This is a genomic window from Tenacibaculum sp. A30 (assembly GCF_051200845.1).
Lineage (GTDB): Bacteria > Bacteroidota > Bacteroidia > Flavobacteriales > Flavobacteriaceae > Polaribacter.
In genome coordinates this window covers 173,014-230,684 of record NZ_CP195160.1, presented here as the reverse complement: position 1 = coordinate 230,684, position 57,671 = coordinate 173,014, and the positions used below count along the sequence as shown (strand labels likewise).

The following is a 57,671-nucleotide window of genomic DNA, read 5'->3' as shown; positions in this document are numbered from 1 at the left end:
ATTTTTCGAACCATTCAAATTTTATACTTATTGCCTAATGCGAATTATTTCTGGAAAATATAAGAGTAAAAGAATTTCTGCTCCTAAAAACTTACCTGTACGACCTACGACCGATATGGCTAAAGAGTCGTTATTTAACATCTTAAATAATTTGTATTATTTTGATAATATTTCGGTGTTAGATTTATTCGCTGGTACAGGAAATATAAGTTACGAATTTGCCTCTAGAGGTACAGAAATTATTTATGCTGTTGATGCTCATTTTGCGTGTATCAAGTTCATCAATCAAACTTCAAAGGAGTTAGATATGGACATTACCAGCTATAAAAGTGATGTATATAAGTTTTTAGAGAAAACTCCGCTAAAAACGGATGTTATTTTTGCAGACCCTCCTTACGATTTTGAAGAAGCGCAATTTTTAAAAATAGCAGATATTATTTTTGAACGTGATTTGTTAAATGAAGATGGTGTTTTAATTATTGAACATTCAAAACATACCGACTTAACTAAGCATCCAAATCATAGTTATGATAAACGTTATGGTGGTAATGTGTTTAGTTTTTTTGAAGCTATTAGCGATGACGAAGAAGAATAAAAACTTTTAATAATTAAACAAAAAAGGGAACCAATTTGGTTCCCTTTTTTGTTATTGTATTAAGAATACATTTGTTCTCTTAATTCTTTTACCTTAGGATCATCTAAATAATCATCAAAAGTTGAATATTTATCAATGATTCCTTTTGGTGTAATTTCTATAATTCTATTAGCAACCGTTTGAGCAAACTCGTGGTCATGCGTAGTAAACAACACAGTTCCTTTAAAGTTAATTAACGAGTTGTTTAATGCCTGAATAGATTCTAAGTCTAAGTGGTTAGTTGGTTCATCTAACATTAAAATGTTCGCTCTGGTCATCATCATACGAGATAACATACAACGTACTTTTTCTCCTCCTGATAATACATCACTCTTTTTTAATGCCTCTTCTCCAGAGAAAATCATTTTCCCTAAGAAACCTCTTAAAAACACTTCTTCTCTCTCTTCTTCAGTTTGTGCATATTGACGTAACCAATCTACTAAATTCAATTCTCCATTTTGGAAATATTCAGAGTTATCAGCTGGCAAATATGATTGTGTAGTAGTTACACCCCAATTGTATTTTCCTGAATCAGCTTCTTCATTTCCTGAAATTACTTGATAAAATGCTGAAGTAGCTTTTGAGTTCTTTGAAATAATAGCTACTTTGTCTCCTCTATTCAAGTTAATATCTACATTTGAGAATAATAACTCTCCTTCTGCATCCTTTTTTGATAAACCTTCAATATTTAAAATCTGATCTCCAGCTTCTCTATCTCTTTCAAAAATAATAGCAGGGTAACGACGTGAAGACGGCTTAATTTCATCTACATTTAATTTCTCTATCATCTTCTTACGAGAAGTTGCTTGTTTAGACTTTGCAACGTTTGCAGAGAAACGACGGATAAACTCTTCTAATTCTTTCTTTTTATCTTCTGCTTTTTTGTTTTGTTGAGCTCTTTGTTTAGCTGCTAACTGAGAAGATTCGTACCAGAATGTATAGTTACCAGAAAAATGGTTGATTTTTCCAAAATCGATGTCAGAAATATGTGTACAAACTGCATCTAAGAAGTGACGGTCGTGCGATACTACGATTACGGTGTTATCATAATTTGCTAAGAAATTCTCTAACCAAGAAATTGTTTCAAAATCTAAGTCATTGGTAGGCTCATCCATGATTAATACATCAGGATTACCAAACAACGCTTGCGCTAATAATACACGTACTTTTTTCTTCGGATCAATCTCAGATAGTAAAGTATAATGATCTTCTTCTTTAATCCCTAAGTTTGATAGTAAACTTGCAGCTGAAGCATCGGCATTCCACCCGTCCATTTCTTCAAAACGAACTTGTAACTCACCTATTTTTTCTGCATTTTCATCAGTATAATCAGCATACAATGCATCTATTTCCGACTTAATTTTATGCAGTTCTTTGTTTCCCATTAATACTGCTTCTAAAGCGGTATATTCATCAAAAGCGTAGTGATCCTGTGTTAAAACAGACATTCTTTTTCCTGGCTCTAGGTGAACGCTTCCTGATGTTGGATCTTGTTTTCCTGATAAAATCTTTAAAAAAGTTGATTTACCCGCTCCATTTGCTCCGATAATTCCGTAGCAATTTCCTTGTGTAAACTTTGTGTTTACTTCATCAAACAAAACACGTTTCCCAAACTGAACTGATAAATTAGAAACTGATAACATGTATAGTATTTTAAATTCCGTGCAAAAGTATAAAAACTAAAGAGTATAAAAGAATTTGCATGAAAGTTTTTAACATATTACTTTTGAGACTTTTTAATTCATTTTAACAGCGAATTAACAGCCTTATTAAGAAGAGTTCTCTATTTTTGAGCATTGATATTTAGGGTAATTTCAAGCATGATTAAGTATTTAATACCTCTCTTATTAGTTACACTTATTGGATGTAAAAATTCTGATAATCAAAAACCTACCTATTTTGGGGGTAAAATTATCAATCCTAAATCTGACTTCGTTATTTTATCAGACAATTACGAATTTAAAGACACAATTCCTTTAAATAAGAATAATACCTTTTTAGGAAATTACACCAATATTAAAGAAGGTTTGTATATTTTTTATCATGGTAATGAGCATCAATACGTGTTCTTACAACCTTCTGATAGCACTTTAATCAGGCTAAATACGTGGGATTTTGATGAATCTTTAGTTTTTAGCGGTAGTAATGCAGAAAAAAACAACTTATTGATAGAAGCTTTTTTACAGTATGAACAAGATGAAAAAGCAATTGCAAGATATTTTCATTTACCACAAAATCACTTTACTCGAAAAATGGATTCTTTAAAACAGATTAAGGATGCCATTTTAACGAAACACAGTGAAAATGACTTAAACCCTTCTACAAAGTTTTCTAACCTTTTAGATATTGCTTTAAACTACCCAATATATACAAACTTAGAAAAGTACGCTATTAAAAATGCTACTAAAAAAGAACCTCAAACTTTAGCTAACTCTTACTATAGCTATCGTACTAAAACTGATGTTTGTAATGATTCCTTAATGTTTTTTGGCCCGTATTATAGATTTATAATCGAAAAAATATACAACGATGTATATCAAAAAAACAGCGTTAAGAAATTAGATAATTTTACAGTAGAACTACTTAATTCAATTGATAAAAATATTGATTCCGAAGAAGTTAAAAACAGATTATTATATAACGCAGTTGTTGGTCACTTTTTTAAAGAACCTAACTACGAAAAGAAAAATGAAACTTTCTTTACCTTCTTTAAACTTAATACCGACAACGAGCAAAAGAAAACTATACAACGTTTAATTAACGATTTAAAACTCTTAAATAAAGGAGAAACACTTCCTTCTTTTGATTTAATTTCAGCTGATGGAGGACTTGTTGATATTAAAAATGTTGCTAAAGGAAAAAATACAGTCGTTTTATTTAAAAATTATAAATATGCCTCTGACGACTGGGTGTCTTCCAGGTTTAATCACTTAATCAAAAATAACCCTGATGTTAATTTTGTTTTAGTAAACCTATGCGATACCTCTAGAAGATACACTAAAAATATTGATATTAAATATCAATACACGCTTCCAGAAGAAAGTCCAACTTGTGAATATTCTTCGAGTAAATTTTCTCGTTTGGTTTTGGTTGATAAAAATGGAATTATCCAAAACGGATACACTAGTCTATCTTCTTCCAGTATCAACCAAGAAATCAATAACTTACAAAATTTAAAATAGTTAGCTGCTATTCATTTTATTTAGTGTACTTTTGCACCGTCCAAAAAAATCGTAATTAACGATTAATAATATTAATAGAATTCGCGGAGGGGCATCTGTGGGTTCTCTAAAAACACAGTATGTCAACATTTTTAGATTTAGGTTTACAAGAACCTATCAATAGGGCTTTGACCGATTTAGGGTACGAAAAGCCAACAGTAATTCAAGAAAAAGCAATTCCACAAATCATTTCTTCAACCGAAGATTTAAAAGCTTTTGCTCAAACAGGAACCGGTAAAACAGCCGCTTTTAGTTTACCAATCATCGAACTTATCGATCAAACAAGTGTACACACACAAGCTATTATCTTATCACCTACTCGTGAATTAGCAGTACAAATAGGTAATAATATTGAAGGCTTTACAAAATACTTACCAAACTTAAAAGTAGCAACCGTTTACGGAGGTGCTAATATTGAAGAACAAATAAGAAAACTTAAAAAAGGCGCCCAAATTGTTGTGGGTACTCCTGGTAGAACAGTAGATTTAATTAAAAGAAGAGCCTTAAAGCTTGGTAACGTTCAGTGGTTAGTCCTTGATGAAGCCGATGAAATGCTTAACATGGGGTTCAAAGATGAATTAGATCAAGTTTTAGAAGCAACTCCTGAGAGCAAACAAACTTTGTTATTCTCTGCTACTTTTCCTAGAGAAGTAGAAGATATTGCTAAGAACTATATGAGAAATCCTGTTGAAATTACTTCAGGACAAAAAAATCAAGGTTCAGACAATGTAAGTCACGAATATTATTTAGTAACTGAAAAAACACGTTACCCTGCTTTAAAAAGGGTTGCTGATTTAAATCCAGATATTTACGGAATCGTTTTTTGTAGAACTCGTAGAGAAACCCAAGAAGTAGCTAACAACTTAATTAAAGACGGTTACAATGCTGATGCGTTACATGGTGATTTATCTCAAGCGCAACGTGATTCGGTAATGGAGAAATTCCGTGAGAAAAACATTCAAATATTAGTAGCTACTGATGTTGCTGCGCGTGGTTTAGATGTTAATAACCTAACACACGTAATTAATCATAAATTACCAGACCAAATAGAAAACTATAACCACCGTAGTGGTAGAACTGGTAGGGCTGGTAACAAAGGAATTTCAATTGCATTAGTTACTAAAAAGGAACAAGGTAAATTACGTCCTATTGAGCGTATTATTAAAAAAGAATTTATTCACACTCCTGTTCCTTCTGGTAAAGAAATTTGTCAAAATCAATTATTCCATTTAATTGATAAAGTACATAATACTGAAGTAAACACTGATCAAATAAATGATTTTTTACCAAGTATTTATGAAAAATTAGAAGATTTAACCAGAGAAGAGTTAATCCAAAAGTTTGTTTCGTTAGAATTCAACACTTTCTTATCATACTATGAAAATGCTCCTGACTTGAACAATTTATCGTCAAGAGAAAATTCAAGAGTACGTTCTTCTAGTGAAAATATGACTCGTTTCTTCATCAACTTAGGAAGAAAAGATCGTTTAAATCCAGCTAAATTAATCGGATTAATTAATGATCAAAACATAGGTGATAAAATTGAAATTGGTGCAATTGATATTTTAGACACTTTTTCTTTCTTTGAAATAGACAAGAACTACGAAAAAGAAACTTTAGATGCATTTGCTGATAATGATCCTGATTTTAATGGACGTTCAGTAAATATAGAAATTACAAAAACCGATCGTGGTAACGGCGGTGGTAGAAAACCTCGTAGAAGTGGTGGAGGTAATTTTAGCGGAAAAAAACGTAGAAGCGATAGAAACGACAAACCCACTGATACTAAAAAAAGTTTTGGTAGAAGACGCAGCAATGAAACTTCATCTAGAAGAGGTGACAATAAACCTGCTGCAGGATTTGGTAGAAAACGCAGAAGAAATTAAATTAATAATTCTATAAATAAAAAAAGCAGCTCTATAAGCTGCTTTTTTTATTTATAGAATTGAATTTACTGGTTTCCTAAAATAATAGGCATTCCGCTTTTTCCAGAACCAATAATAACTACTTTACTATTCTGAGAGTTAGCTAATCTATTCGTAGCTTCTATTCCTTTATCTTGTAAAATTTTATCAGTTAACGAAGCGCTTAAAATTTTGTTCGCATCTGCTTTACCTTTTGCTTCAATAATTTGTTTTTCTGCTTCTTTTTGAGCTGTAACTAATCTAAACTCATATTCTAATGACTCTTGCTCTTGTTTTAATTTACGCTCAATAGCTTCTTTAATAGTTGAAGGCAATGTTACATCTCTAACAAGTATTTCATTTAATTGAACATATTGAGATTCTAAAATCTTTTTTGTTTCAATAAAAATTTCATCTTGAATAGCATCTCTTTTACTTGAATATAATTGTTCAGGTGTATAACGCCCCACTACACTACGTGCAGCTGAACGAATTGCAGGCTGAATTACGCGTTGCAAATAGTTTTCTCCTAATACTTGATGTAACTTCCCTAAATCGTTGTAAACTGGTTGATACCATGCCGAAGCATCTATCTGAATTTCTAATCCATTTGAAGATAATACTTTCATTTTTTCAAAAAGTTCTTGCTGTCTCACCTCATAAACATGCACTTTATTCCAAGGAGCAACTACATGAAAACCTTCTCCTAATGGTGGTTCATCTGTTACAACTCCTCCTCCAAACGTTTTATACAATACTCCTGCTTCACCTGAATTAATTGTTACTGTAGATTTCGCTATAAAAATTATTAAAACAATTACTACAAGTATTAACATACCGAACTTAGGAAACTTTAATTCTACTTGATTTCTTGTCATTTTTTTGTGTTTTATACTCTACTCAAATGTACAACTAAATTAAAGAACCGCAGTTTTCATATTCACATTCATGAGCTGAGATCTCAAGCTCTAAAGTGATATGCTCTAAATGAAAATCATCATGTAATAACTTTTTTACCTTTTGTTTAATTTGTTTGGTTTCTTCCCAAGAAAAGCTACGTTCCTTTAAAATTAAATGTGCCGTAAAAATATTGTATTCTCCATCCATTGTCCATAAATGACAATCATGCACTCCTTCAACTTCTTCTAAAGACAATAAGTTCTTTTTAATATCATCAACCGAAATTCCTTCAGGTGCTCCTTGTAAAATAATACGCAAACTTTCTTTGATATTTTTATATACATTAAACAATACAAAACCTGCAATAGCTATTGATAATATAGGATCTAACACTGGTACATCCCAAAACTGCATTACTATACTCGCTACTAAAACGACTGCCCAACCTAATACATCTTCTAATAAATGTAACGATACGACTCTTTCATTGATTGATGTTCCTTTTTTCAGTTTAAGAACAGCTGCACCATTAACAATGATACCTAAAACCGCTAACCACATCATTCCTTTTGCATCAGCACTTTCTGGTGTAATAATTCTTGGAATTGCTTCTTTTATAATAAATAAAGAACCTATTATGAGTACGATTGAGTTTATGATAGCTCCTAACAAGGAAAATCGTTTATATCCGTACGAGTATTTTTTTGTCGGTTTTTTAGTCGATTTCTTTTGAAAATACCATGACAATCCTAAACTTAAACTATCACCTAAATCGTGTAAAGCATCTGACATAATTGCCAAACTATTGGTATAAAAACCTCCTATAAATTCAATAATTGTAAATGCTAAATTCAAGAAAAAGGCAACGGCTATATTCTCTGTTGAACTTCCGTGTGAATGATGATGATGGTTGTGTCCCATGTTTTTATTAATTGACTTTAAATGTATAAAAAAGATGCAAAAAGAGGAGTTAAAAAACTCCTCTTTCTCTTATAACTTCACCAATATACCTGCATTGAAAATAAATCCGTCTGTTGGTGCCCAAATATCTGTAAAAGATGGATCGTGATGCATATCTTCTATCATGTCTTGATAGTTTTGTTGTTTGGTGTCTGTAAAGTTTTCGAAATTAGCATACAAACTAATTTTCCCAAACGTTCTCATTACCATAAAGCCCATCGTCAAATAATCTGGAGTTTTAGTTAAATTATTTCTTAACTGAGAGCTCTTATAATATGCTTCATATCCTATTCGCCATTTATCATGTACTTCATACATTAATACGCCACCAAAGCTATGTTTTGGTGTCAGCGCTTTTTGATTATTGTTAATTTCAACATTGTTATAAGCATAGTTTGTAAACAGTATAAAATCTTTGTATTTCAACTTTAAATTAGTTTCTGCTCCATAACTATTTAATCGACTTAAAGCATTCACAAATTCATAATTGGCTCCATTTTCTTGTAATAAAAGTGTATTTTTTAACTGCGTATAAAACACTAATTGATTAAAAGACAATGATACATTATCATTAAAAATTTTTGTTTTATAATTTACATCTGCATTAAATCCGATAGAAGTTTCTGCTTCAAAATTGGTCAAGTTAATTGGCATTACATTTTGATACGAACGCAATTCTGCATCTTCTGTAAAAATTGTAGGTATTTTATATCCTAAACCTCCTCCTATTCTACTTGAAACCTTGTCGTTATATTTGATAAATAAAGAAGCTCTAGGCAATACAAACGTTCCGTAGTGATCGTTATAATCTGTTCGTAAGCCACTTTCTAAAGTTAAACTATTTGAAAGCCTCCAGTTATTTTGAGTAAATCCTCCAAAAGTAAACTGCTCGTAACTTCTATCTAAATTAGTTGTTGGATTTTCTGTAAAGTTTTCAGTGATGATATTTCCTCCAAAAACCCAATCAGAGCTAGTATTATACAAGTTATACGTTGCTTCAGTAAATGTAGCCCATTGTTTTCCATCAAACTCATAATCAGGCAAGGTTAAATTTCTTTTGAAATAACTCACACTATTTTTAAAATTAAAACTTTTCGTTTCTGAAATATCATTAGAATATGATAATTGTGTTGAGTAGCGTTCTGATTTATTTTCTTCAAAAAAACTGTGATCAGGCGTCATATTTCCTGCAATCACATCAGTATCCCCTCCAATACGATCTTCTATTGTCGTTCCGAAATTCAAACGCCACTCTTCCTTTTCATTCGGATAGTAAAATAACGACGGATTGATACTAAAGCTTCTAACTTTTGGAATATCAGAAAAATGGTCATCATTTACATCAGTAGCTTGCTGTCTGTTTGCAGATCCGTATAAACTAACTCCAAATTTATTGAAACGTTCGCTATAAAAAGCATTTAACGTACTTCCGTTACGTGAAGTTTGATCGAACATTAGACTAATTTCTCGTTCTTCTTTTGGCTTTTTTGACACCAAATTTACCAAACCTGCAATAGCTCCTCCTCCATATAAAGTAGAAGAACTTCCTTTGATAATTTCTACTTGCTGCAAATCTAACGGAGGAATTTGCATAATACTCAATCCACTAGAAAAACCTCCAAATAACGGAAATCCGTCTTTTAGTAATTGCGTAAAACGTCCATCTAACCCTTGGATACGAATACTTTGATTGGCAGAGTTTGCAGAAGTTTGCTGCATCTGAATTCCTGTGCTTTCTCGCAGGACCATAGCAATATTTGCTGAATTCATTACTGCTTTTTCTCCTAACTCTTCTGCTCCGACAACTTCTATCCTTGTAGGTATCTCAGCAATCGTCCTTTTACTTCTTGTTGATTGAATTACAACCGCTTCTAAAGTTTCTTCATCTTCATGAAGTTCTATTATAAATTGCTTTTTTGTTGTTGGAAATTGAATAGTTTTTTCGACTGTTTCAAAACCTATAAACGATACTACAAAAGTTTGTTTTCCATTAGGAATATTATTTATAATTGCAATTCCATCTAAGTTAGTTTCTGCTCCAATAGTCGTGTTTTTCACATACACTGAAGCACCTACAATAGGCTCCTTTTCATCAGAAATCACTTTAAACTCAACTGAATTTTGTGCTGCTATTTTAATTGCAGATAGCATAATAACTACTGCTACTATTATATTTTTTAACATGTGTTATTTTTAAATTAATTATATAAATGAAGACATCTCTTTTTTTAAAAAGATGCATGAAAGCTTTCTATTTTTTGAAAGCGAATACTGAATAATTAATTTAAACTCTGGGTGGTTGGAAAATTCCTTTTAAGAAAGAAAAGTTATAAGGAACTTGGTAAAAACCAATTGTTTCTCTTATTTCAAAAAAAGGAATAATTTCGAAGTAATATTCAACAGGTACAAATTCTGCTGTAAGATTCACCACCGTACAATGATGATGATGTTCTTTGTCTCTCTCTTCTTCTGTATCATTTTGATGATGTTCGTGCTGATGTTCGTAATTAAATACATCAAAATGCGCTTCTATTTCATCAACAAAAACTACTGCATCAGTATGCGCTTGAACTGGAGGCACAATTAACAACAAGGTTAACAATATGATGCAGAAATTTTTCAATACATTAATTTTATAGGTGCAAAAGTATAAAATTTAAAGACGCTACTCTTCTTCTAGCCTATCTTTAACATATTCTATCTTGTTTTTACCATGTGCAAAAGGATTACCTTCTTCATCTAAACTTACCATGATAATTTTATCTATTGCAATTATGGTTTTTCTGGTAATTTTATTACGAACCTCACAACATAGAGTAATTGATGTTCTTCCAAATTTTACGACATCAATTCCTATTTCTATAATATCTCCTTGTTTTGCAGAACTTACAAAGTCTATTTCAGACATAAACTTAGTTACTGTCTTCGGAATTTCTAATTGAATAATAGCATATAAGGCTACTTCTTCATCAATCCATTGTAATAATCTACCTCCAAAAAGGGTTCCGTTAGGATTTAAGTCTTCGGGTTTTACCCATTTACGTGTATGAAATCTCATATTTTTTTCTTTTGATACAAATTTCGGCAAGAATTGAAGAAAAACCAATCTATTTTAATCGGTTTCTTAAATTTTGCCATAGTATTTTCTGATAAACCACTCAATACTTAAAAAAGTAACTATCAAAAATAAAATCCATTTCCAGTCAATTAAATTTTGCTCTTTTGTGGTAGATTTTTGTGTAGTATAATACGCTTCATCATTTACCAAATCTTGCAATAATTGAGTTGTTGTATTCGGATAGAAAACTACTCCGTTTGTTTTAGATGCTAATGCTTGTAGCTTCTTTCGATTTGCATTCGTAAACTGCTCCTCGATCTGATAATCGGTTATTTTAAACTCACCATAACTCGTAATGTTTTGATTTGCTACGGAAACTTTATAGGTGTAATCACCGGATAACAATCCTTCAACAGACACTTGATATGAGTTATTTACCAGTGAAAATGGTAGCTTCTTTTGCTCCTTTGTTTCTTTATTTGTTAACGTCAGTTCTAAATTGGCTCTGTTATCAAATTTGTAGTTTTTATCTACATAAAACGCAGTAATTGCAATAGGTGCATTGGCAGGATACAATCGTTCAGAAGTAACTTCTAATCGCTTTCGTTTTTTGTTAGAAGCTAAATACTGCGCTAAATTTCCTATAAATGCGTCGAAACTTTCAAAATTTTGTTCTTTTAAATAACTAGATGCTCTCCACTTCCAAATACCTTCACCAAATAACATCGCATATTTCTTATCATTTTCTTCAAAAGTTGTAAATAATGGTTGTGTGGTTTCTACTCCTGCAAATTTCTGATACAATAAACTTTGTGCTTCCTTTTTCAACTGAACTTCTCCAAACTTATCTTGTAGTGGAGGGAAATGTGTAAAACCAATATTTTCTTGTAAAAAGGGCAGGAAATCAGCATTATAGAGAGCTGTATATTCTTCCTTTTGATTAATAACTTTCTTTGCTACTCCTAAATTTTGACTATTGATAAAATTCCAATCGGTTTTTGTTCCTGTAATGATTAAATAATTGGATGTTATCTTCTCAAACACACTTTTGAAAGAACTGTTAGGTTGATACAATACATACAACTGATAATCATCAAAATTTATGTTCTTGTCTTGAATTAACGCAATATCAACCTTGCGTTGTTTGTTACTTTCAATCGCTTTTTTCAGCGCTCCTAAATCAGGATGTAAAAAAGAACCTAATAATAAAACCTTGGTTTGTTCATCAAATACTTCAACTGAAAAGTTTTTGTAGTTGTTTTTAGTGTTTTTTTCGTTTGGAATTTTACTGATGGATGCCGTGTAATATTGTAACCCTTTTGTTTTAGACAACAAGTTCGCGGTGACTGTTTGTGTGGGATTATTAGGAGAAAATTCTAATTGTTTAGAAAATACTCTTTGTCCGTTTTGAAGAATCGAAAAAGTAGTAGTTATCTTGTCTTTTCCTTCATAATACAACAAGGCTTCAACTGGAAACTTATTTTGTAAATAACTGTATTTATTTACGTTTAGCTGAGCTATCTGTATATCTTGATACTGCGTAGTATCGCCCACAATTATTGGAAATATTTTGTTTGTTGATGCACTAAACTCATAATCGTTTCCTTGAGTTTGATTACCATCAGTAACTAAAACTGTTGTTGAAATTTTGCCTTTATTCAACTCATTAACAGCTGTAATTGCTTTTGAAATGTTGGTTTGCGTGTCAGAAAACGATAAACTACCTAAAACATAAACCTCCTTTCCGAAGAAAAAATATTGAACATCAAATTTTTCTTGAATCTTTTCATCTTCCTTTATTTCAGAAAGTACTTTTCTTACGTTTTCTTCTTCTTTAAAAAACTGCGTAGAAAGTGAATTATCTATCAATAGAGACAATATTGGTTTACTGTTCTCAATTTCTAAAGTTTTAATCTTCGGATTGATAAAAAGTAAACCTATTAAAAAAAGACTTAGTGATTTTAAGCTAAAAAGTAAGATGTGTACTTTCGGAGTTCTTTTTACCTTATAGAAATATTGAAAAAAAGCAATGGCTACGCTTATTAATACGGCTAATACAATGTAAATTATAGTTATAGACTCCACTCAGCTAATTTTAATACGTGAAGATAAAAATATCTATTAAATAAATTGTTAAATTCTAAATTTCATTCTTTCTCTTTAAATTTTAAAGAGTGCTTTTAGGTTTGTCTTCAAACATTCTAAAAAAGAGCATAGAAGCTATGTTTCGTGCTCTTTCTTTGGCTTCGTGGGCTTTTACTCCATCAAAAAGTTCATCTACGGTTTCAAACCATAATTGTAACCAGCGACCGAAATGTTCTTGGTAGATAGAATAATCGAAATCTCTATCCACTTCTTTGTGTGCTCTCATGGGGTTTCCTTTAAACTTTCGCACAAAAAATAAATTCGTTTCCCAAAAATCGGTGAGTTTTTGCAAATGAGGTTCCCAAGTATCTTCAGGAATGGTTTTCAAAAAGATAGGACCTATAAAATCATCCTTTCTAATTTTATCATTATAAAAGGTTGATACTAATCTATACACATCCTCTCTATTTTCAATATCTCGCTTATCCATTTACAAATCATTGTTAAAATACGTTACAAAAGTATATCTTTAGCCTACCGCAATTTATGACTTAAATCATAATGATTCCAAAAGAACTCTTATTAAAATATAACGCCGAAACCAAAACTTTTCAAAAGGACCAGCTTGTTTTTTCTGAAAAACAGACTGCTTATAACTACTATCAAATAGTAAGTGGCGCTGTAAAAATGAATAATTTTAACGATGATGGCAAAGAGTTTATTCAAGGAATTTTTTATAAAAACCAGAGTTTTGGCGAACCTCCTTTGTTTATTGACGTAAAATATCCTGCCAATGCGGTGGCTATTTCTGATAGTACGATTCTAGCCTTATCTAAAAGTAACCTGTTTAAATTACTACAAGACAACCCTGAAATTCACTTAAAAATTACCCAAAGTTTAGCCAAACGTTTGTACTACAAAGCTATTATTGCTTCCGAAATATCGAGTCAAGAACCCGCGCATAGAGTACTTCGATTTATAGATTATTTAAAAGACGATGTATACAAAGTTAAAGGAAAACACACATTCAAAGTAGCCTATACACGACAACAAATAGCTGATATTTTAGGTTTACGCGTAGAAACGGTTATTCGAGTAATAAAATCCTTAGAAAAAAAGGGAGACGTAAAAATTAGCAAACGAAAGGTATATCGCTAAGACTTGCCTAAAGAGACCTTTTAATAAAGTGTCGATACATCATAAAATTAATAGACTTATGGAATTCCCCAAGATTTTGTACACACCTTGTAGTAAGTTCGCTATGATTGTATAATTAATTAACAAATACCAATAACTCGTTAATAACTTTATTTTAGGTAACGTATTGGTTTTACTATATTTGGTAGCGTATAAAAATTGCTAAAAGTTCCGCTTATCCTACCGTTAAGAGAATATAACAGTAATTTTATTACGTATATAAACTAGTTGTAAACAATGCCCAAACGAGACTCAAAATGAGTAATATAAATAAATGTTTAATTTAAATTAAAAAAGAATGATTAAAAATTCAATGAAAACGATGGCAATATTATTTGCTTCATCAATGTTATTATCTTCTTGCTACTCTTATACAAGTGTTGTAGGAGAAGGAGCAAAAGGAAATTCACAAACGACTAAATGGAATCATTATGTTGTATATGGATTAGCTCCTGTTGGTGTTTCTGATTCTAAACAAATGGCAAATGGTGCGGAAAATTACACAGTTCACACTAGACAATCATTTGTTAACGGATTAGTTTCTGGTTTAACATTTGGACTATATACTCCAACAACCACAACAGTAACGAAATAGTTAATGAATTAAAGAAGAAGGGCAATTTAATAATTGCCTTTCTTTTGAATAAATGAATAATGAAAAAAACAACTTTTTACATTTCAGTAATTATTTCCATAATATTATTAGTTAATATAATCCAAATATTAACAACAGATTTTGAAAGATTGACTGAATATGGATTTGGATATTTAATTGGAAAAATAATTCTTTTCGTAATATTTTTAACATTAGCTCTTTTAACGAAAAAATTTATTATTAAAAAGAAAGAAACTGAATAAAGCACAGTTTACAACACCGTATAAAATTAATTGCTTGGTACGAGCCTACTTACGAAAATCCTCGCGGATTTTCTATTCGGTTTGTATTTGCTAAATTAGGTGCTTAATCAACGCAACTAATCTTATACAATCACGTTGCCATTCATTGGCTGAACGCACTCAAACTGAAAATAAAAAGAAATGAAAAAAACATTAAAAATAATTTCTACATTATCAATTGTATTATTTGGAATTTTATGGATTTCGAGCAAATTTGATTTCTTAACTGAATATAACTCAATAGATTTTAGAAATATTCTTGTACTAATATATTTGTTTACGAGTTTAAAATATTTTCAAATGGAGGTTAAAGATAAAAATGCCGAAATTCAGGAACTGAGATTAAAACTGGAGAAAACAAAAAAAGAAATTTAAAAAAACTGAATACGGAATTTGACAATCTGATGAGTTACTCACTCAAACTGAATTGAATAATATTACGGAATAAAACGCTGACTGAATACACTCAAACGTAGAAAATCGGAAACAGAATTTAGCGGAATAATGACACATTGAAAAAAAACGTTGGGTAACAAAGAACTGAGGTAAAAAACAAGTAAATTTTATACTTTTTTAAACCAAAGTACTTTTATAATTTGCATCATAAGGCAAACCACTTTTTACTATTGCAAAAGCTTGTTTTAGTAGCTTATTACACACCGCTATTAAAGCAAGTTTTTTACTCTTACCCTTAGCTACAATTCGGTCATAAAGTTCTCTACATGTTTTGTTGTATTTACAAGCATTAAAACTACACATAAACAATTAATTTCTAAGCTTTGGATTACCCATTTTACTTATTCGAGGTCTTCCTTTTATACTACTGCCTGACTCTCTAATAACAGGAGTTATACCTGCGTAACTGCACAGCTCCTTTGCCGAAGTAAAGCGCTTAAATCCATCGGTAAAAACTAATAACATTAATGCTGTTTTACCCCCTATTCCTGGAATTGACTTTAATAAAGTCAATTCTTCTTGATAGCTCTTTTTTACATTCTCTAGCAACAAATCTTCTAATTTAACCATCTCTTTTTGTATATTTTTTAGTTGCCTTTTTAAGGAACTAACTACCAATTTTGATGGAGTTCCTAATACTGATTCGCCATGAAGCTTATTCTTTAATTGAGTAGATTGTTTCGTATAAACACTCAACAAACGTACTATTTGTAAACATTCTTGTTGTTCCTTGCTTTCTCCTTTCCATATAGAAGGGGCTTGACTTACACCATAATTATATAGCTGCTTTGCATCACTCTTATCCGTCTTTACTTTTGATAAATTCATTTGAATAAAACGTTTTATCTTCAACGGATTTTCTACAGATACCAAAACTCCTTTTTCTGTTAAAAAATAAGCTAATCGTACATGATAATACCCTGTGGCTTCCATTATACAATGAGTTAAATCACTTGTGATTAACAACAGCTCTTTAAAGCCTGATGAATCATTTTTAAACTGATACCAATTACCTTGATAATCATACACATCTAAAACATCTTTACTTACATCGATTCCTAAAAATTGTTTATTTTTACTCATAAGAAAAAAGGATTGGAAAGAAAAATAACTACTATCAATTCAACAACTTGAAATCGAGATCTTGGTCTCACAGAACTGAACGAATTTAAAGTAGTAAAGCGTAGGGATTATCAATGTTGACGAAATCTAGGTTTCAACGTATATCATAACCTTACTCTACGCTTTTTTCTTTCTGGTTTTTATTACTAAATTTAAACAATTGCTAACTTAAGATGTATAACCGCAATTACGGCGGATTCGACTACGTCCGAATCCACTCGGAATTGCTAACGCCAGTTCTTAACTGAAAATAACGCATATTAACCCGTAACTGACGGTTATACGAACCGTTGTGGTTCATATTGACCCGTCCTGAATAAAGGCTACATAATTTTAAACATTATGTATAAAAACGACAAAGTCATCAGACGGTATTCAGAACCTTTTAAACTGAAAATTTTAGACGAACTTACAACTGGAAAACTAAACAAGTATCAATTAGGTAAGGCATATGGTATTGCACCAACTACCATTAATGAATGGATCAGGAAGTACAACCGTAAAGACCTTATGAACACTAGAATAACAGTGAAAACCAAAGACGAAATAACACGTATAAAAGAACTTCAAAAAGAGATTGAACAACTTAAAAAACTCTTGTTAAAGAAAGATCTGGATGCCATGATTCAAGATTCATACCTGGAAGTTGCTGCAGAAGACCTTGGTTATAAATCGGTTGCCGAACTAAAAAAAAAGTTAAATATAGAGCGGTAAGTAAAACTAAAGACAAAGCTAAAGGATTTGCGTCTTTAACCACTATTTGTAAGCCTTTCGGGATTAAACGTGATGCTTATTACAAGTATAAATACAGAGCTGATAAACGTTTAAAACTTGAACAACAGGTCATTCAAATTGTAAACCAAAAACGTAGATCCTTGCCTAGAGAAGGTGTACGTAAACTCAAAATATCTTTACAAAACGATTTTGATAAAGCTAACCTCAAAGTAGGCAGAGACACGCTTTTCAACATCCTTAGAAAACACAATATGCTTATAACCAGAAAGAAACCTAGCTATAGAACTACCAACTCTTTTCATAGGTTTTATAAACATAAAAACATCATCAAAGATTTACTTGTTAATAGACCTAATCAAGTCTGGGTATCTGATATTACCTATATCAGAACCGTAAAAGGATTTTGTTACTTGGCGCTCATAACCGACATGTATTCAAGGAAAATCATTGGCTATGACCTTAGTGATAGCCTTGAGCTTAGCGGTTGTGTCAGAGCGCTTAAAAAGGCTTTATATCAAGCTAAAAACACTCAGAACCTTATACACCACTCGGACAGAGGAATACAGTATTGTAGCAATCTATACACGCAAATTTTAAAGAGAAAAAATATCAAAATTAGTATGACAGAAGAAAATCATTGCTACGAAAATGCTATTGCTGAACGTGTAAACGGCATCCTAAAAGACGAGTTTTATCTCGACCAAACCTTTAATAGCGTACAACACGCAAAAAAAGCTACAAAAAGTGCTATTAATCTATACAACCAAATTAGATTACATGTATCTTTAGATTATAAAACACCAAATATGGTATACAAATTAACAGCCTAAATCAATTTTAACCTGTAGCCATATTTCAGGACTAGACATATTCAGATACATTCTGCTAAAAATTGCAACTGAATAAATTAAAAATTGAATAGTAATCTTAAATTTATCAAATATGAAAAACAGAAAAATCAGCTTTATTAAATTGGGAATACTCCTTTTTGGAATATCTAACCTAATATGGAATTGTGAAAAAGAAGAGTATTATAATCACCCTACTCTTGAATCTATTAATGTTAATGCTGAAACAGTATCTTTTAAAGAAGCCAAACAATTTTATAAAAACCAACAGAAGATTAACGTACTTGCCAAGACAAGCTCAAATCAAATTAAATTAACTCCCAACTGGAACACAATAAAGCATAATAAAATTTCCTACACTAACGCATTGCTTACAACAGTAAAAACGCACGTTAGCACTAAAAACATTGACAACTCTAAACTCTATTTCTTAAAAGTTAATGGGATTATAAAAAATGTGATTGTAACTACTTGGACATCAAAAAAAGATAATAATGACAATATAATTAATGCAAAAGTATTCTTCAATGATATAACTGGAAAATTTATTGATGGCTATGTTATTGAAGAAGGAAAATTTACCAAAAGAATTCTCTATAAAGCAAAACCTAAAATTAACCAAGCTAGTTTTTTCTTTTTCTTCCAAGAATGTGGAGATGGCTCGATGGATGTGGGTTTAGTAGACCCTGACCAACAAGTAAACGAAAATGGAGAACCTTGTTTTACAACCCCTGAAATAATAATTAATGGTTCTTCTGGAGGAGGTGGTAACCAAAGCTCTTCAACTGGTACACCTTACCCCTATATAGGCTATTTAAGCTACTACGACTATATCAATAATGCAGGAATTCAAGGAAGTGGCCTAGGGGGCGGTGGTAGCGTATCAATCACTCCTGCAGGTATTACAAGTGCAACAGCAGCAATATTAATGAACCCTCCTATTCCCGCTGATGAAGATGGTAATTGCCCTGAAGGATATATCAAGAATCCTACGACTGGAGAATGCAATCCTATCTGTCATGGTGATAAGATTTATAATTCAGTAACTCAAAAATGCGAATGCCCTAACGGACAAATAGAAGACAGCAATGGGAATTGCATTACAGAAAACCCTTGTAACGAAATAAAAGAACATTTAAGTACTTCAAAATCTAACATAAAACCTAAGTTAAACACATTAAAAACCAAAGTAGATTATCCAGGAGAAAAAGGCTATGCCTTCATTAAAAATAGTAATGGTACTTTTTTAAACCGAGAAGTAGCCGTATCTGCACTCAATTTTAATAGCGTTAAAATACCCACAGGTAACGGAATATACGCAGGTGCACATACGCATACTGACGATTTATACAATATGTTTTCTTGGTCTGATGTACATACATTGTACAGTTTATACAATGACGCCAGTAATGATATGAAAAGTAACGCAATGTTATATTTAGTAGCAAGAAAAAACACAACATCTCCAGCTGAAGTCTATGGCATTATTGTTGAAGATTTTAACAAACTAAAAAATCAACTGAATAAGGATATTGTGAATACAGTAAAAAATGATTTGACATTAAAAAATAAATCTTTAGAAGATATTATTAAAGATATAAATAGAAAATTAGGAGATCAATATGATAAATCCAATGACCGTAATAAAACATTTTTAAACAGGTTTAAAAATCATGGCATCAAACTTTTTAAAGGAAACAGCAATCTAAGTAATTTTTCTGAACTAACTATAGATGCCACAACAAACACTGTTAAACAAACACCTTGTTAATACTTAAAACATATTTTTATGAAAAATTTATATATACTAATATTTATTATTTTTACATCATTAAGCTGTAAAGCACAGTCCCCAATTATTGATATAGAGGAAAGACCCTCTATTTGGGATACGCCAACTAAAAACGCATATTATAAAGATATTAATAATTTTTATGATGGTTTTGAAGGTACTTGGATTGGAACAAGAGGTAACAAAACTTTAAAAATTGTGTTAAAAAAGATAAAAAAAACAAAAAATGACATTCCATATTATTATGATGAAATGCATGGGGAATATCAATATATAGAAGATGGGGTTGTAAAGATTAATACTTTAGATAATACAGATTATTTTAAAACTAGTATCTATGGGAGTGATTTATTGAAAAGTAATTATAAACCGCCATGTGCAGATTGTGACCCAAATAAACGAAGATTAAGAATTGGTTTTTTTGATAATGTACATAAAGTAAGCGCAACTCTTTATTTACAACATACTACTGTTAATGGTCAACCTGCCTTAAAAGGTTTAATGTATGGAGATGGAGGTAGTTACGACGCTGCTAATCCACCTGAGCATTTATACATGGTAATTCCTACTGGTTGGTGGACATTTATTAAGGAATAATACAAACCACAACACGGTATATAAAAAATAGCAGTTAAGAGTTAAACCCTGTGTTTGCCTCTTTTCTGCTATCTTTATCACTAAACCTAAAGAAAGGTGTTTATAAATCTGCTACTTTTCATATACCATAACGTTAGCATACATTAATGCTCACTCACATAAATAAAAACTAATCTAAATTAAACTATGAAAAAAAGTTTATTACCAATTCTTACAATTGGACTTATGACCTACGGCTGTAATGCACAAACATCAACCGACTTTAAAACAGAAACCGAAAAATGGAAAAAAGAGCTTCATTTGAACGGAGAAGTTGGACCACCATGTTCTGACAATGCTTATGAATGGTCTGAAAAAAACAAAGGCTATTATTTTGGGATGCAAGAAATTCAATCAATGGAATCGGATTTCAACAAAGACGGTGTAAAAGACGGACTTTTTTATTTCCCTGCTCAAAACTGTGTTGGAGGAAGTGGAATTGGCTCTGATTTCGCAATGTTGGTGTACTCAAATGATGGAGAACTATTGACTAACAAAAATATCACAAAGACAATTGAGCAAAAAATTAAAGGTACTCTTGCTGAAAAAGGACTTTACGGAGTTTACAAAGTGATTATTAACTATAAAGGACTTGGTAAAACGATCATAGGTAAATACAATGCTTGGGGAGAAAAAGACGCTAATTGTTGTCCAAGTTTTGGAGGAACATTTGAATACAATCCAGTGGATTTTTCAATTATTATCGAAAACAAAAAGAATATATAACGTATGCTAACAAAGAACTGAGGTAAAAAACAAGTAAATTTTATACTTTTTTAAACCAAAGTACTTTTATAATTTGCATCATAAGGCAAACCACTTTTTACTATTGCAAAAGCTTGTTTTAGTAGCTTATTACACACCGCTATTAAAGCAAGTTTTTTACTCTTACCCTTAGCTACAATTCGGTCATAAAGTTCTCTACATGTTTTGTTGTATTTACAAGCATTAAAACTACACATAAACAATAAATTTCTAAGCTTTGGATTACCCATTTTACTTATTCGAGGTCTTCCTTTTATACTACTGCCTGACTCTCTAATAACAGGAGTTATACCTGCGTAACTGCACAGCTCCTTTGCCGAAGTAAAGCGCTTAAATCCATCGGTAAAAACTAATAACATTAATGCTGTTTTACCCCCTATTCCTGGAATTGACTTTAATAAAGTCAATTCTTCTTGATAGCTCTTTTTTACATTCTCTAGCAACAAATCTTCTAATTTAACCATCTCTTTTTGTATATTTTTTAGTTGCCTTTTTAAGGAACTAACTACCAATTTTGATGGAGTTCCTAATACTGATTCGCCATGAAGCTTATTCTTTAATTGAGTAGATTGTTTCGTATAAACACTCAACAAACGTACTATTTGTAAACATTCTTGTTGTTCCTTGCTTTCTCCTTTCCATATAGAAGGGGCTTGACTTACGCCATAATTATATAACTGTTTTGCATCACTCTTATCCGTCTTTACTTTTGATAAATTCATCTGAATAAAACGTTTTACCTTCAACGGATTTTCTACAGATACCAAAACTCCTTTTTCTGTTAAAAAATAAGCTAATCGTACATGATAATAACCTGTCGCTTCCATTATACAATGAGTTAAATCACTTGTGATTAACAACAGCTCTTTAAAGCCTGATGTATCATTTTTAAACTGATACCAATTACCTTGATAATCATACACATCTAAAACATCTTTACTTACATCGATTCCTAAAAATTGTTTATTTTTACTCATAAGAAAAAAGGATTGGAAAGAAAAATAACTACTATCAATTCAACAACTTGAAATCGAGATCTTGGTCTCACAGAACTGAACGAATTTAAAGTAGTAAAGCGTAGGGATTATCAATGTTGACGAAATCTAGGTTTCAACGTATATCATAACCTTACTCTACGCTTTTTTCTTTCTGGTTTTTATTACTAAAGTTAAACAATTGCTAACTTAAGATGTATATAAAACATAGCTAATACAGGCTTTCCGAAAGGTTTTTGTGTGTTTGTGAAGACCGCCAAATTTTTAAATTTGGCTTTTAGTAAAATAAAGATAAAAAGAAAAATTTAAAAATTCGGCTCGTGTATAATCCGAAACGAAAGCGTCTTTTTACACGCTACGTTTCATATACGGAGACGTTGTGCAACAGGCAAAAAAAAACCGCAACGAAACAACATTAGACACTAAAAACGAACTAAAATGTGATTTTTTCACTACATTTGCATAAAATACAGACACAATTATGTTAATTAGATTTACAGTTGAGAATTTTTTGTCATTTAAAGACCGAGAAGTGTTTTCTCTTATTCCTGGAAGGGGAACTCTAAAATCACATCATAAATCGAAATCTATAAAAGGAACTTCAGCTCTTAAAACAGCAGTTGTTTATGGTGCAAATGCATCTGGAAAATCCAATTTAATTAAAGCTATCGAGTTTGGAAAAGATTTGATTTTAAAAGGTAATAAGGCAGAGCAACCTATAAAGTTTAGTAGCTTCAAACTAGACAAAAAACTATTACAACAAAACTCTAGAATTGAATACGAGATCCAACATAAGAACAAAAATTATGCTTATGGATTTGTTTTCAATTCTAAGGAAATAATAGAAGAATGGCTTTATGAAATATCTAAAAAATCTGAAAAAGAAATTTTTACAAGAGATAAAAACAGACCAAAGGAATTTGAGCTAGAAGCAATACTTAACAAAAACAAAAAAAACGAAGAAAAACAATTTTTAGAATTTACTGCAAAAGGAACTCAAAAAAACCAACTTTTTTTATCAGAAATTAGAACAAGAAAAGTAAAGGAAAATGTTTCAAATATTGAAGACCTTATAAATGTTATAGATTGGTTTCAAAATGCATTAACAGTTATTTATCCAAATTCTAAAAATGTTGGTAAAAAGTTTGAATTATTAGAAGACACGGATTTAAACAAAGTGTTTACTGAAATGCTTGGATATTTTGACACAGGTATTGATGGAATAGAATTCAAAGAGGTAGATATTGAGAAAATTGATATACCAAGTGAAATTTTAAAAGATATCGAGAATGATTTGTTGGGAGATAAATCTGAAAAAACTAATGCATTTATTTCTAATATACAAGATGACAAATACTATGTTATTTCTGTACTTAAAGACAGAACATTAAGGGCTCAACTTTTGAAAACAAAACATAAAATTTCAGGTGGTGGTTATGAATTGTTTGATTTAAAAGATGAATCAGATGGTACTAGAAGAATAATGGATTTAATTCCACTAATAATTGATTTTTTCAAAGGGGATAACGTCTTCGTAATTGACGAAATGGAAAGAAGCCTGCATCCTAATTTGATATACGACTTATTTGATTTCTTTCTATCTAAGTGCAAAAATGTAAACAGTCAATTTATTGTTGCCAGCCACGAATCAACACTTTTGACTCAAAAATTGCTACGAAAAGATGAAATTTGGTTTGTTGTAAAAGACAAAATGGGAGCAAGTAGATTACATTCATTGGAAGACTATAGTATTAGATTTGATAAAGAAGTTAGACGAGACTATCTTTTAGGAAGATATAAAGGTGTTCCTAAATTTGGGAATAGAGAAAATTTGACTGTTATCCCTCAATTTAATTAAGTATGCCAAGAGAACCTATACCATTAATAAGAGAAGGAGGTTTTTTGGATGCTGAAAAGCTATTCATTCTTTCCTATGAAGGAGAAAAAACTGAAGTAAAATATTTTAACCACTTTAGAAAATCGGACTTTTTTAATGATTCTGGTATCATAGAAATTGTACCGTTAAAAAGAGAGAAAAATACAGGGACAGATCCTTTAAGCGTTAAAAGACTACTTAAAAAAGCTAAATCCAATTATCCATTCAAGAAAACAGATGAGTTTTGGCTTATTATTGACAGAGACCATTGGGAAACTATACATAAAATTAACTTTGATAAATTAGTAGCTGATTGCAATAAAGAGGATAATTTTTTCTTAGCTATGAGTAATCCTTGCTTTGAAATATGGCTAATAATGCATTTAAAGGATATTAACGAGTACAATGAGGAAGAAGTAGATTTACTTTTAGAAAACGCATCAGTAACTAGAAAGAAAAATCATATTGATATTGTTCTTGGAGAACTTCAAGGTATTGGATATAATAAAAATCCAAACCCTGAAACATTTTTACCATTAACCAAAACAGCAATTGAAAGAGCCAAAAATTTGAATAATACAGATGAACCATATCCAAAAAAATTAGGTACAGATGTATACAAATTAATTGAAAAACTACTGAAGGAATAAGCCCGATTGCACAACAACAGCTATAGTTCATTGCTTCGGAATTTCATAACTGAAATTCCTCGCACTTTTGCTATCTTTGGTTCTATAGCGGAAAATCCTCGCGGATTTTCACGCAACGAAACCATAGCCCAACCGTTGGCAATAATATAATGCAGCCACCTTTTATAAAAACTCTTTAAAGTATATAGCTAAAACCTAAATGAATCGATTACAACGAAAATTAAAATATCAAGAACAACATGGGTATAATGATGAATTCTATGGAGAATGGAATTTTGATAATTTTCATCAAAAAGGATGCGTAATTCTTAAAGATTTTGAGCCTTTTAAAATGCTTGAAATTACTAATATTATTTATAATTGGTTTAATAATGAAATGCGTTATCCAACTGAAAAAAAGGACAATGAAGTTTTGATTACCCTTCCAGAAACATTATTCAGTTTACATTCATATATGGAAAAAGAACTAGACAGTCTTAGTAGACTTAAATTCAATTTATTTGAAGGAATTGGATTTAACAAAGATTATATGCTGTCCTTTATTAATGGTATTATTCCATTAGTTTACATTTACAATTGCAAATATCATGAAGTATCATATGTAATGTTTAAAGAAAAAGATGTACGCGAATTTCATAACTTTTTCTTTACTCCTGAAGTATATATTGATAGAAGTAGTAGAGGAATGGACTAAAAATACTATTACCAACAATGGCTCCTATGAAAAGCACTAGTCCAGTTTTTCAAAGTTACTATATTTATTTTTTAACTCTTACATAATAATAATTTTAGGGTGTTGAATTGTTGATAATTCCGAAGGATTATCAACAATTCAACACCTTATAACTTGCTCCGCATCCTATATGTAATCAACTCTCTTGAGTCGTCACCAGCATCTGTATGATTATAAGTTATAATTAACCTAATTACTTACGCGGAATGATTCTGCGCAACGAAATCATAACCAAAACCATTAACACTACGATACGGTTTACTGACATTACGACATAGTTCTTTGTTCCTAAATAAGATTGCTTTTATTTAGTACTAAAATTCCTTCGGTTTATCTCTAAAAAAAGGGAAGTATTTTCTATTTTTGTGCCTTTCAACACAACAACAAAACATGAACTTAACAGAATTGAACGCCATCTCTCCTATTGATGGTAGATACCGTAACAAAGTAGCAAGCTTAGCGAACTATTTTTCAGAAGAAGCTTTAATAAAATATCGTGTAAAGGTAGAAATTGAATATTTCATTGCTTTATGTGAAATTCCATTACCTCAGTTAGCCGATTTCAACAAAGATTTATACGCTGATTTACGTAAAATTTATGAAGAATTTTCTGCAGAAGATGCTTTAAAAATTAAAGAAATTGAAAGCGTTACCAATCACGATGTAAAAGCTGTTGAGTACTTTATCAAAGAAAAGTTTGACGCTTTAAACTTACAAAAGCATAAGGAGTTTATCCATTTCGGATTAACTTCTCAAGATATTAACAACACGGCTATTCCATTGTCTATTAAAGATGCTATGGAAGAAGTGTATTACCCAACCTTAGATACTTTAGTTTGCAAATTAGCTGATTTATCAGAAGAATGGGAAAACGTACCAATGTTAGCAAGAACTCACGGGCAACCAGCCTCTCCTACTCGTTTAGGAAAAGAGTTTTTTGTGTTTGTAGAGCGTATTAACAATCAGGTTATTCATATTCAACATACACCACATGCTGCTAAGTTTGGTGGAGCTACAGGTAATTACAATGCACACAAAGTAGCGTACCCAGATATCGACTGGAAAAACTTCGGAACTCATTTCGTAGAAGAAGTGTTAGGTTTACACCACTCATTCCCTACTACACAGATTGAGCACTACGACCACATGGCAGCTTTATACGACGGATTAAAACGTGTAAATACGATTTTAATTGATTTAGATCGCGATGTTTGGACGTACGTTTCTAACGATTACTTCAAACAAAAGATTAAGAAAGGTGAAGTTGGTTCATCTGCAATGCCACATAAAGTAAATCCTATCGATTTTGAAAACTCTGAAGGAAACTTAGGTATTGCAAACGCTATTTTTGAGCATTTAGCTGCTAAGTTACCTGTTTCAAGATTACAACGTGATTTAACGGATAGTACGGTATTACGTAATGTTGGTGTTCCTTTTGGACATACCTTAATTGGTTTTGCTTCTACGTTAAAAGGATTGAACAAGTTATTATTAAACGAAGCTAAGTTTGCGGAAGATTTAGAAAATAACTGGGCAGTAGTTGCTGAGGCTATTCAAACCATTTTACGTCGCGAGGCTTATCCTAATCCATACGAAGCATTAAAAGGATTAACGCGTACCAACGAAAAAATCAATAAAGATTCTATCGCTAATTTTATTGATACTTTAGAAGTTTCAGAGGCGATTAAAAACGAATTAAAACAAATTACACCATCTAATTACACTGGTATATAATGAGATATTTACTTACTTTTTTAGTTTTATTTTTAGTCATTTCGTGTACTCCTGAAAAAAAAGGAGATCCAACACGTTTTGTTCACGGAACGTTTGAAATTCCTGCTGGTGATAACTACGGAAAAACAACTATTGTAAGAAAAGATAGCTTACAAATTGAAGAATACACTAAAAAAGTAAGTATTTCTACAGATAGTTTGGTTACCGAAAAGGAGATAAAACATATAGATACACTCTACATCAAATGGAAAAATAATTTTGCATACACTTTGCGAATGAAAAGTCCGAAAACCGATTTAGATAAAGATCCTATATTTGTTCAAATTACTAAAGTAACTGATAGTTCGTATACTTTTACTGCAAGAGTTGGGTACTCTAATTTTAAACAAGAAGGAACCGTATATAAAGTAAATTAACTATGGAAATTTTCTTACAAGCTGATACCTGGGTTGCCTTATTAACCTTAACTTTTTTAGAAGTTGTATTGGGTATTGATAACATTATCTTTATTTCTATTGCTTCTAACAAATTGCCAGAAAATCAGCAAAAAAAAGCTACACGAATAGGTCTTCTATTAGCTATGATTTTTAGAATTCTTCTTTTACTAGGAGTTTCTTATTTAATCAGCATGAAAGATCCTATCTGGACTATTGATTTATCTTGGTTGCAAGCAGGCCTTACAGGACAAAGTTTAATTTTATTTGCTGGAGGTATATTTTTACTATACAAAAGTACTAGTGAGATTCACCATAAAGTTGAAGGACGAGATGAAACACATACTTCTAGCACCTCTAAAAAGAGAGCTACTTTACTAAACGTTATTACACAAATAGTGTTAATTGATATTGTTTTCTCTTTTGATTCTGTGTTAACGGCTGTAGGTATGACAAATGGTATACAAGGAGCTTTAACCATAATGATTATCGCTGTAGTTGTTTCAATATTAATCATGTTAATATTTGCTACACCTATTAGTAATTTTGTAAACAAACATCCTACAATTCAAATGTTAGCTTTATCCTTTTTAATTTTAATTGGATTCATGTTAATTACTGAAGGCGCCCACTTATCACACACTGTAGTTTTCGGACAATCAGTGGGGGCAATTCCTAAAGGATATTTATATTTTGCTATTACTTTTTCGCTACTTGTAGAAATGCTAAACATGAAAATGCGAGGCAATTCTAAAAAAGGTTAAGAAAACATTAAGACTTGTGTCGTCCTAAAAAAGCGTTACAGATTTTCTAGGATTAAAAATAGTTAAAACACAGATAAGACAGCTGTCTTATCTGTGTTTTTGTTTTTATAGGTTTTTATTCTGATTTTATTTTGTTTGTGCATTTGTATTGGAGTTAGCATTTGACATGATAAATGTGGTCTTTTTGTATTATAAACAGCAACACTTTGTTTTACTATAGTTTTCATCATTTTAAGACTAATTGCATCCGTATTGATTAAAAATTCTTGTTTTAAAATTCCATTGATTCTCTCAGCTACTGCATTTTGATACGGATCATACGATTCTGTCATACTACATCGAATATCATTCCTATCAAGAATCTTTTGATACTGATTACTGCAATATTGCAATCCTCTGTCAGAATGATGTATCAAGGTCTGTTTCGGATATTTCCTGTTTCTAGTAGCTTGTTTTAATGCTTTTATAGAACTCTCTACAGCTAAAGTATTTGATACATAATATCCAACTATCATCTTAGAGTAAGCATCTGTAATAAGAGATAAATACATTGGATTCCTTCTGTTACCTACATAAGTGATGTCTGCTACCCAAACTTGCTCTGGTCTTTCTATATTTAGCTCTTCTATCAAGTTTTTATGCTTTCTAAAACGATGATGAGAGTTGGTAGTTATATGATAACTTCGCTTAGGCTTTATTAACATATGATTGGCTTTTAAAATAGAAAACAAACGGTCTGTTCCAACACTTAACTTCTGTAATGGTTCTTTTAAAATATGATACAATTTTCTTGTTCCAATACAGGGTTGATCCATCCGAACACGCTGAACTAACTCTGTTACTTGTTTAGCAATAGCTTGTCGTTTTTGTTTTGATCGTATGGCTCGATAATACACTTGCCTGCTTACCCCAAGTAACTCGCAAGTAGATGAGATACTTTCTCTGTAATGTATTTTAAACATATCAATTACTTGGGGTTGGAGTTTTTTCTGATAGGAATATTAAACTCTTTTTCTGCTAAGTCAATCATCATATCAAACAGAATAACTTTTTTATCAGCGCGTTCAGCCAGGTGTTCTGCACGTGCTTTCTGCTTCTCTAAGAGTTTGATCTTTTCTTCTAATTCTAAAATCTTTTGTTCGGGAGTCTTTGACATAGAAAGTGGAGTTTGATTCTGCCAATCAAAGTTACCATATTTTTTTAACCAAGTTCTGATAGTGGCTCCTGATTGAATACCATATTTAGAGAGAGCTTGAGTACGTGTGAGTAAACCTTGCTCAATCTCTTGAACTACTTGAAGTTTGAAAAACAAAGAATAGTCTTTCTGAGTACGTTTTACATAAGTTGTTTTCATTACACTTGAATTTTTGTGTAACGCTATTTCAGGACGGGACAACGATATAAAACAAAAACCGATAGTAAGAAAGCTATCGGTTTTTTTATTTTTTCTATTTTTGCCGCTAGTGATTAAATTGAAAAAACATATTGCTGTACTCAGTATATTCATGTTGTTATTACCTACCGTAATAGCAACAGTTCACTTATTTGAAAATCACGAGCACATTGTATGTACTTCTACTGATGAGCAACACTATCACGCTCAAGAGTTTGATTGTTCTCTGGCTCATTTTCAATTTAACTCATTTACATATCAAACCGTAGAAAACTATACGGTAATTCCACAACATTTTTACAAGTTAGATTACAATACACAACCACAAGTAATCTCATTTGTATTTGCTGATAAAAAATCTTCAAGAGCACCACCTTATTTTACTGTATCTTAAACGTTTGCTATAAGCAACCAACAAAAATTATCGTTAAAACAGTAAAATTCATTTTTAATGAAGACAATTATTAATTTCCTATTTCTTGTAGGAATATCTGCTGTATATGCACAAAACAGCTTATCAGGAAAAATTACAGACACTGATAACCAACCACTTTTAGGAGTTGAAATATACTCTGACCAATTACATAAGGGAACCATTACCAATGAAGATGGTACTTACAACCTACAAAACATTCCTAACGGAAAAGTAACTTTCAACTTTTCTTTTTTAGGATTTAAAACTGTCTCAAAAGAATTTCATTTTAACAGTGAAAATATTTCTTTTGATGTACAATTAGAAGAATCAATTTTTAAGATTGATGAAGTTATCATCTCTACTCCTTTTAACAAATTACAGTCTGAAAACGTAATGAAAGTTGAACGCCTTTCGGCAAGAGCAATTCAAAAAACTGGTGCGACAACACTTTCTGAAGGAATTACCAATATTGCAGGAGTTTCTCAAGTTTCCACAGGAACTTCTATCGGAAAACCTGTTATTAGAGGTTTAAGCGGAAATAGAGTATTGGTGTACACACAAGGAATTCGTTTAGAAAACCAACAATTTGGTGGTGAGCATGGATTAGGAATTAACGATGCTGGTGTTGCCGGTGTTGAAGTTATTAAAGGGCCTGCATCTCTTTTATACGGTTCTGATGCTTTAGGTGGCGTTTTATACATTCAACCTGAAAAATTTGTTCCTGAAAACACTACAAAACTGAATGTTAGTCAACGTTATTTTAGCAACACCTTAGGTACAAATACTTCTCTTGGTTTTAAATCTTCTTTAAAAAATTGGCAATTTTTAGCTAGAGGAACTTATGCGCAACACGCAGACTATAAAACACCTGATTACAGAGTTACAAATACTCGTTTTAATGAAAAAGATTTGAAACTAGGTGTTGGTTTCCACGAGAAAAACTTTTCTTCTGAATTACGTTACAACTTCAACAATTCTAAATTAGGGTTAACTGAAGGAATTGGTGAGCAAACCAAAGAAACGTATTTAGAAATTCCTTATCAAGATATCGATAATCATATTATTAGCTTACATACGCATGTTTTCTTTAAGAAATCAAAATTAGACATCGATTTAGGGTACACGATTAATAACCGTCAAGAGTTTGAAGAGCACCACGATCACGAAGAAAATGAAAATGAAGAAGAACATGAACATCACGAAGAAGGAGAAGCTGCCTTAGATATGAAACTAAAAACTTTTAGTTATAATACAAAGTATCATCTTCCTAAATTCGGGAAATTTGAAGTTTTAGTAGGTGCACAAGGTTTACATCAAACCAATACAAACTTTGGCGAAGAATTGTTAATTCCGAATGCTACTCTGAACGATTTTGGGGTATTTACTACTGCTAACTTTGAGTGGAATGACCATACTTCTTTACAAGCTGGTATTCGTTACGACAATAGAGGAATTACTACAGAACGACACGAAGTAGCTCATGAAGACGAAATACATGTTTTTGAAGCTATAGATAAATCTTACAATAGTTTTACTGCTTCTTTTGGAGCAAAAACTTTGCTTTTTAATAGCATAACTTCTCGTTTTAATCTTGCTAGTGGATTTAGAGCGCCAAACCTTGCTGAATTAACTTCTAATGGAGTGCATCACGGTACCAATCGTTTCGAAGTAGGAAATAACAACCTAGTAAATGAGAAAAATTTACAGTTCGACTTATCTTTAGATTACAATTCAGAACACTTTGAGTTATTTGCTAACGGATTTTACAATACCTTAAACGATTATATTTATTTATCTCCTACTGGCGATGTTGAAGACGGAACTCCTGTTTACACCTATTTACAAGAAAATGCTAAATTATACGGTGGTGAATTTGGCTTTCATTTACATCCTCACCCTTTAGACTGGTTACATTTAGAAAGTAGTTTTGAAATGGTTATTGGAAAGCAAGATAATGGTAACTATTTACCGTTAATTCCTGCTAATACTTTAAAAAACACGCTTAGAACTGAATTTTCTAACGAAAAATGGTTGCCAAACGGATATGCATCTGTAAGCTTACATTCCTACTTTAAACAGGATAATATTAGTGAGTTTGAAACAGCAACTCCTGCTTATAACTTAGTTAATTTAGGTGTAGGTGGAGATATAATGATTAGTAAATATACCTTTACTACATCGTTAACTGTTAATAATTTATTTGATAAGAAGTATATCAATCACTTATCAAGATTAAAACCAGATACTATTTTTAATCCAGGTAGAAATATTGTTTTAGGAATAAATTTCACCATTTAACCAAAAAAATAACTCCCCGGTAATACTATTACTGGGGAGCTTTTTATATAAACAAACTTTAACTTAATAAAGTTATCCGTCTTTTCTTTTCTTTAGCAATTCAGGGAACTTCTTTTTAAAGCGATTCAATCGAGGAATTGAAACTCGTTGTACATACGGATTCTCAGGATGCAATCGTTCATAGTTTTGATGATATTCTTCTGCTGGATAAAACTTTTCTAGCTTTGTAACTTCAGTAACTATCTTCCCTTTATATACTTCTTTGTTTAGTTTTCTTATCGTATTTTCTATAATTTCTTTTTCTTGTGGTGTTTGATAAAACGCGATCGATCTGTATTGCGAACCATAGTCTGGATGTTGTCCGTTTTTCGTTGTTGGATCATGCGAACCGAAAAATACCGTTACCAATGTTTGAAAACTTACTTCCTTCGGATTATAATATACCGCTACCGATTCTGCATGTCCTGTTTTGCCTGTTCCAATAGTTTTATACGTAGGATTTTTTGTATGTCCTCCAGCATAACCAGATACTGCTTCTTCTACTCCTCTTACACTTTCAAAAACTGCCTCTACACACCAAAAACAGCCACTGGCAAAATACGCTACTTTCGTTTTTTTCGACATTTGTTTTATATCAGAAGTCTTTCGATTTTCTTTTTCCGAAGAAAAACTCCATAAAACAGTCAATAAGAAAAGTCCTATCAGTATTGTTGCTAGCTTAGCTATCTTCATAAGTTTATCATTTATAACGTCTTTGTCGTATTAAAATTATCTTTTTTACAATTGTTTACAACTTTAATATTTCCTTAAGAAATTTGTTTGCGTGTTGCCGTTGCGTTTTCTATTTTTGTTCAGATAAAGATTAAGTTTTAATGGAGCATTTTATAGTATCAGCACGTAAATATCGTCCTCAAAATTTTGCGGATGTGGTAGGGCAACAAGCCATCACCAATACGTTAGAAAATGCAATACAAAACAACCATTTGGCTCAAGCTTTATTGTTTACAGGACCTCGTGGGGTTGGTAAAACTTCGTGCGCTCGTATTTTAGCAAAGCGAATTAACCAAGAAGATGCTACCAATGCTGATGAAGATTTTGCTTTTAATATTTTTGAATTAGATGCTGCTTCAAACAACTCGGTTGATGATATTCGTAACCTTACCGATCAAGTTCGAATTCCGCCTCAAACTGGTAAATACAAAGTATATATTATTGACGAGGTTCATATGCTTTCTCAAGCAGCTTTTAACGCTTTTTTAAAGACATTAGAAGAGCCACCAGCTCATGCTATTTTTATTTTAGCAACTACCGAAAAACATAAAATTATACCAACGATTTTATCTCGCTGTCAAATTTTCGATTTTAAGCGTATTGGTGTTTTAGATGCTAAAGAGTATTTAAAAACGATTTGTGCGAAGGAAAATATTACTGCAGAGGATGATGCTTTGCATGTAATTGCTCAAAAAGCTGACGGAGCCATGCGTGATGCACTTTCTATCTTTGATCGTGTCGTAAGTTTTTCTGGTAATAATTTAACTCGCGAAGCGGTTACGCAAAACCTTAATGTGTTAGACTACGATGTGTATTTTAACATTACCGATTTACTCCTTGAAAACAAAATTCCTGAAGTCTTAATGGCTTTTAATGACGTATTAAGCAAAGGTTTTGAAGGACATCACTTTATTAATGGTTTAGCTTCTCACTTTAGAGATTTGTTAGTAGCCAAAGACCAAGCAACTATTGCTTTATTGGAAGTTGGAGACAATACTAAAAAACGATACTTAGAACAAGCTACCAAAGCAAGCATGCAATTTTTAATGCCTGCGATAGATAAGGCAAATGATTGCGATTTAAAATATCGAGGAAGTAAAAACCAACGCTTATTGGTAGAACTTACTTTAATGCAAATTGCCTCTATCACTTTTGATGGAGCAAAAAAAAAATCTAGCAACTACATAATTCCTGCTACTTTTTTTACCTCTTTGTCTCCTTCAGTTAAAAAAACTGAATTAAAACCTGTTGCTACCGCTGTTAATACTCCGCAAAAGGTTCAAGAAAAACCAATTGTTGCTACCAGTGAGGTTCCTAAACCAACTTTAAAAAATATTAAGCGTCGTACTTCAGCTTTATCTTTAAAAAGCTTGCATCAAAAGAAAGATGTTAAAGTAAATTTAGACGAAGAAGAAAACTATGATAATCATCCTAAAACTCCTTTTTCTTTAGATGAATTGAAAGATGCTTGGAAAAAGTACTATTTTCAATTGCAACGTATAGGAGAACAGAGTATGGCTGCAATTATAGCCTCTGACGAACCTCAATTACAAGAAGATTTTACCATCGTCTTTTCTGTACCTAGTGATTTAATGAAATCGCAGTTGGAAAAAGGAAAGCCAAAATTATTACGATTCTTACGTGAAAAACTTAATAATTACGGAATACAAATAAATGTAAAGGTTAACGAAACGATAGAAAAAAAGTTTGCCTATACTCCTCAAGAGAAGTATGACAAACTCAAAGAAAAAAATCCGTTACTTGAAAAGTTGAAAAGTACTTTTGGTTTAGATGTTTAGGTTTTTCCCTAAATAAACAACGATCCAACCTTCAATTTTCTTTACATCGTGCTCAAACTCAGAAATTAATAAAATTTCATTGGTATTTTTATTCTTAACTAAAATTGGAATAGACTTAATTTCGTCGTGTATTTTCTCAATTTTAGTCTTATACTCTTGAACTGAGTTTACTGGAGTTTCATGAATTTCTGGAAACTCTCTTACAGCTTCCATTATATTGATGTAATCGTCTTCAATTGTAAATAGATGATCTTCATCATCGTAATCTTTGGTTATTACTTCTTGTGATGTAGCTAAACGATAAGCTCCTTGCTCACCAAAAATTGAGGCAAAATTAGAGATTACAAATTTGTTTATTGAGTCACTTCCTGTCATTGCAATTAAATATCCAACATCATTTAATTCAATATTATCTGTTAACTCATCATCATAAATACTTACTTCAATTGATTCTAATCCTTCTACTTTAGCTTTTTCTACATTTTCTGAGTTAGAATCGATTAAAACCACTCTACGTTTGTTATCCTTTAAGTATTTGGCTATCAATCTCGCTACATCAGAGGCTCCTACAATCATAATAGCGTTAGATCGTTCTAAAAACACACCTACTATTTTTGCAAACAATCGTGCTGTAGTTGCGTTTAACAATACGGTTCCTAACACAATCATAAATACTAACGGCGTAATGTATTCTGCTCCTTCAACTCCTTGTTTTAATAGTTTACTTCCGAATAAAGAAGCAATACCTGCCGCAACAATACCTCTTGGTCCTACCCAACTAATAAATAGTTTTTCATTAGTTTTTAAGTTAGACTTCGATGTACTTAAAAACACTCCTAAAGGACGTATGACAAAAACAATTAATGCAAATAATAATAATGTTTTCCAATCGTATAAAAGCATTAATTCTTTATAATCGATGTTGGCTGACAATAAGATAAACAGTATTGAAATTAGTAATACACTAAGTGATTCTTTAAAGTATAAAATCTCTTTTAAATTCTTCAACTTACTATTTCCTAATACCATTCCCATAACCACAACTGCAAGTAAACCTGACTCATGGGCAAATAATTCAGATTCTACAAATACTAATAAAACAGTAGATAATGACACTACATTTAATAAGTAATGTGGCACCCACTTTTTATTAATAACGAAAATTAAAGCATGCGCAAAGGTGAACCCAAAAGTAGTTCCGAATAAAATGATTTTTAAGAATTCTAATAAAGCTGTTCCAGTAAAACCTGCATCTCCTCCAACACTAATAAATTCAAAAACAAGTACCGCTACTAAAGCTCCGATAGGATCAATTAAAATACCTTCCCACTTTAAAACTGCGGAAACATCTTTTTTCAGCGGAATATTTCTTAAAATCGGTGTTATAACGGTTGGTCCTGTTACTATAATCAATCCTGAAAATAAAAAAGATAATTCCCAGCCTAAACCAAATACATAATGAGCAATAATGGCAGCACCAAAAAAAGTAACTGCAGCACCTAAGGTTATTAATTTGGTAATTACGGGGCCTATATTTTTAATTTCTCCTCTTCGTAAGGTTAAACCTCCTTCAAAAAGAATGATACTAATTGATAACGAAACAAAATAATAGAGACCGTCTCCAGGAAACAATCCTTTTTCTCCATTCCAAACGGGTTCGATCCATTTACTTCCATCTTCATTAAAAAATTCTGCTGCGATTGGCCCTACAAGTAGTCCAATTAAAATTAAAGGTAAAATTGCTGGAATTTTAAATCTCCACGCTACCCATTGAGCTAAAATTCCTAATATAATTATCCCCGCTAGTTCTAACATAGTTTATTTTTAAAAAACTAAAAATACAGTTTTTAATTAAACTGCTTTTACATTTACTTATTTTTTTACCTCTAAAACCTTCTTCAATTCATTACCAAAATCATCAATTACGGTAATAATATGAGTCCCTTCTTTGGGTAAAATTGCTTGTTCGTGATATTGCTGTGTAATCCCTATAAATTGTTCGTTTAAATACCAGTAAACTTTAGCTTCTGAATTACTGTGTGTTAACTTTAAAACAATAGGATTTAACTGATTATCTTCTCCTTTTGTTAACGAAACTTTTGTCATACTTTTTGAAGGAAAAACGAAGCCCATTAAATTACTTTCTAATCGATTACAATCAGATCTATAGTTAGGCAATGGTCTATAGTCAGCATTGTTTTGTTGGTAATAATGAGCCATTAACGGAGGTAAAACAAACCAAGATTGGGATTTCATGTTTGAAATGGATTCACAGTTCGAATTTACTCTGAATTTCTCAAGCTTATCAACCATTATTTGTTGATGGTACGGACATGATTCCGCTTTCATCGCACTTTTTTGAACTCTTTTTGTAATAGACGGACAAATAGGCTTAGCTAAAAAACCACTTTTCTCACAAATAGCGCCTTCTATCAAATCTTCGTAAGGTTCTAAAAACCAATTTGATTTTGGCAACACATCAAAAACGTCAAACATTAACGGAGCAGCGCTTCCTACTCCTGTAAGATCTGGGCGCCCTTCTCCATCAGAATTTCCTATCCATACACCTACAACATATTTAGGCGTTACACCAATAGACCAAGCATCTTTATTACCAAAACTGGTTCCTGTTTTCCACGCTATTTTTTGAGATGAATCGTAATATTTCCAAGCCTGGTCTGTATAAGGTCTATTTACTTCTAACAGAGTGTTTAGTGTTAAAAATGTAGCTCCAGCATCTAAAGTTGTATAGTCTTTTTGAACCTTTCCAAAATCTGGAGTTTCATCAAATAAAAAATTGGGTTCTATAAATTCCTTCTGATAATATTTATGCTTTAATTCTTCATAGTGATTTACAATTCCGGCATAGCCTGCAAAAGTTTTACATAAATCCCACAAACTTGCTTCTGCTCCACCTAAAATCAATGAAAGTCCATAATAATCAGCTGATCTATTAATATCATTAATATGATATGCTTTAATATCTTCTCTAAACTTTTCTAACCCATAACGTTGTAACATACGTACCGAAGGAATATTTAACGAACGGGTTAATGCTTCATTTGCGGGTACAGCTCCATCAAAAGTTAAATTGAAATTTTTAGGAGAATACCCTGCTATTTCAGTTGGTACATCTGCAACTAACTGCGTAGGTAATAAATCACCCGATTGTAACATTTGAGCATACAAAAACGGCTTTAAAACACTTCCTGTACTTCTTGGAGCTACAATATTATCTACATCTTTTTGATGCACTTTATCGGTTGGGGAATTCCCTACATAAGACAATACTTTTCTAGTTTCAACATCCAAAACTAATACCGCCATGTTATAAACTTCATTTTGTTTTTGACGGAAATAATGTTGCTTTACTAAATTATTTACTTGTCTTTGCAAATGGATATCAACAGAGCTTTTTACGCGTTTTCCTCTATACTGTTTCGTTACTTCTTGTACAAAATGTGGTGCGACTGTAGGTAACGGATATGGTTTTTGTGGTAACTCTTCTTCAATAGCTAAATCATACGTAATTTGATCAATTATACCTTCTTCATGTAGTTTTTGTAATAACCTATTTCTTTTATTTTTTAGTTTTTGTTGATTTTTCCCTGGATAAATCAACGACGGAGCATTAGGCAATACAGCTAAAGTTGCTGTTTCCGCCCATGACAATTGATGTGGTTTTAAACCAAAATAACGCCACGAAGCCATTTCTAACCCAACAACATTTCCTCCATATGGCGCATGAGATGCATAGAGGTTTAGAATTTCTTTTTTTGAGTGACGAAATTCTAATCGAGTGGCTAGGATTAGCTCTTGAAATTTTTCAAAATAGGAACGTTCTTTATTCTTTCTTGATAAGCGAATTACTTGCTGTGTCAATGTGCTTCCTCCTCGTACAACTCTTTTCGCTTTGATGTTTTCTACCATTGCTTTTCCTATTGAAATAGGATTGAATCCGAAATGATTGTAGAAATAAGCGTCTTCAAACTGTAAAATACAATGTTCGAATTTTTTAGGCACAGAGTCTAGCTCAGGAAATCTCCACTGACCATCGCTGGCTATTACAGCTCCTAATAATTCGTTGCTTTTTGAGGTAACTACTGTTGATGTTGGATTGTCAAATAATTTTTTTGGCAGACAGAAATAATAAACAATGACTCCTATAAAAGTCAAAATCAAAACTATTTTCTTTTTCTTAGTCTGAATCATTTTTCTTCTTTAAACAAAAAGCAAATAAATATATATTTCCATACATTTCTTTGCTTTTTTATTATAAAAAAATTATAAAAGTTTTAATTTACTTCACATTTAGTTACTCTGTTAACAAATTAAACACACCTTTTTCTAAAAATTTTGCTTCCTTTTTAATTTCTGAGGTTTTTAATTCTACATTCTTCTGAAACGCATTTCCAACCTCAACTTTTTTCTTTTTAAAATAATAGCCCTCGTTTGATTTTTCATCTAAAATTAATCCAAACATTTCTCCTTCTACCTCAGCTACCGAAGTTTCTGGTAATGAATTAACTTTATTACTGTTCGTTTGTATTACCGCTTCTGCAAACATTCCTGATAAAAAGTTTCTTTTTTGTTCCTCCTCAATATGTGCATGTACATCTACCGTTCTATTTTCATTGATGCTTTTTCCTATCAAATGAACTTTCGCCTTATAAACTTCTGATGATAATTCTGGAACCCTAAAACTAATTTCTTGACCTACTTTTAACTTTAAAGCATCTTTTTCAAAAACTGAAAGCTCTAAATGTAAATGCTTGTTGTCTATAATTTCTAAAATTTCATCAGCAGGAGAAATATACGAACCTGTAACTGCCTTTATTTTAGTAACATTTCCTGAAATAGGCGCATAAATACCCGTAACAGAGGTTATTGAATTACTATTTAGTTTACTTGCTGATATATTAATCATTTGTAGCTGCTTCTCTAAGCTTACTAATGTAGTTTGTGCTACTTCAAAATCTCTCTTAACCTTTAAAAAATTTCTTTCTGAAGTTATTTTTTCATCGAATAATGCTTTTTGTCTTTCAAATTCAGATTTTAAAAAAGCTATTTCTTGTTTTGTTTCCAAATACTGTTGTTGCATTGCCACAAACTCTTGGTTTTCTATTGTTACCAAACGTTGCCCTTTTTTGACTTTATCTCCAACTAATAATGGAATACTTTTAATAAAACCACCCATTTTAGCGGTTAGCACAACTTTATTTGTAGGAGGCACATCTATTTTTCCTACTACTTTAATTGTAGTTGGAAAATCTTGTTCTTCAACAGTAACTAATTTCATACTGTTTTTTTCCCATTGTTCATTCGTTATAAAAACTCTATCGTCAGTAACTACTGTTGATTCTTCAGTAGTACTCTCAGCTTCTTTTGATTTACATCCTATTACAGTTATAAATAGGATACTATAAATTATATATTTCATCTTTATTTTTTTAATACGTTAAGTAGTTAATATCTATCACAATATTGTTGTACGACTCTATACTCGTTACATAAGCTAATTTTAGTTGATATGCATTTTCAACACTTTGGATGTACTGAAAAAAGTCAATCTCACCGTGTTTAAAACTCATATTGGCTGTTTTCAGAATTTCATCTGCTAAAGGCATTCCTTCTTCTTGATAATAAGCTAAAGACACTGTTTGCTCTTGTAACTTATTTTTAAGATTTGTATAGTACATTTCTAACTGCTTTTGATAGTTTGAAGTTTCATACTCGGCAATTTCTTTCGCTATTTTTGATTGCTTTATCTTAGAAGATTCTCCACTAAACAACAATGGAATTTTTATTCCTACTTGGTATCCGTAAAAGTCTTGAGCTACATATTGATTACTTCCTCTAAATACTTCTAAAGACAAATCTGGTAACAACTGTTGTTTTTGTTGAGACAACTGACTTTTTGCCAATTGTTCTCTTTCATAATAACCTTGAACTTCTGTAATTTCACTTAAATTAACATCTTGAATTTTTATAGGTTGAATAGTAGCTTCTTCTTCAATTACTAAACTATCTTCTACCTGAACTAATGCTTTTATTTTTTGATAGGCTATGCGAGAAGCAACTACAGTATTTCGATAATCATTCTTTACTTGTTTCTGTTTTGCTTTTGCTGTTATCTTTTCTAAATAATTAGTTTCTCCCAACTCAAAACGTCGTTTCGCAGCATACGAGAACTTATTATACAAACTATCTAAACTCTTATAAATATTCTCTTGTGCTTTCGTGTATTGATACCTGTAATATGCATTTACAACCGATTTCATCAATTTCTTTTTAGCTGTATTATATTGATTACTTTCTATGTTATAAGCTGATTTTTGTACTCTCTTATTCGCTCCGTAAACTGTTGGAAATGCAAAGGTTTGTTGAATACCGAAAATATCTAAAGGATGATCTGCTACTGTATTATTTTCATCCCGATTATAATAAACCTCTGTTTTATCAAAAGTATAAGCCGAGGTTATAGCTGCTTTAGCTTTTTTTACCTTTAATTGTTGCGCTTGCAAGCCTTTGTTATTCTCAACAGCTAAATCTATTAAGCTCTGTAAATTTTGAGGAGCTTCCTGTGCTTGAATAGCGTACACTCCCATAAGAAGTACAACACCTAAACTCGCTACTTTTTTATTGATTTTTAATTTCTTCGGATTATCAAAAATTGTGTACAACACAGGTAACACTACCAATGTTAAAATTGTAGAAGTTATTAATCCTCCTATAACTACTGTTGCTAAAGGACGTTGTACCTCAGCCCCTGCATTCGTTGATATTGCCATAGGTAAGAATCCTAATGCGGCTGCCGATGCCGTTAGTAGTACAGCTCTTAAACGGTCTGCTGCTCCTTGTTTTACCAGTTCTTCAATAGTAGAAAATCCTTTATGTTTTAATTCTTTAAAATGCTCTATTAATACAATTCCGTTGAGCACTGCAATTCCAAAAAGAGCAATAAAGCCAACTCCTGCTGATATACTAAACGGTAAATCGCGCATCCATAATAATAATACCCCTCCAATAGCTGCAAATGGTATTGCTGAGTAAATAATCAACGCTTCTTTTACTGATTTAAAAGCAAAATACAACATGATAAATATTAAGATTAATGCTATAGGAACGGCTATCATTAAACGTTTTGAAGCACTCTGTAAGTTCTCGAACTGTCCGCCGTATGTAATTGTATATCCTGTAGGAAGTTTTATATTTTTGTTTATCAATTGTTGAACATCATCTACAACAGATTGTAAATCTCTGTTACGAACGTTAATTCCTACTACTAATCTACGTTTGGTATCATCCCTTGATATTTTTGCAGCTCCTTTTTGATAGGTAATAGTCGCTAATTCATCTAACGGAACTTTTCCTCCATTAGGTAAATCTATATACAACTCTTTTAAATCGCTAATATCAGTGCGATTGGTCTTGTCTAATCTGACAACTAGGTCGAAGCGTTTTTCTCCTTCAAAAACATTTCCTGCTTCTTTTCCGGCAAACGCCATAGACACCATTTCATTAACTTCTTTTATGTTAAGACCGTATCTTGCAATTTTAGCTCTGTCATAAGCAACATTCATTTGAGGTAAACCTTCAATTTTTTCAACGATAATATCAGAAGCTCCTTCTACATTTTCTACTAGTTTTTTAATTTCACTTCCTTTTTGAGCTAAAACCGACAAATCTTCGCCAAAAATCTTGATTGCTATATCGGCTCTTACACCCGTAATTAACTCATTGAAACGCATTTCGATTGGTTGTGTAAACTCTACTTCCATTCCTGGAATTACTGCTAGTGCTTCTTTAAATTTATCTGCCAACTCATCTTTGCTCTCAGCTGATGTCCATTCTCCTTTAGGTCGTAACGTAATCATGACGTCACTTTCTTCCATACTCATAGGATCTGTTGGCACTTCTGCTGCTCCAATACGCGATACTACCTGTTTCACCTCGGGGAAGTTATCCTTTAGTATTTTTTCAATTTTAGTAGTGGTCTCAATCGTATTACTTAATGTTGTTCCTGTTTTTAAAACGGGTTGGATTACAAAGTCTCCTTCATCTAATGTAGGAACAAACTCACCTCCCATTCTAGTATAAATAATAACAGTGAGTAATAACATAGATGATGCAATTCCTAATACTAACTTTTTACGATGCAGTGCCCAATTGATTACCGGTGCATACCATTCGTTCAATTTTTTAATAAGCCTTACTGAAATATTTTTATCTGTAATGTTTGATGGTTTTAAAAATATAGAAGCCATTACAGGAACATAGGTTAAACACAGTAAAATAGCCCCTATCAGCGCAAAACTAAACACCAAAGCCATAGGTTTAAACATTTTTCCTTCAACTCCACTTAAAGATAAAATAGGAATGAAAACAATTAAAATTATTAGTTGCCCAAATACCGCAGAACTCATCATTTTTGAAGCTCCTTCATAACTTACGGAGTTTTTAACTTGCTGTTGCTCCTTCTTGTTTAATGTAACGAAAGTATCTTTTTGCTGGGTAATTTTAAAGGTAATGTATTCAACAATAATTACAGCTCCATCTATTATAATTCCGAAATCTATCGCTCCTAAACTCATTAAGTTTGCATCAATTCCAAAAATGTACATTAACGATAAGGCAAACAAGAGACATAAAGGAATTACAGAAGCGACTACCAACCCTGAGCGAATATTTCCTAACAAAAGAACTACTACAAAAATTACAATTAAGCATCCTAGTACTAGGTTTTCGGTAATTGTAAATGTGGTTTTTCCTATAAGTTCACTTCGTTCTAAAAAGGCGTTTATAAATACTCCTTCAGGTAGGGATTTTTCAATACTTGCTACTCTTTCTTTTACGGCTTCAATTACATCTTTTGAGCTCGCATCTTTTAGCATCATTATTTGCCCTAAAACCTTCTCTCCTTCTCCATTTGCTGTTATAGCTCCAAATCGTGTAGCACTACCGTAACCTACTGTTGCAACATCTTTAACATAAATAGGCATTCCCTCTTTATTGGTTACAACAATATTTTTTATGTCTTCAAGGTTTTTAGCCAATCCTTCTCCACGTATAAAATACGATTGATTTACTTTTTCGATATATCCACCTCCTGCAACACTATTATTATTTTCTAAAGCTGTAAATACTTCTTTTGCAGAAATATTCATCGCGTTTAGCTTTTGGGTATTAATAGCTACTTCATACTGCTTTAAATGACCTCCCCAAGTATTAACCTCAACAACTCCAGGTATACCTGACAATTGTCTTTTAACTATCCAATCTTGAATGGTTCGTAAATCTGTGGTGCTATAGCGATCTTTAAACTCTGGTTTTACATCTAATATGTATTGGTATATTTCTCCCAGTCCAGTAGTAATAGGTCCCATTTCTGGACTTCCAAAGCCTTCAGGTATTTTTTCTGAAGCGGCTTTTATTTTTTCGGCTATTAACTGCCTTGGCAAATAAGTTCCCATCGATTCTTCAAAAACGATGGTTACCACCGATAAACCAAATTTAGAAATGGATCTGATTTCTTTTACCCCGGGTAGATTTGCCATTTCAAGCTCTACAGGATAAGTTATAAATTGTTCGATATCTTGTGTTGAAAGATTTCGTGATGTAGTGATTACTTGTACCTGGTTATTGGTTATATCAGGTACAGCCCCGATAGGGAGTTGTGATAACGAATAAATTCCGAAGCCTACAATAAAACTTGTAAATAGTAGGACTATAAATTTATTCTTTATAGTTAATTCTATAATTTTTGATAACATAATTCATCATTTGAATAATTACATGATTTATACCGATTCATTATGAAGTAAATCGATAATTTTAATTACTAACTGTATGTGAATTATAGATACCTAGGCGGTTGAAACACCCCTAATGCGTCTGGTGAGTTATAAAAATTTTGATAATGAAAAAGTTGCTTTCTTTCTACAAAAGCCAATATTGAGGGTAAAGGAACCTCTATGTCTTCAAATGTAACTTTATGAAAATCTACTACGTGATACTCAAATTGAAACGGAAGTTTCTCATGTTCTTCTTTTTCCTCTTGATGTTTCTCTGAATGAGCTACTTTTAACTCTCCGTAGTGTTTAGATAAGAAAGTAATAAAATTATCACTATAGGTTTCTTTATGAAACTGTGCATGCTCAATTAACTTATCTAAGTTTAAAATATTAGTACACGTAATATTTAAACTTTGAAAAAGCATTACAATAGATAATATTATAGCAGTTGTTCTCACTCGATAACAAAGATACTTTTTTTGATTCTCTCTCCCACACCTTAATAATCTTAATATTATGTTAATAAAAATGAATAATAAACAAAAAAAGGAGCTAATTATAGCTCCTTTTTAATTTCTATTTCATGTAATAATTATTTCACAACTTTAATCCATCTTCCTTGAGTACGTGCAATATAATCGTTGTCGTACATTGCTTCAACTTGTACTCCTGGTAAATAATACTCTCCTAAATACGATGCATTTAATAATACATTAAACGTTTTAGTTTCATACTTTTTCAATGTAAAGTAGTTACTAATACTCGCATCTCGTATATCGGTATAATCTACATTAGAAGATGTTGTATTATTTCCAAAATCGGTAAAACGAGTATTTACAATTTCCCAACCTGAAGGTATAAATTGCGTTAAGGCCACATTTTCTAGTGTTTCACTAGTTGAGTTTTTAATTTTTATCTCAGCTATAAAATTGGTTCCTTGTGATAAATTATCAGGTTCAATACGAGCACCATCTTTTGTTTTATATACAATAGATGCTTCTAAGTTCTTTTGGAATACTTTTTCTTCACCTACTGGTAAAATTCCTTTATTTAGTACTCGTACATATACTACTCCGTTGTTTTTATTGGTTATTTTTAAAGAGTTCTCTTGTTGAAGTGCTACTAAATCTTTTGCTAATAATGATTTGGTTGTGCTTGCTTCTCCTGAAACCTTATTGAAAATATAGTTGGTGTTAATTCCATCAACTCCACCATTTTTTAAAGCATACTGACTCATTGCTAACAAACTATACGCTGTAGTTTGCGTACTCATCCAATTGTTACTAGACAAATCTTCAGCAACTTCTTTAGCTAACTTTATTGACTTCGTTTCATCATCTAACAAAGTATACGTTTCTAAAGCCATTGCTTTGTTTCTGGTTTTTGAACCATAATTTGAATAATATCTCTTAGTAGAACTATACCCTGTTAATCCTTTTAAAATAGATTGTGCTATCGATTTTTTACCGATTAAAGCATACGCACTTGCCAATCTTGTTTTAGCTTCATCTGAAACTCCCATTGATTCACGTAAACGGTTCATTGAAGCTAAATCTGGGCTATTCGCTAAACACAATGTATACAATCGATATGCTTGCGAAAGAGAATTGTTATAATAGCTTGAAGTATTTCTCCAATTACGTGCTTGTTGTTTTTGATATCCTATCCATTTTGATTTAAATCCAATAGGCAACACATATCCTTTCTTCTCTGCTTCTATCATAAAATGACCAGCATACGATGTTCCCCAACTATCTGCAGTACTATTTCCTTGCCAATAAGAAAGTCCTCCGTTAGACAACTGGAAATCTGACAATCGTTGAATGGCTGCTTTTATATTTCTTTCTGTTGAAGCTATCTTATCTTTTGATAATTCGAATAGTTCAGGTAAGTATAACTGTGGAAAAACTCCTGAAGTGGTCTGTTCTACACAACCGTGTGGATAACGAATTAAATATCCTAAACGCTTCGTAAAGTTCATTGGAGGTAATGTAGATAACTCTAATGTAGCTCCATTAGTTCCTCTAGTTCCAAAACTAGTGAAGTTTAACTCTCCTTGTTCGTTCGACTTTAACACTAAATCCTTTACCTCGGTCGTAACTGGATTCGGATTTAAGACATCAATCTCTACTTCGTAAGATGCTTTTTCATTTCCAGAACTTGCATCTATTTTCACTTTACCAATCCCTTTAAAATCGTTCACTTTTAAGGTGAAATACGCCATTTTCTCATTTGGTTGATCAAACGAAACTGTTTGTGTTCGGTCTCCAACTATAGTATAAGCCTCGTCTGGTTGCACTGTTACTTTTACATTCTTAATGTTTGGTTTCATTGCAAAAACAGTCACAGGTAGGGTAACAGTTTCTTGAGGCGTAATCTTACGAGGTAATGATGCTAAAATCATAACAGGTTTACGTACAAAAGCTGTTTTTTCATCACTACCATACGCATCTTTTTTAGTATCTGTAGCTACAACCATGGCACGAACAGACCCTACGTATTTAGGAATTTTAATCTTGTGCTCCTTAATATCTCCCATTTCTAAATCAAATGGACCTAAATACGTAACCATTGGTTTGAATCGATTGGCTTTTCTGTTCTTACTTCCTGCTTCCGATTCGTCACCACCAATACTTAATATCTGATTTACTTTTCCGCCATAAGCTCCAATAACATCATCAAAAATATCCCATGTTCTTACTCCTAACGATTGACGTGCGTAGAAAACACCCCAAGGATTTGGAGTTTTAAAACGTGTTAAATCTAACAAGCCTTCATCTACTAGCGCAATGGTATACGTCATTGGTCTACCTTTTTCTTCTTTTACACGAATGATAGCAGTAGACTCAGGCCTTAACTCGTCAGCTAATTGAATTTTAGGTGCTAGTTTAGTATCAGGATTATTTACCAACATCGGGATAGAGCCATACATACGAATTGGCAAATCATTTACCGTTTGGCTGTGCTTTTGTAATAAAGAAATATTCACAAAAACATTAGGTGTATAGCTCGCTTTCACTGGGAAACTAAACGATGTTTGTTGAGCTTGCGTTGGCGCCCAAAAGTGATCTAATACCTCTGTTCCATTCTCAATAGTAATAAATGCTTTTCCTCCTTCAGAAGAAGGGAACTTAACTGTTGCTGTTTCATTTACTTCATACGATTCTTTATCTGTAGTAAACACCAACATGGTAGCATTGCTCTTATCTTGGTTTCCTTTTTTCTTTGCATACCAAGAAGGCCAATCAAAATACACTACATTAGAAGTTACGTGCTTACTTTTTAAATCAGTTACTTTAATTAAATAGCGTCCCCAATCGTTTTCATCAACTTTTAATTTAAAAGTTCCTTTACCTCCTGCATTCGTACCAATTGTTAACTTTTTGTAAGGTTCATGATAACGCGTTCCATCATAACTAGACAAACCATTATCAGAGGTATTCCACCACCAACGCCATGATAACTTATATACATTTACTTCTAAATTATTCGCTACTCCAATTCCATCTTGATTTACAGAAGCAACATTGAACGTATATTCTTCATCAGTAAATAAGTAATTTTTAGATTGAGGTTCTTCTGCATCTTGTAATCCTGCATACGAAGTATAAGGCGATACTTTATTAGAAAACACATCAGTACTAAAATCTCCTCCGTTCTCATAAACCTTAGTTATAAAACTCGCTTTTAGCATTCCTGGAGCTTTACTATCTAGTTTTGGTTTTACAGAGAAATTGGTTGTACCTTCATTATTTAAACTACCTTTTAATACTTTAAACTCCTCAGTTCCAAAACGGCGAGTAACATCATCAAAATTATAGTTTTTGAATTTTGAAAACTCAGTAGTTGTTTGCGAAAATTTTCCGTTAATATCTAATTTTAAACCTCTCGCAATAGCACCATGTAACCACTTAACCTCTACATTTCCTGTAATTTCAGAATTAGCTTTGATAAACTTTTCTGTGGTGTTAAGTTTTATTTTTAATCGGTTAGGTTTAATGGTTTCAATTTTTAAGTCTTTGTTAAAAACCGCTCCACCTACACTTACGCGTAATTTCCAGTTTCCAGTAATTGCTTCAGGATTTGTTGTAGGTGTGTATCCATAAACATTGTTTGATTTCTTCGGAAGAATTGTTCGGTCAATTATTTTTCCCTGCGGATTGATTAACTCAAACTTTATTGGATGATCATCTGGAATTGGATTCGCATTATCGTTTAATACAAAGGTTAAGAATAATTGATCTCCTGGTCTCCAAACACCACGTTCTCCGTAGATATAACCTTTAATTCCTTCTTGTAATTTTACACCTGATACATCAAACTTACTCATAGACAATGCTTCACCATCATTTAACTTAATGTATGTTGTATTTTTATTTTTCGTAACTACCGCAAAAAAGGCGTTAGAAACATTGCTGAAAGTAGCAATTCCTTCTTTATTCGTAGAAGCCGATTCTATTGGTTGCATTTGTAAATTATACAACGTCACATTTGCAGCTTCAATTGCGTTTGTAGTAAGTATATCTGTTACCGCTACTAAAGTCTTGTTATTGTTTCCTTTCTTTACTATTAAACCAATATTTGTTGCCAAAATATTAGTGCTAATTTGCTTGTCGTAATAGTAAGAGTTAGTACATGGATTATCTCTATCTCTCCAACTATAATCGTCGTAATAATCTTCATAATAATGAGGATTATCATAACTTTTTGTGTTTATCTCTTTTTTTCCAAAAACAATTGTTTTGGTTTCTGATCCTTCAGTACATGAATAAGTAGAATAATCTTTATTGAACGAAAATTCTACTCTATACATCGCTCCATCTTCCACAGTTACAATTTCAGCTAAATCAATAGCAAAAGCATTTTCCTTACTTAAATCGAGTCCTTGATTACCAAGATTCATCGTATATTTTGCAATTGGACGACCTACATAACGTAAATTACCTTGATTGCTTAAATTATTGTATTGTAAAAATTGTAATACATTATCCTTATAAATTTTATAGATAGTTGCATCAACTGCCTTTAAATTAACCGCTTTAAAATTGATTTTTAAATTGCTTGAGTTTGGTAATATTGATCCACTTTTAATAAAGCTAACAGCAGGTTTCAACTCTTCAAAATATACCGTTTTAATAATGTTTTCTTTTAAAGTGTATCCATCTGCACTTTTAATCCCCTTAAAAACCTCTATATCTATTTTTTCTGTATAAGATGCTTTTGGGTATAAAATAACTTTGTTGTTATTTATCTTATAAGTAAATTCTCTTTTTTGAGTATTTAAAAACTGAATAAGTCCTTTTAAATTTTGAGATTTTTGTAACGGATCTGAAAAACTTATTTCTATATGTTGTTTATCCGTATCTATAACATCAATATCTAATACTTTAAAGTTATTTTTTCCTATAATAGTCAGTTCTCTTTTACCTTTTGATTCTGATTGAATAGAACTTCCATCCCAAATTACCGATAATGATTTATCGTCATCATAACGTTGAATACTGTCTACTTTAAAATATATTTTTGAGCTAAGTTCACCAACTTCACTAAACTTTATTCTCTTCGACTTACCGTTATAAGTTGCTTTTACTAAATCGGTTAATTTAGCTGTTTCAATAACATCACTCGCTATAATTTCACCTTCTACAGCATATAAATCTTTAGTATAAACACTTGGTGATTGTAGGGATACATTGAAAAGTAATTCTTTTGTTTTTAACTTAACTGTAAAGTCTTTTAACTCTTCATCAATATCTTCATACAAGTTTGATAAATGAAGAGTTACCAAATATTCTTGATTACTTTTTAATTTTTCTGCTGGTATAAAAGCAATTTCATTCTCGTTTACAGCTACTTCACCTTTAATTTCTGGTGAAATTGTTATAATCTCATTCGCATCAAAATTTGTAGTGGCTTTCTTTTTTAATACAAATTTTAAGTTTGGTGTTACCGATATTAACTTATCAGGAAACACACTAATATACTCACTAAACTCGTTAACATTACTTTCTGTAGTAACTGATTTTTTACACGAATTAGCCATAAGCATTAAACAGATTAATGCAAGAGAACCTAAAATTTTTCTCATTTGTTTTAGTAACTGTAATTTCATTTTTTTGGAAGTTTTGACTTTCTCTATTCTTTATAAAACTACTGAAAAATCTTTTTAAAAGATGATCTATTTAGAATTTGTAGCAATTTGTTTAGTATCCGTAATTAGAATCGGTATTTATCAGCAATTTTTTAAGAGATTTTTTTTAATAACAAAGCTAGCTATTTTTAAGCTATTTATTACTCTATTCGTTTTTATATTTTTTACTTTTACAACCTCAATTACACATTATGCTTGGACTACAATTTGACACAGAAACTTCATGGGTTGAAGTTGCTAAAAACGGCTTAGAACAATTATTAACCGATCATGCTTTTGCAGAACAAAAAGCTGCTTCGAATGCTGTGTCAATTATCATCAACTATTCTGAAGAAACCGAACTTGTTAAAGATATGAGTGATATTGCCATTGAAGAAATGGAACATTTTAGAATGGTACATAATTTAATGGTGGAACGAGGAATGGTTTTAGGGCAAGCAAGTAAAAATGATTACGCTCAACGACTGCAAAAATTTTTCCCGCATACTAAAGACAGAACTGAAGCCCTAATACAACGTTTGTTAGTTGCAGCATTGATTGAAGCTCGTAGTTGTGAACGTTTTAAGGTTTTTGCAGATAATATGGAAGATGAAGAGCTTTCTAAGTTTTATTTAGATTTAATGGTTTCAGAAGCAAATCACTACACCTTATTTTTAGGATATGCTCGTCAATATATGGATCGTGATCTTGTTGACGAAAAATGGAACAGTTTGTTAGCTTTTGAAGCTAAAATGATGCGCGAAAGAGGTAAAGAAGCAAGAGTTCACGGATAAAATGGTTTAATGAGTTAGTGCATTAATGAGTTAATGAAAGAATGACTTAATAGAGAGTTTATATTCCACTAACAGCCAAGTACAAGCAACTAAAGACAAAAAAAATGTTTAGTAAAGAAGAATCAGCTCGATTACGTAAAGAATTTTGGACAAGCTTTGGGAAATCTTTTCCAAGAAAATGGTTGTTATATAATACTAAAATAAAAGGATTTGCTTTTAAATTTCAAGCTGATAGAAAAAAAGCCTCTGTGTGTTTAGATTTTGAACACCCTGAAGATGTTGCTAATGAACTACTTTACGACCAATTACTTTCTTTAAAAAAAATACTAGAAACTGAATATTTACCAGAAGTAATTTACGATGATACTTTTGAATTGGATAATCATAAAATTATCCGAAAAATTTATGTTCCTTTTGATAAAAAATTCAGCATACATAATAAAGATACTTGGCGAGATTGCTATGAGTTTTATGTTGAAACTATGACACAGTTTGAGCTGTTTTTTTATGAATATGAAGATTTTATAAAACAGGCTATCTAGTCACAGGAAAAAGCCCCTTTTTACCTCAAAAACATACAATTAACTTGTTTCGCATTAAGTTTTCGTTATATCTTTACAACGTTTTTTGATTAACCCCTTAACCCCCAATCATGAATAACTATCCCCTCAAGTTATTAGTGCTTTGTTGTGCACTAATATTAACGTCTTGTTCGTCTAGTGAAACTGAAATAGTTGACAACAACCCTGAAATGTCAATTACAGTAAGTGAAAAATCAATAGAATCGGACATTTTGACCCTTATTAACAATTATAGAGTTAATAATGGTTTTTCTTCACTAAGTAAATTAGAAGTCATTAAATCGCAAACAAACAATCATACCAACTATATGATTGAAAAGAATGAGGTTTCTCATGACTTTTTTTACCAACGCAAAGAGTACTTAACGCATAATGCTAACGCTGTAAGTGTTGCAGAAAATGTAGCTTATGGTTATTCTACAGCTGAATCTGTTGTTAATGCATGGGTTAAAAGTGATGGTCACAAGAAAAATATTGAAGGTGACTTTACTCATTTTAACATTACCGCTGAAAAAAGTGCTGATGGCAAATGGTATTTTACCAACATCTTTGTAAGACAATAGTGAAGAAAATAAAACCTGCATTCAATGTGCGAGATTGAATCAGGCAAAAGAAAACTACTCTACGGAGACTAATTACTTATTTTCACTTTATAATCATTAAGATAATAGTGAATAAAATAAAGCCCCAATTCAATGTGCGAGATTGAATCAGGGCAAAAGAAAACTACTCTACCGGAGACTAATTACTTATTTTCACCTTTATAATCATTCGTGATTATAAATTTTGATCGTCTGTTTTCTTGATGTTCTTCTTCGGTACATTTAACACCGTTAGAACACTTATTTATCAATTGTTTTTCTCCATAACCAATAGCACTTTGAATTCTGTGTTTGGCTATATCACGTGAATAAATATAATCTCTAGTAGATTTTGCTCTTCTATCAGATAAAATTTCATTGTATCGGTCACTTCCTCTACTATCTGTATGTGCTTCAATTTTTATAATCATTTTCGGATTATTTTTTAACACTCTTACTATATGCTCTAACTCGTAAGCAGCATCAGGACGAATATTCCATTTATTAAAATCAAAGAATATTGGGTCAATTACAATCTCGTTTCCAATAATTAATGGTGTTAAATATAAATCGCGTTCTATTTCAACACCTCTTCTATCAGTGGTTTCAACATTATCAATAAAATCATCTTTATAGTCTAATTTTGTACCTCTTAATCTAAATTTCTTCTCGCATTCTACTTCAAAAATATAAGAAGCGTCTTCTTGAGTAACAAACCTTTGTATTACCTTACCTTCGGCATCTATTAATTCTACTAAAGTATTTGGCAACAATTCTTTTGTTCTTTTATCGAATGTTTTACCTTTTATAAATTGTTTACACTTTAAGGTTTTAAACTTATATAAATCATCCTGTCCTTTTCCTCCTGGTCGGTTAGAAGAAAAGTACCCTGTTTTTGCATCTTCATTATAAAAGAAAGCAAAATCATCATATCCACTATTAAATGGAGCTCCTATATTTATAACTTCTGACGAGTTATTTTTTAGTAAATCAGATTTAAAAATATCTAATAATCCTAAATTTGCATAACCATCCGAAGAAAAATATAGTGTATAATCTTTAGCTACAAAAGGAAACATTTCTCTTCCTTTTGTATTTATTTTATCTCCTAAGTTTATTGGTACTCCATACTCTCCATTAGGTAAAATAGCTACTTTATAAATATCCGTTAACCCATAACTATCTGGTCTATCAGACACAAAATATAATGTTTTATCATCCGGACTCAATGCTGGATGTCCACTAGAATACATTTTATCATTAAACGGTAACTCTTCAATATTATCCCATTGTCCGTTAACCAACGTGGCTTTGAATATTTTTAAATGCGATGTACCTTTTTTACTATACTCTAGTTTTTTCTTTTCGTTTAAATTATTTCTTGTAAAATATAACGTTTGTCCGTCTTTAGTTATTGCTACACTCGATTCATGAAAACCCGTATTAATTTTAGAAGATACAATAGGAATAACACTAGCTATACTATCTTCATCTTTTTCATTTTTAATAATTTTGGCTTGATATAAGTCTAAATACGGTTGGTTATTCCATTCATAAATTTCACCATCTTTTTTTCTTGTCGAAGCAAAATATAGTTTTTGTCCATTTACATACGTTCCAAACTCTGAGTTTTTAGTATTAATTTCTAAGTTTGCTACTACTACAGAGTCTTTATTAAGTGTTTTTAGCTTATCATAATCTACAATTCCTATTTTGGTAACTACATCAGGTATTTTTTGCAGCCACTTATCTGCTTTTTCGTATTCACCAAGACTTCTAAGTGATTGTACATATTTATATATAGCTTCATCACTTAAACCTTCATCTCTATTGGAAGCCACCCCATACCAATAAGCAGCTTGTTTAGAGTTTGAGTTATTATAATAACAATCTGCCAACCTTGTTATCATATCCACCCCATCATCTCCTTCGTTTATGGCTTTTTTATAGAATTCAGCAGCCTTTATATAGGAGTATTCTTTATAGAATTTATCAGCTACTTTTCTTTGTGAAAAAGCAAAACATGATAAAAAAAGTAATATAAATGTAATTTTTGTTTTCATAAGTGTGCTTTTTAAAAGTATCTAGGTGATTTTGTTCTATATGCTTTAGGAAGCAATTCAAACATCAATAATACTTCATGAGTACCATTTGAATATTGATTAATATCAGATAACGGATGTTCGTAAGCATATCCTATTCTAAACTGACGAGAGACTTGAAAATCTACCAAAGCTCCTAATGCTCCTGTATACTCGTTAATTCTATAAGATCCACCTAACCAAAGCTTTTCATTAAACAAAAAGTTTGCTGTAATATCATACGATAAAGGTGCTCCGTTTGTTGCTTTAATTAAAGTTGCTGGTTTAAATTTTACATTATCGCTTAAATCAAATACATAACCTCCTGTTAAGTAATAACTCACCTTATCTACAACTCCATAATTAATTCCATTAACTTGTAAATCATTATGGTCTATATTTAATAGCCTCGGAGCCGACAATCCTACATACCATTTATTAGTATGCATTAATACCCCACTACCTATGTTAGGTTCCCATCTATTTTGAATTCCTGAGATACCAGGATCAGATGGTTCTGCTGCTATTAAAGCATCATCAATATTATATTGAGTAAAACCTGCTTTAAGACCAAAGGCTAATTTTATAGTACTGTTAAGCTTAATCGTGTAAGAAAAATCTCCGTACAAATAGGTAAACTTTTCGTATCCAAGCTTATCGTTAATAAACGATAAGCCTAGACCGATTTTATCATTCCTTAGAGGTGAGTGAACAGATAAAGTTTGCGTTTCAGGCGCTCTATCTAATCCTGCCCACTGACTTCTATGCAACCCAACTATACTCAACACTTCTCTACTACCTGCATAAGCAGGGTTTATGGAAATAGTGTTGTACATGTACTGGGTAAATTGTGGTAACTGTTGCGATTGTACGGTAAAAATACCTGCAAATAGTAACACAACAATTGCTTGTAATATTCTGTAATTATGGTTCATAGCTTATAATATTATTTGGTTCCTAAATAAATTGCTCCTGTAAATGGTTTTAAACCACTATTTTCTAATATTACAATGTAGTAATATGTACCTGCTGGTAATCTTTTAGCTCCTCCAAACGTAGTTCCATCAGATACTCCATTCCAATTATTGGCATAATTGTTAGACTCAAAGACTTGTGCTCCCCAACGGTTAAATATTTTCACATTTACTATAAATCCACAAGATTCTACTCCTGTTACTTCAAAGAATTCATTCCATGAATCTCCATTAGGGGTTACTGCTTTTGATATTACCACATCTTCTTGTCCACATGGTAATACAATACAGTCATCGTTTATATTAATCGTAACTTTTATTGACCTTAAACATCCATTATTTGGTTCAGTATAAGTGAATACATAGTCTCCTAAACTTAAACCTGATGGATCAAAACTTGCATCGTCCGACAATACTACATTTCCTTGTGTAACTTCCCAGCTACCTTCTTCACTTGGGTTAGTTACATAATCATTTAAATTAATTTCTCCATCGTCTATACATTTAGAATCAGCTATTTCTGTTACCGATGTATTGACTGTTACTGTAATGGTTTGTGTAAATTCAGCTACGTTTCCACATTCATCAGAAACTGTCCATGTTCTTGTAATCATATAATTACTATCAGTTCCATCAAACGTACTTGTCTCTTCAAAATTTGTTTGAGTTACGTTTGCTGAACAATTATCAGTAAATTCTAAAGTTGCAACCTCTGGAACATTGTCACATTCAACTGTAATATCTTCTAAAGTAGAAACTAATTCTGGTGCTTCAGTATCTTCAACATTAATTACTTGAGTATGCGAAACTGTATTTCCTGCACAATCTTCTGCTGTCCAAATTCTAGTAATTGTATATGCCGAAGCACATGCTCCTTCTTCTCTTGTAATTTCTTCTGAATAATTTACTGTAACTGATGAACTACAATTATCTGTCGCTGTTAATACCGCTGGTTCAGGAATTGTATCACAACTTACCGTTACATTCGCTGGTAATTCTTCTACAAACTCTGGTGCTACTGTATCTTCTACTGTTACTACTTGAGAGTGTGAAGTTTCATTTCCTGCACAATCTTGAACCATCCATGTTCTGGTAATTGTATATTCTGTTACACAGTCATCATCTTGTCCTGCAAACTCTTCTGAATAATTTACTGTAACTGATGAACTACAATTATCTGTCGCTGTTAATACCGCTGCTTCAGGAATTGTATCACAACTTACTGTTACATCCGCAGGTAATTCTTCGACAAACTCTGGAGCTACCGTATCTTCTACTGTTACTACTTGAGAGTGTGAAGTTTCATTTCCTGCACAATCTTGAACTGTCCATGTTCTGGTAATTGTATATTCTGTTACACAGTCATCATCTTGTCCTGCAAACTCTTCTGAATAATTTACTGTAACTGATGAACTACAATTATCTGTCGCTGTTAATACCATAGCTTCTGGAATGGCATCACAACTTATCGTTACATCCGCAGGTAATTCTTCGACAAACTCTGGAGCTACCGTATCTTCTACTGTTACTACTTGAGAGTGTGAAGTTTCATTTCCTGCACAATCTTGAACCATCCATGTTCTGGTAATTGTATATTCTGTTACACAGTCATCATCTTGTCCTGCAAACTCTTCTGAATAATTTACTGTAACTGATGAACTACA

Annotated in this window: 46 protein-coding genes and 1 pseudogene (2 of these 47 only partly in view); 25 read left to right on the top strand and 22 right to left on the bottom strand. The window is 31.8% G+C overall.

Annotation, left to right across the window (positions count from 1 at the left end; genetic code table 11):
* Both ACR9ES_RS01005 and ACR9ES_RS01000 read left to right on the top strand, forming a co-directional pair.
* A protein-coding gene (locus ACR9ES_RS01005; protein WP_435254752.1) for a DUF3822 family protein crosses the window boundary here: on the top strand, positions 1-38 show its end. Its footprint begins 793 nt before the window's first position; only the last 38 of its 831 coding nucleotides appear in the window; the start codon falls outside the window, past its left edge; the stop codon is at positions 36-38.
* Positions 38-595: an RsmD family RNA methyltransferase gene (locus ACR9ES_RS01000; protein WP_435254751.1), complete on the top strand. Its 558-nt coding sequence runs from the start codon at positions 38-40 to the stop codon at positions 593-595. Before ACR9ES_RS01005 ends, ACR9ES_RS01000 begins: the two co-directional genes overlap by 1 nt.
* Positions 596-654: 59 nt before the next feature.
* Here the strand turns inward: ACR9ES_RS01000 and ACR9ES_RS00995 are convergent, their stop codons facing one another.
* A complete protein-coding gene (locus ACR9ES_RS00995) occupies positions 655-2,277 on the bottom strand; it encodes an ABC-F family ATP-binding cassette domain-containing protein (protein WP_435254750.1) in 1,623 nt (540 codons plus the stop codon).
* A gap of 177 nt (positions 2,278-2,454) precedes the next feature.
* Between ACR9ES_RS00995 and ACR9ES_RS00990 the strand changes: the two genes are divergently transcribed.
* Together ACR9ES_RS00990 and ACR9ES_RS00985 are read left to right on the top strand one after the other, a co-directional pair.
* A complete protein-coding gene (locus tag ACR9ES_RS00990) occupies positions 2,455-3,816 on the top strand; it encodes a hypothetical protein (RefSeq protein ID WP_435254749.1) in 1,362 nt (453 codons plus the stop codon).
* A 119-nt stretch (positions 3,817-3,935) separates the two neighbouring features.
* The gene (locus tag ACR9ES_RS00985; RefSeq protein WP_435254748.1) at positions 3,936-5,741 is read left to right on the top strand and encodes a DEAD/DEAH box helicase; all 1,806 of its coding nucleotides are present in this window, start codon (positions 3,936-3,938) and stop codon (positions 5,739-5,741) included.
* 65 nt (positions 5,742-5,806) lie between these two features.
* On the opposite strand, the gene ACR9ES_RS00980 is transcribed toward ACR9ES_RS00985, so the two are convergent.
* From ACR9ES_RS00980 to ACR9ES_RS00950, 7 genes are all read right to left on the bottom strand, one after another.
* Positions 5,807-6,637 carry a prohibitin family protein gene (locus tag ACR9ES_RS00980; RefSeq protein ID WP_435254747.1) on the bottom strand — a complete coding sequence of 277 codons (831 nt, stop codon included), beginning with the start codon at positions 6,635-6,637 and terminating at the stop codon, positions 5,807-5,809.
* Positions 6,638-6,671: 34 nt separating this feature from the next.
* A complete protein-coding gene (locus ACR9ES_RS00975; RefSeq protein ID WP_435254746.1) occupies positions 6,672-7,580 on the bottom strand; it encodes a cation diffusion facilitator family transporter in 909 nt (302 codons plus the stop codon).
* Between the two features lie 69 nt (positions 7,581-7,649).
* Entirely contained in the window at positions 7,650-9,803 is a 2,154-nt protein-coding gene (locus ACR9ES_RS00970; protein WP_435254745.1) for a TonB-dependent receptor, read from the bottom strand.
* Between the two features lie 100 nt (positions 9,804-9,903).
* Positions 9,904-10,242, bottom strand: a complete 339-nt coding sequence (locus tag ACR9ES_RS00965) for a hypothetical protein (RefSeq protein ID WP_435254744.1) — start codon at positions 10,240-10,242, stop codon at positions 9,904-9,906.
* A 42-nt stretch (positions 10,243-10,284) separates the two neighbouring features.
* A complete protein-coding gene (locus tag ACR9ES_RS00960) occupies positions 10,285-10,677 on the bottom strand; it encodes an acyl-CoA thioesterase (protein ID WP_435254743.1) in 393 nt (130 codons plus the stop codon).
* A 66-nt stretch (positions 10,678-10,743) separates the two neighbouring features.
* Entirely contained in the window at positions 10,744-12,762 is a 2,019-nt protein-coding gene (locus ACR9ES_RS00955; RefSeq protein ID WP_435254742.1) for a VWA domain-containing protein, read from the bottom strand.
* Between the two features lie 82 nt (positions 12,763-12,844).
* Entirely contained in the window at positions 12,845-13,252 is a 408-nt protein-coding gene (locus ACR9ES_RS00950; protein ID WP_435254741.1) for a group III truncated hemoglobin, read from the bottom strand.
* A gap of 71 nt (positions 13,253-13,323) precedes the next feature.
* Here ACR9ES_RS00950 and ACR9ES_RS00945 point away from each other — a divergent pair, with 71 nt between their 5' ends.
* The 4 genes from ACR9ES_RS00945 to ACR9ES_RS00930 all read left to right on the top strand — a co-directional run bounded on the left by ACR9ES_RS00945 (position 13,324) and on the right by ACR9ES_RS00930 (position 15,231).
* Positions 13,324-13,920: a Crp/Fnr family transcriptional regulator gene (locus ACR9ES_RS00945; RefSeq protein WP_435254740.1), complete on the top strand. Its 597-nt coding sequence runs from the start codon at positions 13,324-13,326 to the stop codon at positions 13,918-13,920.
* A gap of 337 nt (positions 13,921-14,257) precedes the next feature.
* On the top strand, positions 14,258-14,554 hold the full coding sequence (locus ACR9ES_RS00940; protein ID WP_274635029.1) for a Bor family protein: 297 nt from the start codon (positions 14,258-14,260) through the stop codon (positions 14,552-14,554).
* A 59-nt stretch (positions 14,555-14,613) separates the two neighbouring features.
* Positions 14,614-14,817: a hypothetical protein gene (locus ACR9ES_RS00935; RefSeq protein WP_435254739.1), complete on the top strand. Its 204-nt coding sequence runs from the start codon at positions 14,614-14,616 to the stop codon at positions 14,815-14,817.
* A gap of 180 nt (positions 14,818-14,997) precedes the next feature.
* Positions 14,998-15,231, top strand: coding sequence for a hypothetical protein (locus ACR9ES_RS00930; RefSeq protein ID WP_435254738.1), 234 nt, complete (start codon positions 14,998-15,000; stop codon positions 15,229-15,231).
* Positions 15,232-15,429: 198 nt separating this feature from the next.
* Here ACR9ES_RS00930 and ACR9ES_RS00925 read toward each other — a convergent pair.
* A pseudogene (locus tag ACR9ES_RS00925) lies at positions 15,430-16,395 on the bottom strand (IS110 family transposase).
* Between the two features lie 381 nt (positions 16,396-16,776).
* On the opposite strand from ACR9ES_RS00925, the gene ACR9ES_RS00920 reads away from it, so the two are divergent.
* The 5 genes from ACR9ES_RS00920 to ACR9ES_RS00900 all read left to right on the top strand — a co-directional run bounded on the left by ACR9ES_RS00920 (position 16,777) and on the right by ACR9ES_RS00900 (position 21,171).
* Positions 16,777-17,148 (top strand): transposase, encoded by a 372-nt coding sequence (locus ACR9ES_RS00920; protein ID WP_099570149.1) that lies wholly within the window; start codon positions 16,777-16,779, stop codon positions 17,146-17,148.
* Positions 17,106-17,999, top strand: a complete 894-nt coding sequence (locus ACR9ES_RS00915; RefSeq protein WP_435255614.1) for an IS3 family transposase — start codon at positions 17,106-17,108, stop codon at positions 17,997-17,999. Before ACR9ES_RS00920 ends, ACR9ES_RS00915 begins: the two co-directional genes overlap by 43 nt.
* Positions 18,000-18,111: 112 nt before the next feature.
* The gene (locus ACR9ES_RS00910) at positions 18,112-19,788 is read left to right on the top strand and encodes a trypsin inhibitor-like cysteine-rich domain-containing protein (RefSeq protein WP_435254737.1); all 1,677 of its coding nucleotides are present in this window, start codon (positions 18,112-18,114) and stop codon (positions 19,786-19,788) included.
* A gap of 18 nt (positions 19,789-19,806) precedes the next feature.
* Positions 19,807-20,406, top strand: a complete 600-nt coding sequence (locus ACR9ES_RS00905; protein ID WP_435254736.1) for a DUF6705 family protein — start codon at positions 19,807-19,809, stop codon at positions 20,404-20,406.
* 186 nt (positions 20,407-20,592) lie between these two features.
* Positions 20,593-21,171 carry a hypothetical protein gene (locus tag ACR9ES_RS00900; RefSeq protein ID WP_435254735.1) on the top strand — a complete coding sequence of 193 codons (579 nt, stop codon included), beginning with the start codon at positions 20,593-20,595 and terminating at the stop codon, positions 21,169-21,171.
* Between the two features lie 50 nt (positions 21,172-21,221).
* Here ACR9ES_RS00900 and ACR9ES_RS00895 read toward each other — a convergent pair whose 3' ends face one another.
* The gene (locus ACR9ES_RS00895) at positions 21,222-22,187 is read right to left on the bottom strand and encodes an IS110 family transposase (protein WP_435254734.1); all 966 of its coding nucleotides are present in this window, start codon (positions 22,185-22,187) and stop codon (positions 21,222-21,224) included.
* 499 nt (positions 22,188-22,686) lie between these two features.
* On the opposite strand from ACR9ES_RS00895, the gene ACR9ES_RS00890 reads away from it, so the two are divergent.
* From ACR9ES_RS00890 to ACR9ES_RS00865, 6 genes are all read left to right on the top strand, one after another.
* Positions 22,687-24,063: an AAA family ATPase gene (locus ACR9ES_RS00890; protein WP_435254733.1), complete on the top strand. Its 1,377-nt coding sequence runs from the start codon at positions 22,687-22,689 to the stop codon at positions 24,061-24,063.
* 2 nt (positions 24,064-24,065) lie between these two features.
* Positions 24,066-24,731, top strand: a complete 666-nt coding sequence (locus tag ACR9ES_RS00885; protein ID WP_435254732.1) for an RloB family protein — start codon at positions 24,066-24,068, stop codon at positions 24,729-24,731.
* A 199-nt stretch (positions 24,732-24,930) separates the two neighbouring features.
* The gene (locus tag ACR9ES_RS00880; RefSeq protein WP_435254731.1) at positions 24,931-25,425 is read left to right on the top strand and encodes a hypothetical protein; all 495 of its coding nucleotides are present in this window, start codon (positions 24,931-24,933) and stop codon (positions 25,423-25,425) included.
* Between the two features lie 429 nt (positions 25,426-25,854).
* Positions 25,855-27,198 carry an adenylosuccinate lyase gene (gene purB / locus ACR9ES_RS00875; RefSeq protein WP_435254730.1) on the top strand — a complete coding sequence of 448 codons (1,344 nt, stop codon included), beginning with the start codon at positions 25,855-25,857 and terminating at the stop codon, positions 27,196-27,198.
* The gene (locus tag ACR9ES_RS00870) at positions 27,198-27,614 is read left to right on the top strand and encodes a hypothetical protein (protein WP_435254729.1); all 417 of its coding nucleotides are present in this window, start codon (positions 27,198-27,200) and stop codon (positions 27,612-27,614) included. The genes purB and ACR9ES_RS00870 overlap by 1 nt, the downstream gene beginning before the upstream one ends.
* A gap of 2 nt (positions 27,615-27,616) precedes the next feature.
* Entirely contained in the window at positions 27,617-28,396 is a 780-nt protein-coding gene (locus ACR9ES_RS00865; RefSeq protein ID WP_435254728.1) for a TerC family protein, read from the top strand.
* A gap of 62 nt (positions 28,397-28,458) precedes the next feature.
* Here the strand turns inward: ACR9ES_RS00865 and ACR9ES_RS00860 are convergent, their stop codons facing one another.
* A complete protein-coding gene (locus tag ACR9ES_RS00860) occupies positions 28,459-29,358 on the bottom strand; it encodes an IS3 family transposase (protein ID WP_435254727.1) in 900 nt (299 codons plus the stop codon).
* A 5-nt stretch (positions 29,359-29,363) separates the two neighbouring features.
* Positions 29,364-29,750 (bottom strand): helix-turn-helix domain-containing protein, encoded by a 387-nt coding sequence (locus ACR9ES_RS00855; RefSeq protein ID WP_435254726.1) that lies wholly within the window; start codon positions 29,748-29,750, stop codon positions 29,364-29,366.
* Between the two features lie 118 nt (positions 29,751-29,868).
* Between ACR9ES_RS00855 and ACR9ES_RS00850 the strand changes: the two genes are divergently transcribed.
* A complete protein-coding gene (locus ACR9ES_RS00850) occupies positions 29,869-30,183 on the top strand; it encodes a hypothetical protein (RefSeq protein ID WP_435254725.1) in 315 nt (104 codons plus the stop codon).
* A 57-nt stretch (positions 30,184-30,240) separates the two neighbouring features.
* On the top strand, positions 30,241-32,502 hold the full coding sequence (locus tag ACR9ES_RS00845; protein WP_435254724.1) for a TonB-dependent receptor: 2,262 nt from the start codon (positions 30,241-30,243) through the stop codon (positions 32,500-32,502).
* A gap of 72 nt (positions 32,503-32,574) precedes the next feature.
* Here ACR9ES_RS00845 and msrA read toward each other — a convergent pair whose 3' ends face one another.
* Positions 32,575-33,234 (bottom strand): peptide-methionine (S)-S-oxide reductase MsrA, encoded by a 660-nt coding sequence (gene msrA / locus ACR9ES_RS00840; RefSeq protein WP_435254723.1) that lies wholly within the window; start codon positions 33,232-33,234, stop codon positions 32,575-32,577.
* A 140-nt stretch (positions 33,235-33,374) separates the two neighbouring features.
* Between msrA and dnaX the strand changes: the two genes are divergently transcribed.
* The gene (gene dnaX, locus ACR9ES_RS00835; RefSeq protein WP_435254722.1) at positions 33,375-35,072 is read left to right on the top strand and encodes a DNA polymerase III subunit gamma/tau; all 1,698 of its coding nucleotides are present in this window, start codon (positions 33,375-33,377) and stop codon (positions 35,070-35,072) included.
* Here the strand turns inward: dnaX and ACR9ES_RS00830 are convergent.
* From ACR9ES_RS00830 to ACR9ES_RS00805, 6 genes are all read right to left on the bottom strand, one after another.
* Positions 35,061-36,887, bottom strand: a complete 1,827-nt coding sequence (locus tag ACR9ES_RS00830; protein ID WP_435254721.1) for a cation:proton antiporter — start codon at positions 36,885-36,887, stop codon at positions 35,061-35,063. The two genes, dnaX and ACR9ES_RS00830, sit on opposite strands and share 12 nt — an antisense overlap.
* Positions 36,888-36,944: 57 nt before the next feature.
* A complete protein-coding gene (gene pbpC, locus ACR9ES_RS00825) occupies positions 36,945-39,284 on the bottom strand; it encodes a penicillin-binding protein 1C (RefSeq protein WP_435254720.1) in 2,340 nt (779 codons plus the stop codon).
* A 103-nt stretch (positions 39,285-39,387) separates the two neighbouring features.
* Positions 39,388-40,512 carry an efflux RND transporter periplasmic adaptor subunit gene (locus ACR9ES_RS00820; protein ID WP_435254719.1) on the bottom strand — a complete coding sequence of 375 codons (1,125 nt, stop codon included), beginning with the start codon at positions 40,510-40,512 and terminating at the stop codon, positions 39,388-39,390.
* 10 nt (positions 40,513-40,522) lie between these two features.
* The gene (locus ACR9ES_RS00815) at positions 40,523-44,845 is read right to left on the bottom strand and encodes a CusA/CzcA family heavy metal efflux RND transporter (RefSeq protein ID WP_435254718.1); all 4,323 of its coding nucleotides are present in this window, start codon (positions 44,843-44,845) and stop codon (positions 40,523-40,525) included.
* A gap of 83 nt (positions 44,846-44,928) precedes the next feature.
* The gene (locus ACR9ES_RS00810) at positions 44,929-45,291 is read right to left on the bottom strand and encodes a hypothetical protein (protein ID WP_435254717.1); all 363 of its coding nucleotides are present in this window, start codon (positions 45,289-45,291) and stop codon (positions 44,929-44,931) included.
* Between the two features lie 167 nt (positions 45,292-45,458).
* Positions 45,459-50,954 (bottom strand): alpha-2-macroglobulin family protein, encoded by a 5,496-nt coding sequence (locus ACR9ES_RS00805; RefSeq protein WP_435254716.1) that lies wholly within the window; start codon positions 50,952-50,954, stop codon positions 45,459-45,461.
* Between the two features lie 254 nt (positions 50,955-51,208).
* Here ACR9ES_RS00805 and ACR9ES_RS00800 point away from each other — a divergent pair, with 254 nt between their 5' ends.
* The 3 genes from ACR9ES_RS00800 (at position 51,209) to ACR9ES_RS00790 (ending at position 52,934) form a co-directional block, all read left to right on the top strand.
* A complete protein-coding gene (locus tag ACR9ES_RS00800) occupies positions 51,209-51,790 on the top strand; it encodes a tRNA-(ms[2]io[6]A)-hydroxylase (RefSeq protein WP_408035494.1) in 582 nt (193 codons plus the stop codon).
* Between the two features lie 104 nt (positions 51,791-51,894).
* Entirely contained in the window at positions 51,895-52,332 is a 438-nt protein-coding gene (locus ACR9ES_RS00795; RefSeq protein WP_435254715.1) for a DUF4268 domain-containing protein, read from the top strand.
* A gap of 209 nt (positions 52,333-52,541) precedes the next feature.
* Positions 52,542-52,934, top strand: a complete 393-nt coding sequence (locus ACR9ES_RS00790) for a CAP domain-containing protein (RefSeq protein WP_435254714.1) — start codon at positions 52,542-52,544, stop codon at positions 52,932-52,934.
* 182 nt (positions 52,935-53,116) lie between these two features.
* On the opposite strand, the gene ACR9ES_RS00785 is transcribed toward ACR9ES_RS00790, so the two are convergent.
* The 3 genes in view from ACR9ES_RS00785 to ACR9ES_RS00775 are tightly spaced (at most 11 nt apart) and all read right to left on the bottom strand, a layout consistent with a single transcriptional unit that may run on beyond the window.
* Complete coding sequence (locus ACR9ES_RS00785) at positions 53,117-55,015, bottom strand: OmpA family protein (RefSeq protein WP_435254713.1); 1,899 nt, start codon at positions 55,013-55,015, stop codon at positions 53,117-53,119.
* 11 nt (positions 55,016-55,026) lie between these two features.
* Positions 55,027-55,968: a PorP/SprF family type IX secretion system membrane protein gene (locus ACR9ES_RS00780; protein WP_435254712.1), complete on the bottom strand. Its 942-nt coding sequence runs from the start codon at positions 55,966-55,968 to the stop codon at positions 55,027-55,029.
* Between the two features lie 11 nt (positions 55,969-55,979).
* Positions 55,980-57,671, bottom strand: partial view of an HYR-like domain-containing protein gene (locus ACR9ES_RS00775; protein WP_435254711.1) — the 3' portion only. 6,774 nt of this gene lie beyond the right edge of the window; only the last 1,692 of its 8,466 coding nucleotides appear in the window; the start codon falls outside the window, past its right edge; it ends in the stop codon at positions 55,980-55,982.

Excerpts from the sequence above, each read along its gene's own strand:
- ACR9ES_RS00970 (WP_435254745.1), bottom strand. The coding sequence starts at position 9,803 with ATGTTAAAAAATATAATAGTAGCAGTAGTTATTATGCTATCTGCAATT.
- ACR9ES_RS00940 (WP_274635029.1), top strand. The coding sequence starts at position 14,258 with ATGATTAAAAATTCAATGAAAACGATGGCAATATTATTTGCTTCATCA.
- ACR9ES_RS00895 (WP_435254734.1), bottom strand. The coding sequence starts at position 22,187 with ATGAGTAAAAATAAACAATTTTTAGGAATCGATGTAAGTAAAGATGTT.
- ACR9ES_RS00900 (WP_435254735.1), top strand. The coding sequence starts at position 20,593 with ATGAAAAAAAGTTTATTACCAATTCTTACAATTGGACTTATGACCTAC.
- ACR9ES_RS00870 (WP_435254729.1), top strand. The coding sequence starts at position 27,198 with ATGAGATATTTACTTACTTTTTTAGTTTTATTTTTAGTCATTTCGTGT.
- ACR9ES_RS00805 (WP_435254716.1), bottom strand. The coding sequence starts at position 50,954 with ATGAGAAAAATTTTAGGTTCTCTTGCATTAATCTGTTTAATGCTTATG.
- ACR9ES_RS00860 (WP_435254727.1), bottom strand. The coding sequence starts at position 29,358 with ATGTTTAAAATACATTACAGAGAAAGTATCTCATCTACTTGCGAGTTA.
- ACR9ES_RS00810 (WP_435254717.1), bottom strand. The coding sequence starts at position 45,291 with ATGCTTTTTCAAAGTTTAAATATTACGTGTACTAATATTTTAAACTTA.
- ACR9ES_RS00995 (WP_435254750.1), bottom strand. The coding sequence starts at position 2,277 with ATGTTATCAGTTTCTAATTTATCAGTTCAGTTTGGGAAACGTGTTTTG.
- ACR9ES_RS00855 (WP_435254726.1), bottom strand. The coding sequence starts at position 29,750 with ATGAAAACAACTTATGTAAAACGTACTCAGAAAGACTATTCTTTGTTT.
- pbpC (WP_435254720.1), bottom strand. The coding sequence starts at position 39,284 with ATGATTCAGACTAAGAAAAAGAAAATAGTTTTGATTTTGACTTTTATA.
- ACR9ES_RS00890 (WP_435254733.1), top strand. The coding sequence starts at position 22,687 with ATGTTAATTAGATTTACAGTTGAGAATTTTTTGTCATTTAAAGACCGA.
- ACR9ES_RS00950 (WP_435254741.1), bottom strand. The coding sequence starts at position 13,252 with ATGGATAAGCGAGATATTGAAAATAGAGAGGATGTGTATAGATTAGTA.
- ACR9ES_RS00930 (WP_435254738.1), top strand. The coding sequence starts at position 14,998 with ATGAAAAAAACATTAAAAATAATTTCTACATTATCAATTGTATTATTT.
- ACR9ES_RS00975 (WP_435254746.1), bottom strand. The coding sequence starts at position 7,580 with ATGGGACACAACCATCATCATCATTCACACGGAAGTTCAACAGAGAAT.
- ACR9ES_RS00785 (WP_435254713.1), bottom strand. The coding sequence starts at position 55,015 with ATGAAAACAAAAATTACATTTATATTACTTTTTTTATCATGTTTTGCT.
- ACR9ES_RS00780 (WP_435254712.1), bottom strand. The coding sequence starts at position 55,968 with ATGAACCATAATTACAGAATATTACAAGCAATTGTTGTGTTACTATTT.
- ACR9ES_RS00880 (WP_435254731.1), top strand. The coding sequence starts at position 24,931 with ATGAATCGATTACAACGAAAATTAAAATATCAAGAACAACATGGGTAT.
- ACR9ES_RS00800 (WP_408035494.1), top strand. The coding sequence starts at position 51,209 with ATGCTTGGACTACAATTTGACACAGAAACTTCATGGGTTGAAGTTGCT.
- purB (WP_435254730.1), top strand. The coding sequence starts at position 25,855 with ATGAACTTAACAGAATTGAACGCCATCTCTCCTATTGATGGTAGATAC.
- ACR9ES_RS00910 (WP_435254737.1), top strand. The coding sequence starts at position 18,112 with ATGAAAAACAGAAAAATCAGCTTTATTAAATTGGGAATACTCCTTTTT.
- ACR9ES_RS00990 (WP_435254749.1), top strand. The coding sequence starts at position 2,455 with ATGATTAAGTATTTAATACCTCTCTTATTAGTTACACTTATTGGATGT.
- ACR9ES_RS00830 (WP_435254721.1), bottom strand. The coding sequence starts at position 36,887 with ATGTTAGAACTAGCGGGGATAATTATATTAGGAATTTTAGCTCAATGG.
- ACR9ES_RS01000 (WP_435254751.1), top strand. The coding sequence starts at position 38 with ATGCGAATTATTTCTGGAAAATATAAGAGTAAAAGAATTTCTGCTCCT.
- ACR9ES_RS00980 (WP_435254747.1), bottom strand. The coding sequence starts at position 6,637 with ATGACAAGAAATCAAGTAGAATTAAAGTTTCCTAAGTTCGGTATGTTA.
- ACR9ES_RS00945 (WP_435254740.1), top strand. The coding sequence starts at position 13,324 with ATGATTCCAAAAGAACTCTTATTAAAATATAACGCCGAAACCAAAACT.
- ACR9ES_RS00885 (WP_435254732.1), top strand. The coding sequence starts at position 24,066 with ATGCCAAGAGAACCTATACCATTAATAAGAGAAGGAGGTTTTTTGGAT.
- ACR9ES_RS00795 (WP_435254715.1), top strand. The coding sequence starts at position 51,895 with ATGTTTAGTAAAGAAGAATCAGCTCGATTACGTAAAGAATTTTGGACA.
- ACR9ES_RS00920 (WP_099570149.1), top strand. The coding sequence starts at position 16,777 with ATGTATAAAAACGACAAAGTCATCAGACGGTATTCAGAACCTTTTAAA.
- msrA (WP_435254723.1), bottom strand. The coding sequence starts at position 33,234 with ATGAAGATAGCTAAGCTAGCAACAATACTGATAGGACTTTTCTTATTG.
- ACR9ES_RS00820 (WP_435254719.1), bottom strand. The coding sequence starts at position 40,512 with ATGAAATATATAATTTATAGTATCCTATTTATAACTGTAATAGGATGT.
- ACR9ES_RS00905 (WP_435254736.1), top strand. The coding sequence starts at position 19,807 with ATGAAAAATTTATATATACTAATATTTATTATTTTTACATCATTAAGC.
- ACR9ES_RS00865 (WP_435254728.1), top strand. The coding sequence starts at position 27,617 with ATGGAAATTTTCTTACAAGCTGATACCTGGGTTGCCTTATTAACCTTA.
- ACR9ES_RS00985 (WP_435254748.1), top strand. The coding sequence starts at position 3,936 with ATGTCAACATTTTTAGATTTAGGTTTACAAGAACCTATCAATAGGGCT.
- ACR9ES_RS00960 (WP_435254743.1), bottom strand. The coding sequence starts at position 10,677 with ATGAGATTTCATACACGTAAATGGGTAAAACCCGAAGACTTAAATCCT.
- ACR9ES_RS00790 (WP_435254714.1), top strand. The coding sequence starts at position 52,542 with ATGTCAATTACAGTAAGTGAAAAATCAATAGAATCGGACATTTTGACC.
- dnaX (WP_435254722.1), top strand. The coding sequence starts at position 33,375 with ATGGAGCATTTTATAGTATCAGCACGTAAATATCGTCCTCAAAATTTT.
- ACR9ES_RS00845 (WP_435254724.1), top strand. The coding sequence starts at position 30,241 with ATGAAGACAATTATTAATTTCCTATTTCTTGTAGGAATATCTGCTGTA.
- ACR9ES_RS00815 (WP_435254718.1), bottom strand. The coding sequence starts at position 44,845 with ATGTTATCAAAAATTATAGAATTAACTATAAAGAATAAATTTATAGTC.
- ACR9ES_RS00935 (WP_435254739.1), top strand. The coding sequence starts at position 14,614 with ATGAAAAAAACAACTTTTTACATTTCAGTAATTATTTCCATAATATTA.